42 protein-coding genes and 1 pseudogene (1 of these 43 cut by a window edge) are annotated in these 57,671 nt (G+C 55.5%); 13 read left to right on the top strand and 30 right to left on the bottom strand.

The genetic code is table 11. From position 1 onward, the window contains the following. The 4 genes and pseudogenes from pncB to aspC form a co-directional block, all read left to right on the top strand. Positions 1-115, top strand: partial view of a nicotinate phosphoribosyltransferase gene (gene pncB, locus WM95_RS08695; protein ID WP_063408034.1) — the final stretch only. It extends 1,088 nt beyond the left edge of the window; 115 of the gene's 1,203 nt are visible here — the last part of the coding sequence; the start codon falls outside the window, past its left edge; the stop codon is at positions 113-115. 167 nt (positions 116-282) lie between these two features. Further along, positions 283-1,683 carry an asparagine--tRNA ligase gene (gene asnS, locus WM95_RS08690; protein ID WP_029739509.1) on the top strand — a complete coding sequence of 467 codons (1,401 nt, stop codon included), beginning with the start codon at positions 283-285 and terminating at the stop codon, positions 1,681-1,683. A 606-nt stretch (positions 1,684-2,289) separates the two neighbouring features. Next, positions 2,290-3,392, top strand: a pseudogene (locus WM95_RS08680) (porin). A 184-nt stretch (positions 3,393-3,576) separates the two neighbouring features. Further along, complete coding sequence (gene aspC, locus WM95_RS08675; protein WP_063408035.1) at positions 3,577-4,767, top strand: aspartate transaminase; 1,191 nt, start codon at positions 3,577-3,579, stop codon at positions 4,765-4,767. A gap of 48 nt (positions 4,768-4,815) precedes the next feature. Here the strand turns inward: aspC and WM95_RS08670 are convergent, their stop codons facing one another. From WM95_RS08670 to cmoM, 7 genes are all read right to left on the bottom strand, one after another. Then, positions 4,816-5,463: an MBL fold metallo-hydrolase gene (locus tag WM95_RS08670; RefSeq protein WP_008499950.1), complete on the bottom strand. Its 648-nt coding sequence runs from the start codon at positions 5,461-5,463 to the stop codon at positions 4,816-4,818. Positions 5,464-5,483: 20 nt separating this feature from the next. Beyond that, positions 5,484-6,035, bottom strand: coding sequence for a YcbK family protein (locus WM95_RS08665; RefSeq protein ID WP_032639289.1), 552 nt, complete (start codon positions 6,033-6,035; stop codon positions 5,484-5,486). Between the two features lie 174 nt (positions 6,036-6,209). Beyond that, complete coding sequence (gene ldtD / locus WM95_RS08660) at positions 6,210-8,033, bottom strand: L,D-transpeptidase (protein WP_063408036.1); 1,824 nt, start codon at positions 8,031-8,033, stop codon at positions 6,210-6,212. Positions 8,034-8,210: 177 nt separating this feature from the next. Next, on the bottom strand, positions 8,211-12,662 hold the full coding sequence (gene mukB / locus WM95_RS08655) for a chromosome partition protein MukB (RefSeq protein WP_023311006.1): 4,452 nt from the start codon (positions 12,660-12,662) through the stop codon (positions 8,211-8,213). Further along, positions 12,662-13,366, bottom strand: coding sequence for a chromosome partition protein MukE (gene mukE, locus WM95_RS08650; protein ID WP_008499954.1), 705 nt, complete (start codon positions 13,364-13,366; stop codon positions 12,662-12,664). The genes mukB and mukE overlap by 1 nt, the downstream gene beginning before the upstream one ends. After that, positions 13,347-14,669 (bottom strand): chromosome partition protein MukF, encoded by a 1,323-nt coding sequence (gene mukF / locus WM95_RS08645; protein WP_023311005.1) that lies wholly within the window; start codon positions 14,667-14,669, stop codon positions 13,347-13,349. The genes mukE and mukF overlap by 20 nt, the downstream gene beginning before the upstream one ends. 3 nt (positions 14,670-14,672) lie before the next feature. After that, positions 14,673-15,452 (bottom strand): tRNA uridine 5-oxyacetic acid(34) methyltransferase CmoM, encoded by a 780-nt coding sequence (gene cmoM / locus WM95_RS08640; protein WP_023311004.1) that lies wholly within the window; start codon positions 15,450-15,452, stop codon positions 14,673-14,675. 124 nt (positions 15,453-15,576) lie between these two features. On the opposite strand from cmoM, the gene elyC reads away from it, so the two are divergent. Next, entirely contained in the window at positions 15,577-16,356 is a 780-nt protein-coding gene (elyC, locus tag WM95_RS08630) for an envelope biogenesis factor ElyC (RefSeq protein WP_063408037.1), read from the top strand. On the opposite strand, the gene WM95_RS08625 is transcribed toward elyC, so the two are convergent. From WM95_RS08625 to WM95_RS08565, 13 genes are all read right to left on the bottom strand, one after another. After that, a complete protein-coding gene (locus WM95_RS08625) occupies positions 16,333-17,226 on the bottom strand; it encodes a YcbJ family phosphotransferase (protein ID WP_063408038.1) in 894 nt (297 codons plus the stop codon). The two genes, elyC and WM95_RS08625, sit on opposite strands and share 24 nt — an antisense overlap. 142 nt (positions 17,227-17,368) lie before the next feature. Beyond that, on the bottom strand, positions 17,369-18,115 hold the full coding sequence (gene kdsB, locus WM95_RS08620) for a 3-deoxy-manno-octulosonate cytidylyltransferase (protein WP_023311001.1): 747 nt from the start codon (positions 18,113-18,115) through the stop codon (positions 17,369-17,371). Next, positions 18,112-18,294, bottom strand: coding sequence for a protein YcaR (gene ycaR, locus WM95_RS08615; RefSeq protein ID WP_006174474.1), 183 nt, complete (start codon positions 18,292-18,294; stop codon positions 18,112-18,114). The genes kdsB and ycaR overlap by 4 nt, the downstream gene beginning before the upstream one ends. Before the next feature lie 45 nt (positions 18,295-18,339). Continuing rightward, positions 18,340-19,569, bottom strand: a complete 1,230-nt coding sequence (locus WM95_RS08610; RefSeq protein ID WP_063408039.1) for a winged helix-turn-helix domain-containing protein — start codon at positions 19,567-19,569, stop codon at positions 18,340-18,342. A gap of 44 nt (positions 19,570-19,613) precedes the next feature. Beyond that, complete coding sequence (gene lpxK, locus WM95_RS08605; protein ID WP_059445603.1) at positions 19,614-20,591, bottom strand: tetraacyldisaccharide 4'-kinase; 978 nt, start codon at positions 20,589-20,591, stop codon at positions 19,614-19,616. After that, positions 20,588-22,336 (bottom strand): lipid A ABC transporter ATP-binding protein/permease MsbA, encoded by a 1,749-nt coding sequence (gene msbA, locus WM95_RS08600; protein WP_023310998.1) that lies wholly within the window; start codon positions 22,334-22,336, stop codon positions 20,588-20,590. The genes lpxK and msbA overlap by 4 nt, the downstream gene beginning before the upstream one ends. A gap of 36 nt (positions 22,337-22,372) precedes the next feature. Then, a complete protein-coding gene (locus WM95_RS08595; protein WP_063408040.1) occupies positions 22,373-24,637 on the bottom strand; it encodes a ComEC family protein in 2,265 nt (754 codons plus the stop codon). A gap of 215 nt (positions 24,638-24,852) precedes the next feature. Continuing rightward, positions 24,853-25,140, bottom strand: a complete 288-nt coding sequence (gene ihfB / locus WM95_RS08590) for an integration host factor subunit beta (RefSeq protein ID WP_008499965.1) — start codon at positions 25,138-25,140, stop codon at positions 24,853-24,855. Positions 25,141-25,310: 170 nt separating this feature from the next. After that, positions 25,311-26,984 (bottom strand): 30S ribosomal protein S1, encoded by a 1,674-nt coding sequence (gene rpsA / locus WM95_RS08585; RefSeq protein WP_008499966.1) that lies wholly within the window; start codon positions 26,982-26,984, stop codon positions 25,311-25,313. A gap of 111 nt (positions 26,985-27,095) precedes the next feature. Continuing rightward, a complete protein-coding gene (gene cmk, locus WM95_RS08580) occupies positions 27,096-27,779 on the bottom strand; it encodes a (d)CMP kinase (RefSeq protein ID WP_013097305.1) in 684 nt (227 codons plus the stop codon). A gap of 185 nt (positions 27,780-27,964) precedes the next feature. Beyond that, positions 27,965-29,248, bottom strand: coding sequence for a 3-phosphoshikimate 1-carboxyvinyltransferase (gene aroA / locus WM95_RS08575; protein ID WP_063408041.1), 1,284 nt, complete (start codon positions 29,246-29,248; stop codon positions 27,965-27,967). A 69-nt stretch (positions 29,249-29,317) separates the two neighbouring features. Further along, on the bottom strand, positions 29,318-30,406 hold the full coding sequence (gene serC / locus WM95_RS08570) for a 3-phosphoserine/phosphohydroxythreonine transaminase (protein WP_029739497.1): 1,089 nt from the start codon (positions 30,404-30,406) through the stop codon (positions 29,318-29,320). A gap of 162 nt (positions 30,407-30,568) precedes the next feature. After that, positions 30,569-31,261 (bottom strand): DUF421 domain-containing protein, encoded by a 693-nt coding sequence (locus WM95_RS08565; RefSeq protein ID WP_063408042.1) that lies wholly within the window; start codon positions 31,259-31,261, stop codon positions 30,569-30,571. A gap of 127 nt (positions 31,262-31,388) precedes the next feature. On the opposite strand from WM95_RS08565, the gene ycaO reads away from it, so the two are divergent. The 4 genes from ycaO (at position 31,389) to pflA (ending at position 37,692) form a co-directional block, all read left to right on the top strand. Further along, positions 31,389-33,149 (top strand): 30S ribosomal protein S12 methylthiotransferase accessory factor YcaO, encoded by a 1,761-nt coding sequence (ycaO, locus tag WM95_RS08560; protein ID WP_161495989.1) that lies wholly within the window; start codon positions 31,389-31,391, stop codon positions 33,147-33,149. 406 nt (positions 33,150-33,555) lie between these two features. Continuing rightward, positions 33,556-34,413 (top strand): formate transporter FocA, encoded by an 858-nt coding sequence (focA, locus tag WM95_RS08555; protein ID WP_008499974.1) that lies wholly within the window; start codon positions 33,556-33,558, stop codon positions 34,411-34,413. Between the two features lie 51 nt (positions 34,414-34,464). Further along, the gene (pflB, locus tag WM95_RS08550) at positions 34,465-36,747 is read left to right on the top strand and encodes a formate C-acetyltransferase (RefSeq protein ID WP_023332542.1); all 2,283 of its coding nucleotides are present in this window, start codon (positions 34,465-34,467) and stop codon (positions 36,745-36,747) included. 204 nt (positions 36,748-36,951) lie between these two features. Then, positions 36,952-37,692 carry a pyruvate formate lyase 1-activating protein gene (gene pflA, locus WM95_RS08545; RefSeq protein ID WP_023310991.1) on the top strand — a complete coding sequence of 247 codons (741 nt, stop codon included), beginning with the start codon at positions 36,952-36,954 and terminating at the stop codon, positions 37,690-37,692. Between the two features lie 36 nt (positions 37,693-37,728). Here pflA and WM95_RS08540 read toward each other — a convergent pair whose 3' ends face one another. The 10 genes from WM95_RS08540 to lrp all read right to left on the bottom strand — a co-directional run bounded on the left by WM95_RS08540 (position 37,729) and on the right by lrp (position 51,769). After that, the gene (locus WM95_RS08540) at positions 37,729-38,250 is read right to left on the bottom strand and encodes an anti-virulence regulator CigR family protein (protein ID WP_023310990.1); all 522 of its coding nucleotides are present in this window, start codon (positions 38,248-38,250) and stop codon (positions 37,729-37,731) included. A gap of 123 nt (positions 38,251-38,373) precedes the next feature. Continuing rightward, the gene (locus tag WM95_RS08535) at positions 38,374-39,522 is read right to left on the bottom strand and encodes an MFS transporter (RefSeq protein WP_063408044.1); all 1,149 of its coding nucleotides are present in this window, start codon (positions 39,520-39,522) and stop codon (positions 38,374-38,376) included. 275 nt (positions 39,523-39,797) lie between these two features. Further along, entirely contained in the window at positions 39,798-40,661 is an 864-nt protein-coding gene (locus WM95_RS08530; protein ID WP_063408045.1) for a dimethyl sulfoxide reductase anchor subunit family protein, read from the bottom strand. A gap of 1 nt (position 40,662) precedes the next feature. Then, the gene (locus tag WM95_RS08525; protein WP_063408046.1) at positions 40,663-41,280 is read right to left on the bottom strand and encodes a DMSO/selenate family reductase complex B subunit; all 618 of its coding nucleotides are present in this window, start codon (positions 41,278-41,280) and stop codon (positions 40,663-40,665) included. 10 nt (positions 41,281-41,290) lie between these two features. Further along, positions 41,291-43,735 carry a dimethylsulfoxide reductase subunit A gene (gene dmsA, locus WM95_RS08520; RefSeq protein ID WP_063408047.1) on the bottom strand — a complete coding sequence of 815 codons (2,445 nt, stop codon included), beginning with the start codon at positions 43,733-43,735 and terminating at the stop codon, positions 41,291-41,293. Between the two features lie 212 nt (positions 43,736-43,947). Then, complete coding sequence (gene serS, locus WM95_RS08515; protein WP_008499983.1) at positions 43,948-45,240, bottom strand: serine--tRNA ligase; 1,293 nt, start codon at positions 45,238-45,240, stop codon at positions 43,948-43,950. 92 nt (positions 45,241-45,332) lie between these two features. Continuing rightward, complete coding sequence (rarA, locus tag WM95_RS08510; protein ID WP_088544726.1) at positions 45,333-46,676, bottom strand: replication-associated recombination protein RarA; 1,344 nt, start codon at positions 46,674-46,676, stop codon at positions 45,333-45,335. A 9-nt stretch (positions 46,677-46,685) separates the two neighbouring features. Next, positions 46,686-47,300 (bottom strand): outer membrane lipoprotein chaperone LolA, encoded by a 615-nt coding sequence (lolA, locus tag WM95_RS08505; RefSeq protein WP_023310983.1) that lies wholly within the window; start codon positions 47,298-47,300, stop codon positions 46,686-46,688. A 128-nt stretch (positions 47,301-47,428) separates the two neighbouring features. After that, on the bottom strand, positions 47,429-51,139 hold the full coding sequence (gene ftsK, locus WM95_RS08500; RefSeq protein WP_063408049.1) for a DNA translocase FtsK: 3,711 nt from the start codon (positions 51,137-51,139) through the stop codon (positions 47,429-47,431). A 135-nt stretch (positions 51,140-51,274) separates the two neighbouring features. Further along, the gene (gene lrp / locus WM95_RS08495; protein WP_000228469.1) at positions 51,275-51,769 is read right to left on the bottom strand and encodes a leucine-responsive transcriptional regulator Lrp; all 495 of its coding nucleotides are present in this window, start codon (positions 51,767-51,769) and stop codon (positions 51,275-51,277) included. 543 nt (positions 51,770-52,312) lie between these two features. Between lrp and trxB the strand changes: the two genes are divergently transcribed. From trxB to aat, 4 genes are all read left to right on the top strand, one after another. Further along, entirely contained in the window at positions 52,313-53,281 is a 969-nt protein-coding gene (trxB, locus tag WM95_RS08485; protein ID WP_023616696.1) for a thioredoxin-disulfide reductase, read from the top strand. Positions 53,282-53,395: 114 nt separating this feature from the next. After that, entirely contained in the window at positions 53,396-55,162 is a 1,767-nt protein-coding gene (cydD, locus tag WM95_RS08480; RefSeq protein ID WP_023310980.1) for a heme ABC transporter permease/ATP-binding protein CydD, read from the top strand. Continuing rightward, the gene (gene cydC / locus WM95_RS08475) at positions 55,162-56,883 is read left to right on the top strand and encodes a heme ABC transporter ATP-binding protein/permease CydC (RefSeq protein WP_063408050.1); all 1,722 of its coding nucleotides are present in this window, start codon (positions 55,162-55,164) and stop codon (positions 56,881-56,883) included. Before cydD ends, cydC begins: the two co-directional genes overlap by 1 nt. A 45-nt stretch (positions 56,884-56,928) precedes the next feature. Next, complete coding sequence (gene aat / locus WM95_RS08470; RefSeq protein WP_063408051.1) at positions 56,929-57,633, top strand: leucyl/phenylalanyl-tRNA--protein transferase; 705 nt, start codon at positions 56,929-56,931, stop codon at positions 57,631-57,633. Positions 57,634-57,671: the final 38 nt, after the last annotated feature.

Below are 57,671 nucleotides of genomic sequence, written 5' to 3'. Positions count from 1 at the left end.
CAAGCCGGTGGCAAAACTCTCCGACAGCCCGGGTAAAACCATCTGCCATGACAAAGCGTTTGTCCGCGCATTGCGCAAAGCGTTCGATCTCCCCTTGATTAAAAAAGCCAGTTAAGCGCTTACGGGAGCCTTTATGGCTCCCTTCCCTTATTTATTTCTCAATTCTTCTCTTTTGACTGCGAAATTTACTTGTCTGATAGCGGATGGCAGGTAACATAGATATCCCCCCCCATAAGGGTGGACAAGTGTTTATTTTTTCCGACTATTAACAGAGAGAATATTATGAGCGTTGTGCCTGTAGCCGACGTACTCCAGGGCCGTGTCGCCGTTGACCAGGAAGTCACCGTGCGCGGATGGGTGCGTACCCGCCGAGATTCTAAAGCTGGCATCTCCTTCCTCGCCGTCTATGACGGTTCCTGCTTTGATCCTGTACAGGCCGTCATTAATAATTCTCTGCCCAATTACAATGATGACGTTCTGCGACTGACAACCGGTTGCTCCGTCATTGTTACCGGCGTGGTTGTGGCGTCACCGGGCCAGGGCCAGAGCTTCGAAATTCAGGCCTCTGCCATTGAAGTCACCGGCTGGGTTGAAGATCCGGATACCTACCCGATGGCGGCAAAACGCCACAGCATCGAATATCTGCGTGAAGTCGCCCACCTGCGTCCGCGTACCAACCTGATTGGTGCGGTGGCGCGCGTGCGTCATACGCTGGCGCAGGCGCTGCATCGTTTCTTCGATGAGCAGGGTTACTTCTGGGTGTCTACCCCGCTGATCACCGCGTCCGATACGGAAGGTGCCGGTGAGATGTTCCGCGTTTCGACGCTGGACATGGAAAACCTGCCGCGCACGCCAGAAGGTAAAGTGGACTATGACAAAGACTTCTTTGGTAAAGAAGCCTTCCTGACGGTGTCTGGTCAGCTCAACGGCGAAACGTACGCCTGTGCGCTGTCTAAGATCTACACCTTTGGCCCAACCTTCCGCGCCGAAAACTCCAACACCAGCCGTCACCTGGCGGAATTCTGGATGCTGGAGCCTGAAGTGGCCTTCGCCGACCTGGACGATGTTGCGGGTCTGGCGGAAGCGATGCTGAAGTATGTGTTCAAAGCGGTGCTGGAAGAGCGTCCTGACGACATGAAATTCTTCGCAGAACGCGTAGACAGCGATGCTGTGGCGCGTCTGGAGCGTTTCGTGTCTGCCGACTTTGCGCAGGTGGACTATACCGACGCGGTGGCGATCCTCGAGAAATGCGGTGAGACGTTCGAGAACCCGGTTTACTGGGGCGTTGACCTGGCGTCTGAACACGAACGCTATCTGGCCGAGAAGCATTTCAAAGCGCCGGTTGTCGTTAAAAACTACCCGAAAGACATTAAGGCCTTCTATATGCGCCTTAACGAAGACGGTAAAACCGTGGCAGCGATGGACGTTCTGGCGCCGGGCATTGGTGAAATCATCGGTGGCTCTCAGCGTGAAGAACGTCTTGACGTGCTGGACGCGCGTATGGAAGAGATGGGGCTCAACCCAGCTGACTACAGCTGGTACCGCGATCTGCGTCGTTACGGTACCGTACCGCACGCCGGTTTTGGTCTGGGCTTCGAGCGTCTGATTGCCTACGTTACTGGTGTTCAGAACGTACGTGACGTGATTCCTTTCCCACGTACTCCACGTAACGCCAGCTTCTAATCGATACAATACTAAAATGGCCAGCTTATGCTGGCCATTATTTTATTCTGTATTGTCAGTTTTCGTCAGCGTAAAGTCAGCATCTTTAAACCTTCACCCCGTCACAACCACTACCTGTTACGTTTTGTTTCCGCGAAATATCCAGCCACAAAAAATAAACCCCATTCTTATTGCGATTATTACATCCTCAAGCGATAGCACAAATTTCAACCACTTTTACAGCCGTCCGGAAGGCCTTTTGGAGTCATAAGAAAAAACGAGCCGTTTAGCGTCTGTTTATATGAATCGCCTTTATCTCAATTAATCATAAGGAATTCATATATATAGGATAGCGCTTGTTGTTTAATTCGCCAGGGCGTTCTGAAGTTTGAGGTGGTTCACAAAGTTCCCAAAAATACATATTTAGTTACACATAATTTCTTTTGGTTACTTAATCTTGAGAATTGTAGCACTTTCAGGCTAGCGAAACGCTTCGCCGAATGGAAAGATGCCTGTCAGATACATAAAGACACCAAACTCTCATCAATAGTTCCGGAAATATTTATTGACAGAATTTATTGACGGCAGTGGCGAGTGTCATAAAAAAACCAATGAGGGTAATAAATAATGATGAAGCGCAATATTCTGGCAGTGGTAATCCCTGCCCTGCTGGTAGCCGGTGCAGCTAACGCTGCAGAAATCTATAACAAGAACGGCAACAAGCTGGACTTCTACGGTAAAGTTAACGCCGAGCACGATTTCGTGACTTCCGGTGATAACACCAACAATAACGACGCTACCTACGCGCAGATCGGTTTCAAAGGCGAAACTCAGATCAACGACCAGCTGACCGGTTACGGCCAGTGGGAATACCGTTTCCTGGCCAACCAGGCTGAAAATGGTGCTCAGACTAACAAAAACCGTCTGGCATTCGCTGGCCTGAAAGCGGGCGATGCTGGCAGCATCGACTACGGTCGTACGGTATCGTTTACGACGTAGAATCATACACCGATATGGCGCCGTCCTTCTCTGGTATGACCTGGGGCGGTAACTATGTTGATAACTTTATGACCAGCCGCAGTACCGGTCTGCTGACCTACCGTAACAGCAACTTCTTCGGTCTGGTTGACGGTCTGAGCCTGGGCGTTCAGTACCAGGGCAAAAACGACCGTGCTGACGTTAAAACCTCTAACGGTGACGGCGTAGGCTACTCCCTGGGCTACGATTTCGGCGAAGGCTTCGGTGCAATCGCATCTTACAGCAACGCTAACCGTACTCTGAATCAAAAAGCTGATGGTGAAGGCGACAAAGCTGAAGCATGGGGTGTTGGTCTGAAATACGACGCTAACAACATCTACCTGGCAACCACCTATGCAGAAACCCGTAACACCACTCGTACCGGTTCTAACGGTGACGCTGGCTTCGCTAACAAAACGCAGAACTTCGAAGTGGTTGCTCAGTACCAGTTCGACTTCGGCCTGCGCCCAGCAATCTCCTACGTGCAGACCAAAGGTAAAGACCTGGCTGCCGTCAATGGCTTCAGCGGTGGCGATGCAGACCTGGCTAAATTCATCCAGGTTGGTACCACTTACTACTTCAACAAGAACTTCAACGTGTGGGCTGACTACTACATCAACCTGCTGGACAAAGACTCCGACTACGCGAAAGCTGTTGGCGGTCTGAACGGCAACGACGATATGGCTGCTGTGGGCGTAACCTACCAGTTCTAATCAGTACACCACTTTGTTATATGCTTAATGAACAGGGCTTCGGCCCTGTTTTTTTATGCGTGACAGAAAATAATGGCGACTTTTGAAAAGCCGCACGCTTTTCGTCGCAAACGGTTGGCATTTTGTAAATCTACCGTTAACCTGATAGCGGATTTCACTTCTGTAATCACAATGGAACTTCGTCATGTTTGAGAACATTACCGCCGCTCCTGCCGACCCTATTCTGGGCCTGGCCGATCTGTTTCGTGCCGACGACCGCCCTGGCAAAATCAACCTGGGTATTGGTGTATATAAAGATGAAACCGGCAAAACTCCGGTACTGACCAGCGTTAAGAAAGCTGAGCAGTATCTGCTGGAAAACGAAACCACCAAAAACTACCTCGGTATTGATGGTATCCCTGAATTTGGTCGCTGCACCCAGGAGCTGCTGTTCGGTAAAGGCAGCGCAATTGTGAGTGACAAACGTGCCCGCACAGCACAGACCCCAGGCGGTACCGGTGCGTTGCGCGTGGCGGCGGATTTCCTTGCGAAAAACACTTCTGTTAAGCGCGTATGGGTAAGCAACCCAAGCTGGCCGAACCACAAGAGCGTGTTTAACTCTGCGGGTCTGGAAGTGCGTGAATACGCCTACTACGACGCGGCAAACCACGCTCTCGACTTTGACGGCCTGCTGGCGAGCCTGAGCGAGGCGCAGGCAGGTGACGTGGTGCTGTTCCACGGCTGCTGCCACAACCCAACCGGTATCGACCCGACGCTTGAGCAGTGGCAACACCTGGCGAAGCTGTCCGTAGAGAAAGGCTGGCTGCCGCTGTTTGATTTTGCCTACCAGGGCTTCGCCCGTGGTCTGGAAGAAGATGCCGAAGGCCTGCGCACGTTCGCCGCCGTGCACCAGGAGCTGATTGTCGCAAGCTCCTACTCCAAGAACTTTGGTCTGTACAATGAGCGCGTGGGTGCCTGTACGCTGGTTGCCGCTAACGAAGAGACCGTCGATCGTGCGTTCAGCCAGATGAAATCGGTTATCCGCGCTAACTACTCTAACCCACCGGCACACGGTGCGTCTGTTGTTGCGACTATCCTGAGCAACGATGCGCTGCGCGCTATCTGGGAACAAGAGCTGAACGATATGCGTCAGCGTATTCAGCGCATGCGCCTGCTGTTTGTGAACACCCTGGCTGAGAAAGGCGCGGATCGCGACTTCAGCTTTATCATCAAACAGAACGGCATGTTCTCATTCAGCGGCCTGACCAAAGAGCAGGTTCTGCGTCTGCGTGAAGAGTTTGGCGTGTACGCCGTGGCCTCTGGCCGCGTGAACGTTGCAGGCATGACGCCTGACAACATGGCGCCACTGTGCGAAGCGATTGTCGCCGTACTGTAATTTGCGCCCATAAAAAAGCCTGCGTTATGCAGGCTTTTTTTATTCGGGTTACCAGACAGGCATTTCATCCTGAAGGAACGGGTTATGGAGCCGTTCATAGCCCAGCGTCGACATCGGACCGTGTCCAGGGATAAACGTTACATCATCACCCAGCGGCAATAACTTCTGTTTAATCGACTGAATCAGTTGACCGTGATCGCCGCGCGGAAAATCGCTGCGTCCTACGCCACCTTTGAAAATCACATCGCCGGAAATCAGCAGACGGGACTGGTCATCAAAGAAGACGATATGGCCTGGCGTATGCCCAGGACAATGCAACACCTGTAAAGTCACATTCCCTATGCTAACGCGCTCTCCTTCGTTCAGCCAGCGATCGGGCGTCAGTGGCTGACACTCATCCAGGCCAAACATGCGGCTTTGGGCGGGTAACCCCTGCAGCCAGAACTCATCTTCTTTTTCCGGACCGACTATCGGCACGCCGTAGTGTTCAGCCAGTTCAGCCGCTGCACCCACATGGTCGAGGTGACCATGCGTCAGTAAAATCTGCATGAGCGTCACGCCGCTGTCGGCGACTTCCTGCTTGATCTTCTCAGCGTCACCGCCGGGATCGACAAGCGCGGCCAGTTTAGTCTGTTCGCACCAGATCAATGAACAATTCTGGGAGAACGCGGTAACCGGAATAATACGATAGTTCATACTGCTCCTGTGTTTCGTTATTACCAGTGCCGAACCGGACCGGTATCAATATGCACAAAGTTGCTGCTGGGGTAATATCCTACACCACCTGCGCGCATAGATAACGCAGCTTTGCGAATATTGGCTAACGAAACGCCTTCAATATGGAAGTCCATTGCCTGTCCCTTCGTGTGATAGCTTTTTTTCGCTACCCCGCGACTGTGGGCGCGCAGTTCATTATTGGTATCAATCGAGCGATAGCCAGAAATGAGCTGAACCGGCTTGCTGGTGCCCAGCAGGCCCTGAAGGCGGAAAAGCTGATCAAACAGTCCTGGATCGATGGCTTTTATTTTATTCGCGCGGAAATCACGGAAAAAATGGTTAAGTCTTGCTAATTCATCCTGAATATAGCCTCTGCCATCGAAAAACTCCGCTTTTAACGACTCACCGGTATGAAGATTGTTGAGCGTTAAAACTCGCGGACGAGGTGTCGAGAGGGTGGCAAATGCTGGCGTCGGCAAGATGGCCGCTGCGCCAAGCGCAACACCACCTAACGCCAGCAGTTTGCGGCGATTAGCGTCAAATTTGTCCATGATAATCAGGTCTACAGGTAAAAGAAATCGTAATATGCTTAGCGCACGAAGGGCACCTTAACTGGCAAAACCGGGTACGTCAAGGCGCCCAACCCCAGTGAATACGCGGCTTACAGCGATATTGCCCCTTATTCACCCTAACTTACGACAATCATTTTTCCCGAACTGCTTCATTTACCTGATTAATTGTTCCGCTTTTGGCAAAATTTGTGCGCCGGATCGCGCGGTGAGATCATAATTGTAAATATCTGTACGGTACTGAGTACGCCCGTCTTCGCCAACAAACGCCGTCAGATAGTAGAGATTGACCGGAATGTTGTGTCGAATATTAACGTAACGCGTATCCCCCTGCTTCAGGGCATCCGAAATACGCGTATCGTTCCAGCCCGCATCCTGCAATAGCATATTGGCAAGCTCCGAGGCTTTGTTCACGCGTACGCAGCCAGAACTCAGCGCGCGAGTATCTTTCTGGAACAGGTTGTGGTTCGGCGTATCGTGCAGATATATAGCGTCTGAACTCGGCATATTGAACTTGTAACGCCCTAAAGAGTTATGCGCCCCGGGTGCCTGCTGGAAACGGAACGGCAGATTAGAAGCCGTAATTGTCGACCAGTCGACCATATAAGGATCGATGGCCTCTTTACTGTTCCATCCGCGCATCACCGTATAGCCATGACGTTCCAGATACCCCGGATCGTTCCAGACCTTCGGCAGAATGTCTTTTCTCGCCAGCGTCGGCGGCACGTTCCACGGTGGGTTAACCACCACGTTATTCAGCGCGCTGCTCATCATCGGTGTTTTACGATCCGGACGCCCGACAATCACGCGCGACGCCAGTTTTTCGCTACCGTCCTGATAATAGACCAGGGAATAAGCCGGAATGTTAACCATAATTCCGGTAGAGAGCGTTCCCGGCAGCAGGCGCAAACGCTGGATATTGAGCGCCAGCACCCCTGCCCGCTGCGCAGGCGATACGTTCAGCCAGTCTCGCGTCGTCTGGCCAATGACGCCATCGGCTCCCAGCCCCTGTGCGGTCTGGAATTGCTTCACTGCCGCAACCAGCTCGCGATCGTATGCTGCGGGTTTATTGCTGACGGCAATCGTTTTTTTCTCTTTCACGGGAGCTGACGGGCTGACCGCCGCATTTTGCGGATCGTCGCCTGGCAACGCAATATGTGGCCCGCCATCAAGAAGACCGGAGCGAGTCAGGATCTCGCGCAGGGCAGGCACATCGCTGCTCCACTGCCCCGGACGCAGCGTCGCGGTGCCGCGCATCTGAGGCCATGGGCGCGAGTCACCCACCAGCGCGAGGAGCGACTGGTGCAGAGTGGCATATTGTGGGTGCGCCGGTGCGAGGCTGGCGATAAAGCGCGGCAGTTCGCCGTTATCCAGCGCTAACTGCCATTGGTTAATCACCGACAGTGCCGGCGTCGCCAGCTTGTACGGCTTATCGCTGTAAAGCCAACGGTTGCCGTTGACCGGAATACCCGCCACGAACTGCAGGTAGCCCATCATGGCATCGGAAAGCACCACGTCCCGCGCCTGCCCGGTGACGGCAGGATCGGTTAACAGCTCAACCCATTTTGTAAACTGCGGCTGAAACCCTGCAATCGCGACCTCCGCCAGCTGCTGCTGGAAGGCGCGAACGGCATCGCGGTTTTCCCACATCGGTTTCATATCGCGGGCAGCATAAAGGAGCGTGAGCTGATTGAGATAGACAGGCGCGTACCCGGACGGCAGCCCCGACTGCAGCTGCTGGCTGAGCGATTCGGCGTCGATGCCTTCCGGCAGCGGCTTAATACCGGCCATGATAGCCGTTGCCGGAGACTGCTCCAGAGGCTGGGACAACGACGTTGGCTGCGCGCCCGTCGTTGCCGAGCTGTCAGTCGGCACAATTTCAGGCTCGTCGGCCTGGGCGGTTAACAGTGGAGCAAACATCACTGCCAGGCATAAACTTAGCGCCGACAGCTGACGACCACATTCTTTCTTAAGCAACATCCCTTGCCCCCTGTTTTCACGACATGCCCATCACGTTGGGGCTTTCTTTCATTATAGGTAGACGGCTAAGCTGTTGCCTTACCTTATGTAAAGAAGTTTAAAGATAACGCAGCCCTAAGCACAAGTTAAGTTTAAAAAAAAGCGGCGCCAGGGCGCCGCTTCGGGTCAGAAGACGCTTCAGGAAGCGTCCGCCGTGGTTTCAGGCAATGATTCTGGCGGCTGCGGCGCAAAGCCACGCAGCCCAACAACGTGAACGTGTTCGCTGTTCTGGAACACTTTACGCACCAGCTTGTAGGTTGTCCCTTTTTCGGGACTGATGTTCTCCGGTGCCGCAATGATGAGCTGCATATCGAGACGTTCGCAAAGCTCAAAAAGCGTGGCAATGGAGCGCGCATCAAGACGCGCAGCCTCATCAAGGAACAGCAGTCGGCATGGGGAGATGTCTTTGCCGCGCAGGCGGCGCGCTTCGTCTTCCCAGCTCTGTACCACCATCACCAGAATTGACATACCGGTACCGATCGCTTCACCGGTAGAGAGCGCTCCGGATTCCGCACGCAGCCAGCCGTCTGAGCCACGGTTTACCTCAACTTCCATTTCCAGATAGTTACGGTAGTCCAGCAGCTCTTCACCGATGGTTTGCGGCGTACGCTGCCCCATATCAATCTGCGGGTTCAGGCGCTGATAGAGCTTCGCCAGCGCTTCGGAGAAGGTCAGACGGTTACTGTTAAACAGATCCTGATGCTGCTCGTGCTGCTCAGAAAGCACTTCCAGCAGGGTGGCATGCGCTTCACGCACGTTAACGTTGAGGCGCACGCTGTTCACCTGACCAAACGACACGCTCTGCAGCCCCTGGTTGAGCTGGCGGATACGGTTCTGCTCGCGCTGAATGGTTTTACGAATAATGTTCGCTACGCTGCGGGAGCTGATTGCCAGCTTCTGCTCGCGGGAGGTCAGCTCTTCCGTCAGACGGCCCAGCTCGATTTCCATCTGTTCGATGGCTTCGACCGGATCGTCAGTACGGATGATGTCCTGGCGAATACGCTCGCGCAGGTGCTGGTAAACCGCCACGAAGAACTGGATTTTACGTTCAGGACGTTTCGGATCCTCTGACATGCGCAGGACATCGCGCAGGTGTTCGTTATCCGCCACCGCCAGACGCAGAGCACCCAACGCCTTATCCGACATGGAACGCAGCTCATCGGCGGAGAGATATGCCAGCTCACGACGGTGCAGACGACGCTCAACGTTATTGTCTTTCACCATGCGCATCACCGCGCACCAGCCCGCCTTGGCGGTCACGACCTGCTCGCGCATTTCGTGATAGTCGCGTTCCAGCTTGCGCAGGCGACGGGTCAGGTTATCCATTTCGGCTTCGCAGAAGGTCAGCGCTTTTTCCAGCTGATTGCGACGCGCGCGGTTATTGCTGAGCTGAGAATGCAGCTCGTCACGACGAATACGCGCGCGCTCTTCTGCCCCGCTGTCGGCACGCACGCCGATGTCCTGAAGCTCTTTCTGCAGATCGTTTAACAGCTCTTTCTTGGTATCGAAGGAGCTTTTCAGCGAGGCCAGCACCTGATTGTACTGGTTCAGCTGAGCGGAGTGGCTGCGCATCGCTTCGCGGGCGCGAGTACGTTCCGCCTCCGCCTGCTCAAGGCGCTGACGCAGTTTTTCGTTCAGATCGCTGTTACCGCTCAGCATTTCAGCCGAATCGGAGTAGCCAAAGTGCGCGCGACGCTGCACCACTTCCGTCAGAGCAAACGCCTGCTGACGCGCTTCGCGCTGCACCTGCTGCGACCAGGCATAATCTTCTTTTAACTGCTCGAACTGTTCCGGGTCGCTCTGCAGGACAGACACGACGGGCTCCAGCTTCGCCAGCTGATTGCCGTGCTGCTGAACGAAACGCGCGGCTTCCTGCGCTTCATCCAGACGCTCCTGGATCTCATCCACGCGGTCAGCCAGCGTGTCATCCGCCAGCAGATTCAGGCGCGGCAGAATGCGGTTAAGGGCAGCGACGCCCTCTTTCGCCTGTTCAAACTGAACGCGACTTTGCTGGTTATCACTTTCATGGCTTGCAATCGCACGTTCCAGCTCGCTACGGCGGGTGTTCAGCTTGCGGATTTCGGCTTCCGGATCTGCGTCAAACGCTACGGCGAGATGGCTGCCGATAAAGCGGCTGAACGACTGATGCAGACGCTGGGTTTTCTGCACGTCAAACGACAGGGTCGCAAAACGTTCAGACAGCGTTTCACGCTCGGCGTGCAGGCTCTCGATGCGGCTTTCGCGCGCGGCGCGGCCAAACAGCGGCAGCTCAGGGAAGCGGGAGTAACGCCACTGACGGTCGGCAATTTTCACCACCACCGCTTTTTCCAGCTCGTCGACGCTGAACACGCTGTCATCGAACGACTGCGGATCCCCTTCGATCAGGTAGAGATCTTCCGGGCAATCTTCCAGGCCGGCAAGCTGCTCAGAAATCAGCGACAGATCCGGGACCACAATCGCGTTGCGGGATGGACCGTACAGCGCGGAGAAGTACGGAGCATCGTCCAGGCCAACGTCGTCATAAATTTCCGACAGCAGCACGCCGCCAAAACGCTCGGCTAATGCATTCAGGCGCGGATCTTCTGACCCGCCCGGCTGGCTTAAGCGCTCAATTTCTTCATCGACGTCGCGCTTGCGGGCGCCCACTTCGTCACGCTCAACGATGGCTTCGCGCTCGCGCTCCAGCAGCTGCTGCAGGTATTCGGTCACTTCCTGGCTGGATTCGAACTGTTCGCCGCACTGCTCGCTGAGCTGGTTCAGGCTGCTCTGGGCCGCCAGCCAGACCGGCGCACGCTCCAGGAGCGCCTTCGAACGGGACTGAATCTGCTCCAGCTCCTGACGCAGGGCCATACGCTGTTCGCTGGCGTTTGATACGGTATCGGACAGGGCCGCAATACGCGCTTCCAGCTCCTGATGCAGGGCCTCAAGCTCGTCGAAATCGTAATTTTTTCCCTGACGCTTGCAGAATTCCGCCAGCAGACGCTCGGCTTCCTGCTGCTCGCGCAGGCGCTGCTCCAGCTCGTTCAGACGCATACGCAGCGGCTGAACCTGCTCGGCCAGATGGCGCTGGTTCACACCGTCGCGCAGCAGTTCGCGGGCAACGTCCCAGGCTTCGTTACGCGCCAGCGGGCCGTTAATTGCGACCACCAGCTGATAAGCCTGCTCAAACTGGCTGTGCGCCGTTTGCGCGACGCTCATTTTCTGTTCGAGGGAGAGCAGTTTCTCGGTGGCTTCCTGCTCTTTGGCCTGGAAGGTATCCAGCCACTCGTCGGCGCTGTCCGGCGTCAGGTCAGGCAGATGGCACAGCTCTTTTGCACGCTGTAATGCCTGCAATGCCTGGGTGTACTGAATCGCTCGCGTCTGCTGCACGTCAAGCGCCTGCTGGTAATCGGCAAGCTGGCTTTTCAGCTCATCCACTTCCAGCTCGGCCGCTTCGGCGCGGGCTTCGTTCTCTTCCTGCATGTCGGCGGCTTCAGCCACCACTTCATTTTGCTCTTCGAGACGGATCTGCAGCTCATCGAGGTCCGCTTCATAGCGCTCGATTTTTTCCTGCTGACGCAGCGCGGTCTGCACCAGGTTCAGGTGATCGCTGGCAGCCTGATAATCGGCTTCCAGGTCGCCTTCAGCACCGTTGTGCTCGCCCAGCTCGCGCGCCATCTCGACGTGCTTATACTGTTCGGCCACCAGCTGTTTACGGGAGGTAAACAGCTCGCGACGGTATTCTAATGCCTGATCGAGATGCACGCGGCGCTCGTTGGCGTGGCGCATGTAGTCCGCCGCCACGTAGTTGGTGGCTTCGCTGATCAGGTGTTTAAACAGGTCGCGGTCAGACTGGGTAACGCGAATAGCTTCCAGCGTCATGCGGTTTTCGCGCAGCGCCGCTTCCATATCCTGGAAGGCCTTACGCACGCCGCTGTTTTCCGGCAGCAGGTAGTCGCGCAGGGAGCGGGTAATCGCGCTGGAGATACCGCCATACAGCGACGCTTCAATCAGGCGGTAGTATTTGCTACGGTCTGATGCCGTGCGCAGACGACGCGCCACCACGCCCAGATCGAACATCAGCGAGTGGTAGTCGGTAATCGAGTTGAACTGCTTGAACTGCACGCCTTCGATGGCCTCAAGCTTGTCTTTCAGCTCCTGCAGCGTCAACACGCGCGCCTGGCGTTCGTTCAGGGTTTCCGTGAGCAGCGCCGTCGGCTGCACGGAGGTTGGCAGCCCCTGGATTGCAAACGGTTTGATATCCACTTTACGGTCGCGACCGGCGACCTGCTGCAGGCGCACGCCCACCACCACACGCTGATGACGGGAGTTAATAACGTCCAGAACCGAATAACAGACGCCGGCCTTCAGCTTACCGTGCAGACCTTTATCACGGGAGCCGCTTGTGGCCCCCGCTTCGGTGGTGTTACGGAAGTGAAGCAGCGTCAGGTCAGGGATCAGCGCCGTAACAAAGGCCGCCATGGTGGTGGATTTACCCGCACCGTTACCGCCGGAGAGCGTCGTGACCAGCTCATCCAGATCGAACGTTCGGGCAAAGAAGCCGTTCCAGTTAATCAGCGTCAGTGAGCGAAATTTACCGCGTTCAATCATTACTCTTCCTCCCCGCTATCCGGCAGATTCTCTTCATGCTCGTCATTGAGCTGCAAATGGTTTTCCACCGGCATCGCTTCACCGTCGCGGATCATGCGAAGCTGCGCTTCACGCGCGTCATCGCCCGCACGCACGTCTGCGCCGAAACGGAAGACAGATTCCGTAATGCGGAATTTGCTGCTGTCGTGGCCCATAAACCAGACCATCCCCAGACGACGCAGACGGTTCAGGGAAGAGCGAACCTTTTCCTGTAATTTCTGACGGTCAAGATCCGACCCCGTGGAGCGGTTGTTCACCAGCTTGAGCAGCTTGCTCTCATCCGCCAGCGTCAACAGCTCGTCGTAAAGTTCCTGCTGGGTGAAGATCCCTTCATTCGCCAGACGTTCCGGGCTGAGGTAGAGGTAGCAAAGAATTTTACCGACCATCATATCCAGCTCGGAGAGCACGGAACGCGGGATCAGCGTCGTGGAGCGCGGGCGCAGGTAGAAAAACCCTTCCGGCGCGCGGATAAGCTCCACGTTGTAGCGCGCGTAAAACTCTTCCAGGTACTCCTGGAAGTCCATCAAAAAGGCGTGATTATCCAGCTCGTCTAAGCCAATGTGACGACCGGCACGCAGCTGGCTGTCCAGCGCCGGAAATAACGGATTCGCCAGCGCCTGTGCCAGCTTAACGGGCATCACTTGTTCAATATTTGTCAATGACATGCGCCTGTACCTTGGCTCCGTAATCGTTAATTGGCTGCCACTTCGGCGGCAGTCCGGTGAAATCTGCTTGCGCGACGCCCAGGCGCACCGCCTGGTCTACCACAATGCGGGCAATGTCGAAGTGGCGCGCGCGTGGATATTGCGCCAGATAGTCGCGCACCACGAGACCAAGATCCAGCGGCACTTGTCTGGTTTTGTAGACAGCGAGCTGTTCTTCGATCATCGCCGCAAGCTGCTCGCGAATTTCGTTAAATTCTTCGTATTCCAGATCCGGCGGCAGTTCACCGGTCACCTCTTCATCGCGCAGCGCCATCTCTTCGTCGCGCATATCCAGCAGACGATCGGCATTGGCGTAGGTCAGCGCCCACGGCGCATCGAAATAGGTCTGCACCGACTGACGCAGACGCTGAGCAAAGACGCGGTTTTTATCCATATCAATCGCGGTACGGATAAATTTATGCACGTGTCGGTCGTAGCCGATCCACAGATCGATTGACTGCTGACCCCAGCTGATAATGCGGTCGAGTTTGCTCTGCAGATCGAAGACCAGACGATCGATAAAATGCAGATCGTCGTGCGCCAGCGTCGCGTCCTGGATGCGCAGCAGATTCGCCTGCAGCTTGTCCCCTGCGGCTTCCAGCGTATCCTGGAGCTCACGCAGCGTGCCGGAAGTTTCTGACAGCAGAAGTTCACAGCTGGAGATGGCCGCTCGCCAGTCTTTATTCAGCAGCTGTGCGATATCGTCTTTCACCTGCTGCTGCTGCTCGTCCATCAGGCGCTGGGTGAGATCGATACTGTCGAAAATCTCGGCCACCGAATATTTCAGCGGCGCGTAGACGTTACGGTGCCAGTGGAATTCGTCACCGTTTTCATCCGCTGCGTCGGCGGCGCGCTTAAGCTCACCCGCCACGATCGAGAGCTGCATGGAAAGACGCAGCGTGGAAAATTCACGCTGGCGGATATAATAATCGGTGATGCCGATGCCCAGTGGCGTCAGACGATAGATGGCGTTTCCTTCCGCCTGCTCGCTGGTAAAGCGGTTCAGCAGACGTTGACGCACCATATCGTTGATTGCGTTGTTGGCACGCACGCTAATGGTTTCGCTGGTTTGCTCAAACGCATCACTGACATGGCGGAACGCATCCACCAGTTCACCCTCGCTCATTTCACCATCCAGCCGTTCGCCGTTCAGCGTGGCAACCGCCAGCAGGAAAGAGAGTCTGTCTACCGGCAGCGAGATGGAGAAATCGTTTTTCCTGGCCCAGGCAACCAGTTCGGGGACTGTCTGGGAAAATTCACTCATAGGTTATCCTTGCATCTGCGGCTTGTGCGCGGTGACGTGAATATAGCGGCCAAGGCTGATAAAAGGCTCCTGACGGCAATACCGCGTTTCTAATTCTGTTAAGGTGTCAAAACAGTCACGCTGTTTGTGTTTTTCACGCAGATAATCATGAAACACCCTGACGCCCGTCTTCCCGACTATCTGCCAGCCAATCGCTTCCAGCCAGCCATAAACCTGCTGTGGATCGCGCGGATAGTCCGGGGAAAGCGTGCGCTTTTTCTTTTTGGGCATCCCGACCTGAACATAGTCGAAGTTTCCTGCAACCATGTTGTGCATCAGAAAGCCGTTAGCATTGTAGAACATCAGCGAAAGCGTGCCGCCCGGGCGCAACATCGACCACAGGGTTTGTAACACGCTTTGCGGATCGGCAACCCACTCCAGCACCGCATGAAACAATATCAGATCAACCTGGGTTTCCAAATGCTGTGCGATGTCCTGAGCGGCGCATTGTATGAAATGCATGTTGTCGCTCACACCTTTCTCTTCTGCAGCACGCGTCGCGCGGGCGACCATTTCAGCAGAAAGATCGCAAAGCGTGACGTGATGACCGCGCTCGGCCATTTTTATCGCCGTCTGCCCTTCACCGCCACCGGCGTCCAGCACGCGCAACGTTTGCCCACCAAAGGTAGCCAGAATGGTGTCCAGATCCTGCCAGAGGATCGTCTGACGGAGCTGCCCTTTCGTGGTGCCATAAATGTTGCGCGAAAACTTTTCCGCGATGTCATCAAAATTGCGATCCCGCATTGGGAGAGTTCCACTCGCTAACTGCAAAACCGCTATTTTGTCACACCCGCGCGGAGAATGAACCTCTCTGGTGTAATATCACGGGTAATCACCTGCTATATGGTCAAAAAAGGAACCAAAAAGGATGCTTTTTACCCTTAAGAAATACATTGGAGGGATGATGCTTCCCCTTCCGCTGCTGCTCATCATCATCGCGCTGGGGCTGGCGCTGGTGTGGTTCAGTCGCTTTCAGAAAAGTGGCAAAACGCTTATCACGCTCGGCTGGTTAGTCTTGCTGCTGCTAAGCCTGCAACCGGTCGCGGATGGTCTGCTACGCCCCATCGAAAACAAGTACCCGACATGGCAGGGAAAGCAGAAAGTGGCGTACATCGTGGTGCTGGGCGGCGGATATACCTGGGATCCTGACTGGGCCCCCAGTTCAAACCTGATCAACAACAGCCTGCCGCGGCTGAACGAAGGTATTCGCCTCTGGCTGGCGAATCCGGGATCAAGAATGATCTTCACCGGCGCGGCGGCCAAAACGAACCCGGTGAGCACGGCTGAAGCGGGCGCCAGGGTCGCGGAATCGCTCGGCGTACCGCGTTCTTCAATAATCACTCTCGACAGCCCAAAAGATACCGAAGAAGAGGCTGCCGCTGTGAAGCAGGCAATTGGCGATGCCCCGTTCTTACTGGTGACCTCCGCCTCACACTTGCCGCGCGCGATGATTTTCTTTGAGAAGCAAGGCCTGCACCCGCTTCCCGCGCCGGCAAACCAGATGGCAGTCGACGCGCCGCTCAACCCGTGGGAGCGGGCTATCCCCTCCCCGGCGTGGCTGATGCATAGCGACCGCGTCGGCTATGAGACGCTTGGACGCCTCTGGCAGTGGCTGAAAGGATCGTCAGGCGAGCCAGGGCAACAGTGATTTTGTTGCCAGATCGAAGTTTGCGCGATTAAAACGTCCGGTGTTCACCAGCTGCGCGACTTCGTCCCAGAGCAGGTAGAGCCAGCGCCGCCAGAGAAATGCTTCCGCAACAGGGGCGCGCTGAAGGTAATGCCACAGTAAACCTTCCGCCGCCCCGCTGTCGCTGAGCCTGAAGAGCTCATATTCGCGCGGAGCCCAGAGCATGATCCCCGGCCCGAGCATCGCCAGAAGCTGATCGCTGCGGGCATCTTTGAGCATGCTGCGCAGGGTGAAATTACCGTGGATCAGCACGCAGTTGTCATTAAAACCGTCGAACAGCGCCGGTAAGCACTCGCGGGTGCGAAACAGAATACGTTTGTCCTGCATGGTTAAACCGGTATTGTTGAACTGGTTAAGCGTTCCCCACAGCACTTCCACCCGCTGGCGATACCACAGCGGCCACAGGTTTTCCTGAGTGCTGTCGACCGGACCGACAAGCCCGCGGCTATCCTGACGATGCCAGGCCAGTAGCGCCTCGACAATCTGGTCTTTTAACTGCTCCCAGCGTTCCGGCGTGCGCGCGGGCGCTTCAACGGGCACGCCGCGTAAACGCTCAATCAGCAGCACGTCCGGGCCGGGGTGTTCCTCGTGGGTCATCACGCCGTACACCGTCGGCATACGGACGGTTCCCTCCCGCGCCAGCATCGACATTTTCCATGCCAGCTGCCTGGCAACGCCCGGCGAGGTGAAACTTCTGGCCATCAGCGGCATTGGGTTGCCCTGACTGTCATACAACGACCAAAGCGCGGTATCGGCCTTTTCACTCACGCATTCGACCCGGCTTAATTTCTCACCCAGCAGATGGCTAAGTTCGGCACGCAGCTGTTCCATATGAGATTACCCCCATTAAGACTACTGCTTTTATAATGAGCGTCCTTAAGGGAGATGTCACCCGGAAGAGAACAATTAGGGAAAAGAAAGGGGAATTAGCGAGGGAGAGAACATCCCCCCGTCAGGAGGGATGCAGGCGATATTAACGCAACTCGGCGCGAACGCGCTCAAGATCTTCCGGCGTATCAACGCCCGTTCCAGGCACTTCGCTGGCAACGGCAACGTGAATTTTTTCGCCATACCAGAGCACGCGAAGCTGCTCCAGCATTTCGATATGCTCCAGCGGACTCGGCGCCCAGGTAACATATCGACGAATAAAACCGGCCCGATAGCCGTAGATCCCAATATGACGCAGGAAAGTATCGCCGATGGTCTCTTTAGAGAGCGCAAAGCGATCGCGATCCCACGGAATGGTGGCGCGCGAGAAATAGAGCGCATAGCCTTCGGCATCCATGACCACCTTCACGGCATTCGGATTGAATGCCTCTTCGGCGTGGTGAATAGGCACCGCGAGCGTCGCCATACCAACCTGACGCTGAGCCAGGTTTTCTGCAACCTGACGGATAATCACCGCCGGGATCATTGGCTCGTCACCCTGCACGTTAACGATGACCGTATCATCACTGAAACCACATTTCTCAACCACTTCCGCCAGACGCTCGGTGCCGGACTGGTGATCGGCGCGGGTCATGCATACCTCACCGCCTGCTGCCTCAACCGCTCGGGCGACGTCAGGATGATCGGTAGCAACAATCACGCGATCGGCACCGGATTCACGCGCACGCTCAAGAACATGCACAATCATCGGCTTGCCGTTGATATCCACCAGCGGTTTACCAGGCAGACGCGTTGAAGCATAACGCGCAGGAATAATGACAACAAAACTCATGGTTTGCTCTCTTCTGCCACCAGGGAACGAGCTTCATTTTCCAGCAGTACCGGAATGCCGTCACGCAGCGGGAAAGCCAGGCTGTCCAGCTTGCAAATCAGCTCCTGTTTGTCCTGGCTGTAGTAGAGTTTGCCGTTGCATACCGGGCAGGCAATAATTTCAAGTAAACGGTGATCCATAGTTCCTCCGTATGGGTAATCGCTAAAGCTTAACACATTCCCTTTTCAGGGAGTGCCTGTTTCCCAGCCACTTCGACAGGATGTAAACAGCCCGTCGGGCACCCTACCCAGCGTCACGTCGCGGGCACCCTGCCAGCGCGCGAATTCGCTAATGGCGGACGTTAACCCTTTTTCCAGGCTCGCCGTCACCCTGACGCCCTCTTCCAGATAAAGCGCAATGATTTCAAGCGTGCCGGTCTTGCGGTACATTTTGGCGTCCATACGCCCGACCAGTTGCCCCTTATGCAGCAGCGGGAGTACAAAGTAACCATACTGGCGCTTTGGCGCCGGGGTATAACATTCCAGCCGGTAGCTAAAGTCGAACAGCTGCTCGGCGCGTTTTCTGTCCCAGACGACCGGGTCGAAAGGCGACAACACCGCACTGTGGGTTGCCTGAAGTTTCCCCTCCTGGGCCAGAGGCAGTAGCGGGAGGAGATCCGCATGCAGCCACATTTCGCCCAGCGTTTCCACCGTGACCGGGATGACGCGCTGTTCGCGTTGCCAGATGTCCAGCAGCGGTTTCAACGCGGGCTGGCGAAGGCGATAGTAATCTGCCAGCCATTGCGGGCGGAAAATCCCCAGGCTGCGGGCGCTGTTTTCGAGCATGATGGCCTCGGCCGCCTCCTGGGTAAGCAGGTCACGCTCGTCGTCCCAGTGCGGCATCACGCGATGCGTCAGGTCGTACACGCGCTGAAAATTACGCCGCTCAATCACCATGACTTTGCCTGAGGTAAACAGCCCTTCGAGATGACGCTTATGTGGTTTCCACTCCCACCAGCCGCTGGTGCCTTTGCGCGGGTGTTCAAAATCGGCGGAGCGTACGGGACCGTTATCCTGAATATGCGCGATTAGCTGCTCAATTTCGGCCGCATGTTCCAGCATCCACGCCTGACGGTATTTCCAGCCCATCTTTTCCGGAGCAAGCATACGGTGGCGAACCAGGGCAAAATCGCTGCGGGGGAGGAAGCAGGCTTCGTGCGCCCAGTACTCCATTAGCTCCCCCTTGCTGAGCGCCTCATCCAGCCACTGCGAAGGATAATTCCCCAGACGGCTAAACAGCACCAGGTAAGGGCTACGGGCCACGATGTTAATGGTGTCGATTTGAAGCAGCGACATGCGCTGGACGGTCGAGAGAATATCGGCAGGCTGCGCGCGGCGGCGGGGCTTTTTAAGCAGCCCCTGCGTGGCAAGGTGTAAATGACGTGCGGCTGAAAGCGAGAGTTGCGGTAAAGACATGCGTTATCCTGTCAGTCAAAGCGCCACCAGAACCGCGTAAGCGTTTATTTCACCAACGCAATCAGTTCCTTGAGCAAACGTTCCGGCTGCTCGCCGCTGAGTTCAGCGTCAACCGGCAGATACCACCAGTTTTCTTTCGCAAAGGCACGGCATTTCACCGCATCTTTTTCGGTCATGATCAGCGACTGCCCGGGTACGGTCAGGGCGTCTACCTGCCCTTCCACCAGCGCCTGGTGGTCGGCCAGCGGAACGCGTTTTTCCAGCCGGGCACCACACTGTTCCAGCGTCGCGAAGAAGCGCGGCGGATGGCCAATCCCCGCCATCGCCACCAGTGAAGGCAGCTCAGCAACCGACCGGCGCTCACCCGTCACCAGGTTGATCGCCAAGCCCGGCTGCAGGTACATCGGGATTTCACCCGCTTTTGCCTCACCACCGTTCACAATCACCGCATCAACGGACTTAAGGCGCGAAGCGCGTTCGCGCATGGGTCCGGCCGGCAGCCACCAGCCGTTACCGAAACGGCGGACCCCGTCGATCACCACAATTTCTTTATCACGCGCCAGGGCGTAATGCTGCAGGCCATCGTCAGTGATAATGATTTGTACCGCATGTTCGGCAAGCAGTGCCTGAACGGCGTCGCTGCGCACCGGGGAGACCGCAACCGGCGCGCCGGTACGCTGGAAAATCAATACCGGCTCATCACCCGCTTCGGCAGTCGTGGTTTCCGCCGTCAGCAGCAGCGGATAACGCCCCGCTTTACCACCATATCCGCGCGATACCACCCCCGGGTGGATACCGCGTTTTTGCAATTGCTCCACCAGCCAGATCACCACCGGCGTTTTACCGTTGCCGCCCGCCGTAAGATTACCGACCACCACCACCGGAACCGGCGCGTGCCAGGCACGCTTCAGCCCCAGACGGTAAAGCAGACGGATAATGCCGCTCACCAGGCCGTATAGCCAGGAGAGCGGCAAAAGCAGGAGCCACAGCGGGGATTCACCGGACCAGATGCGTGCAATCATTCGCCAAACTGCATCTTATGAAGCTGGGCGTAAACGCCGCGGTGTTCCAGCAAATCAGCATGGCTTCCGCGTTCAACAATGATGCCGTCTTCAACCACGACGATTTCGTCAGCCTGCTCGATAGTCGACAGACGGTGCGCAATCACCAGCGAGGTACGGTTCTTTTGCAGCTCATCCAGCGCAGACTGAATAGCGCGTTCAGATTCCGTATCCAGCGCGGAGGTCGCTTCGTCCAGAATCAGAATTGGGCTATCGCGCAGCAGCGCACGCGCAATGGCGATACGCTGACGCTGACCGCCGGAGAGCAGCACCCCGTTCTCACCGATTATCGTATCCAGACCGTTATCCATCTTGTTGATAAAGTCCATTGCGTAGGCCATACGCGCGGCATTCTCAATCTGCTCGCGGCTGTATTCATCCGTGCGCGCATACGCAATGTTGTTTGCCACAGTATCGTTGAACAGGTGCACGTTCTGGGAGACCAGCGCCACCTGGTTACGCAGCGACTGCAGGGTATATTCCCGCAGATCATGACCGTCCAGGAGGATCTCACCTTCGTTAATATCGTAGAAACGGGTGATCAGGCTGGCAATAGTTGATTTACCCGAGCCGGAACGGCCCACCAGCGCCACGGTTTTACCCGCCGGAATGGACAGGTTGATATTACGCAGCGCCGGCGTTTCACGTCCAGGATAGGCGAAAGTGACATTGCGGAATTCAACGTCGCCACGGGCGCGCTCAATCTCGCGTGTACCTTCATCTTTTTCCTGTTCGGAATCCAGAATGCTGAACAGCGTCTGACAGGCGGCCATCCCGCGCTGGAACTGAGCGTTCACGTTCGTCAGGGATTTCAGCGGACGCATCAGGGCGATCATCGAGGAGAAGACCACGGTAATGGTACCCGCCGTCAGCGTCTCCATCACGCTTGGGAAGCTTGCTGCATACAGGACGAATGCCAGCGCCAGGGAGGCAATCAGCTGAATAATCGGGTCAGAGATGGAAGAGGCCGAGACCATTTTCATCCCCTGCAGACGCATTTTGTTACTGACTTTATCAAAGCGTTTGGTTTCGACGTCCTGACCGCCAAAAATCAGAACTTCTTTATGCCCTTTCAGCATCTGTTCCGCGCTGGTCGTCACCTGCCCCATCGTGTTCTGCATATTCTTACTGATATTGCGGAAGCGCTTTGAGACGACGCGGATAGCAATAGAAACTATCGGCGCCAGAACGATAAGGATGATCGACAGCTGCCAGCTGTAATAGAACATCATCGCGAACAGGCCGATGATTGACGCACCCTCACGCACAACGGTGATCAGCGCGCTTGAGGACGAGGAGGCAACCTGCTCAGAATCGTAGGTAATACGAGACAGCAGCGTCCCGGTAGACTGCTTGTCAAAGAACGAGACCGGCATGCCCATCATGTGGCTGAACAGGCGACGACGCATGGTCATCACCACTTTCCCTGATACCCAGGAAATACAGTAGCTGGAAATATAGCTGGTGATGCCGCGTAAGATCATCAGTCCGATAACCACCAGAGGCATCCATAGCAACACTGAGCGATCCGTTTTACCAAAACCGTCGTCCAGTAACGGTTTGAGGAGCGATAGCATAAAAGTATCGCTGGCTGCGTTGAGGATTAACGCTACACCCGCCACGATCAGGCCTGCTTTAAAGGGTGCAATCATCGGCCAGAGTCGGCGGAAGGTTTGCCACGTGGAGAGATCTTTGTCGTTATGCATTCAAAAAACCAGCATTCGTTGAAATAGCCGCATATTCTACCCGTTATCGACGGGCTCGCCAAACCACTGATGATACCAAACGGGTAAAAATTGCTCTCGCAAGCGCCGGATTTGCCAGTGATGTTGCGAGAATGTCACCGATATTTGTCCAGAATGAGGGGTATCGTGCCAGATGTACCCCTCTTTTCGATAGCGTCGGACAACTTTTGCCGACGGGAATCGCCATGCGTTATAGCGGGCCGCGGAATCCAGGGCGATCTGACCTTCCACCCGCTGTACCAGCGGCAATGACGACGAAGTATTGCTGCCATGATGGGGCACCTGTATAAGCGTGGACGTCAGATAACGCCAGTAATGGCTAAGCATAGCCTGTTCCGCTTGCGCTTCAATGTCCCCCGTTAGCAGAACGCTCTGCCCACCGTCGTCCACCTTTACCACGCAGGAATGGTTATTTCCCTGAGCTGGGTAATTTTCGGGGGGCCAGTGTACGGTGAAGGAGAGTCCCTGCCATTTCCATCTCTGCCCACGAAAACAGGGCCGATGTCCCGCCTGGCGCAATGGGCTTCTTACCCACACGTCCGGCCACGCTTTTTGCAACGATGCGAGTCCTCCCGCATGGTCGAGGTGTTCATGACTGAGAATAACGCCTTCAGGCCGCAGGTGATGCCAGCGAAGCCACGGGATAATTAACCGCTGAGCGCTATCCCCGCCCGGCCAGGCAAGCCCGGTATCATAGAGAATGGCTTTCCCCTGCCGTTCAACGACCATCGCCAGCCCCTGCCCTACATCCAGCATATGCAGCGTCCAGCTGTCGCTTTTTTCCGTTCGCCACAGAGGAAATGTCAGTAAAACACTTCCTGCAAGACAAACGGCAGGAAGGGTTTTCCAGGCACGAAAGCGCCAGCCAATGATGATAAGCCAGGGCAGTAGCGTCATGTACTGCCAGCGTTGATCGACACTCTGCCAGCCGTCAGGCAGGCGCATGAGGAGCCAGAACAGCCCCGCAAGTGACTTATTGGCTGCGAACCAGACAACGCTTTCAGGTGCCGCCAGCGGCAGCAGATGAAGCAGCATGCCGAGCAGGATCAGCGGCACGGAGACAAACGTCACCAGGGGAATGGCGAAGAGATTCGCGACCAGGGAGGAGATGCTGAATCCATGGAAAATCAGAACCTGTAGCGGCATCAGCAGCATCAGCATGCCGACCTGAAGATAGATCAGGTTCAGCAGCGGCCGTAGACGTCGTACCCGGTGCCAGCCAGGAAGAGGCAGCCACTGAAACCAGAAAATCAGCGCGGCGACAGCAAATGCAGACAAAAGCAGACTCTGCGAGAGTATGGCTAAGGGATCGCTTATCAGGATCGCTGCGATACAGCCCCCCCATACCTGCCATGGAGACCATTGCCTGGCAGCGATCCGCAACATTGCAAGCACAGCAAGCGCGATGACCGTGCGTAGCGCAGGAGGTTGCAGACCGGTAAGCCAGGCGTAGAAAGCGGCAAAGCATAACCCGGCCAGAAGAGGCATTTGCCAGTGGATACGGTGGCTGGGTAATAAAAACTGTAGCCCACGTGCGAGTAACCAGGCGAGGGATGCCGCCAGCGCGATATGCAGTCCCGAAATCGCCATCAGATGCAGCGTCCCGGTTTCACGCATCAGGTCTTGTATTTCCCGGGGCACATCCAGACGTTCACCCATTCCCAGTCCGAGGATAACTGCCCCCCATCGGTAAGCAGAAAGGCGGTTTTGCAGTGACATGAGATATTGCGCTCGCAGGCTGCAGCGTCCATCGACGAGTTCCGCACGGGTGAAACGCCCGCTCAGCGTTTGGTGCCGGGCAAAAGCGCTGCGCTGGGAATCATAACCGCCGTCGTTCAGTTCGCCATGGGCAGGCCTGAGCCTGAGCGTCATGCTCCAGCGCTGACCGGCACACGCTTTCTGTGGCAGATAATTGCCATAAAGCGTTATGCCGGTAGAGGCCCAGCTGCGCTTGCCATCAACGCGAAGAATGTTTCCCTGATGCTGCGTTGCGCCATCTGTGGCGGTGATCGCTACCTCAGCCTGCACGGCCCCCGTGGTTAAATGCTGCATCGACCAGACGCTCTCCTTCGCAGCTAAAATACCCCACACGCAAAATAACAGCGTGAGACCCGCATACTTCAGTCGCACGTTTCGCCGTGCGGCCAGCACGACCCCGCCAACAATCATTATCCACACGGTATGACGTGATGGCAGTTCAGGTAACCAGAGTAACGGGGCTATTGCCAGAATGACGCAGACGCTAAGCGCGGGAATTCCCATTGCTACCTCCCTGTTTCAGAGGAGCAGTATCTAATCAGGCAGAGCGAATTGTCAGATGGGAAAACTACGTTTTACAGCGCGCGCTGTGCTGTTTTTATCGGTTTGCAGAAAACAAAACGGAAAAATGCGGGGCACCTTCAGAAGGAAAGCGACAGAGACAAAAAAAGCACCCGCAGGTGCTTTCTTTCGAACCCAGTTTAACCGGCTGGCTAAACTCAGTTGCCGTAAATATTGGCGCGATCGCGCAGTTCTTTACCCGGCTTAAAGTGTGGAACGTACTTGCCTTCCAGCTCGACTTTATCGCCAGTTTTCGGGTTACGCCCGGTACGTGGAGCACGATAGTGCAGAGAAAAACTACCGAAACCGCGGATTTCAATGCGCTCGCCCTGGGCAAGAGTGGAGGCCATATGCTCCAGCATCTCTTTTACGGCATCTTCCACTGCCTTGGCAGGGATATGCGGTTGCTGACTGGCAAGTCTTTCAATCAATTCTGACTTGGTCATGATTCCTCCGGTTCCTTTCAAACCAATTAGCTGAACAGCTCATTAAACAAGGGCGGCCGTAGCCGCCCTTTGTTATTGATTACAGGACGAATCCTGCAATCTGTCAAGTTTGCTCCTCATCCTTCACGCTGTAAATGCGTTACAGCGCAAATGATGCTGAGAACCTGATATTACTCGCCTTTAGCTGCTTTGAAAGCTTCAGCCATTGCGTTGTTAGAGAAGTTTGCATCTTCCTGTTTGTTAACAGTTGCGATTGCATCTTTCTCATCAGCTTCGTCTTTAGCACGAACAGACAGGCTGATTGCACGGTTCTTACGGTCAACACCGGTGAACTTAGCTTCAACGTCGTCGCCTACGTTCAGAACCAGAGTGGCATCTTCAACGCGGTCACGTGAAGCTTCAGAAGCGCGCAGGTAACCTTCAACACCGTCAGCCAGTTCTACGGTTGCGCCTTTAGCGTCAACTGCAGTCACTTTACCGTTTACGATTGCGCCTTTCTTGTTCAGTGCAACCCAGTTGTTGAACGGATCTTCTGCGAGCTGTTTAACGCCCAGGGAGATACGCTCACGCTCTGCGTCAACCTGCAGAACAACTGCAGCGATTTCGTCGCCTTTTTTGTATTCACGAACTGCTTCTTCGCCTGCAACGTTCCAGGAGATGTCAGACAGGTGAACCAGGCCATCGATGCCGCCGTCCAGGCCGATGAAGATACCGAAGTCAGTGATAGACTTGATTTTACCTTCAACACGGTCGCCCTTGTTGTGGGTTTCCGCGAATTGCTGCCATGGGTTGTTTTTGCACTGTTTCAGGCCCAGGGAGATACGACGACGTTCTTCGTCGATATCCAGAACCATCACTTCCACTACATCACCAACGTTAACAACTTTGGATGGGTGGATGTTTTTGTTGGTCCAGTCCATTTCGGAAACGTGCACCAGACCTTCAACGCCTTCTTCGATTTCAACGAAGCAGCCGTAGTCAGTCAGGTTGGTTACGCGACCAGTCAGTTTAGTACCTTCTGGGTAACGCTTAGCGATAGCTACCCATGGATCTTCGCCCAGCTGTTTCAGGCCGAGGGATACACGAGTACGCTCGCGGTCAAACTTCAGCACTTTAACAGTGATTTCGTCGCCCACGTTCACGATTTCGCTTGGGTGCTTAACGCGTTTCCACGCCATGTCGGTGATGTGCAGCAGGCCATCAACGCCGCCCAGGTCAACGAATGCGCCGTAGTCAGTGAGGTTCTTAACGATACCTTTGACTTCCATGCCTTCCTGCAGGTTTTCCAGCAGCTGATCGCGTTCTGCGCTGTTTTCGGATTCGATAACGGCACGACGGGAAACAACAACGTTGTTACGCTTCTGGTCCAGCTTGATTACTTTGAACTCAAGCTCTTTGCCTTCCAGGTGCAGAGTGTCACGAACTGGACGAACGTCTACCAGAGAACCTGGCAGGAACGCACGAATACCATTCAGCTCAACAGTGAAGCCACCTTTAACTTTGCCGTTGATAACACCGACCACAGTTTCAGCTTCTTCGTAAGCTTTTTCCAGCGTGATCCATGCTTCGTGACGTTTAGCTTTCTCACGAGAAAGCAGGGTTTCACCGAAGCCGTCTTCTACTGCGTCCAGAGCAACGTCAACTTCGTCACCAACCTGGATTTCCAGCTCGCCCTGGGCGTTTTTGAACTGCTCTGCCGGAATGGCGGACTCAGATTTCAGACCGGCGTCAACCAGTACTACGTCTTTGTCGATAGCAACAACAACACCGCGAACGATGGAACCCGGGCGGGTTTCGATTTCTTTTAAGGATTCTTCAAACAGTTGAGCAAAAGATTCAGTCATGTTTAATCTTCAGGTTAATATTAACGTCCACCTGGCTCCGTGCCGGATGGGGTTGTTTCACATACCCGCCGTCAATCCATTGCAGCGGGGGTACTGCTAAATCGGTCGCGATTACGCGAGTGCCAGTTTTTGGCGCGCATATTGTAGCGCTTTTTCAATCACTTGCTCAATAGTTAAACTGGTTGAATCCAGAACTAATGCATCTTCTGCAGGAACAAGTGGGGCGACGGCGCGGTTACGATCGCGGTCATCGCGCTCTTTTATCTCGGATAAAAGGCGATCAAAGTTAACACTAAACCCCTTTTCCTGCAACTGAAGCATGCGGCGTTGAGCACGTTCTTCCGAAGAGGCGTCAAGGAAAATTTTCACTGGCGCATCAGGGAATACCACCGTTCCCATATCGCGTCCGTCAGCGATCAGCCCCGGGGCTTCACGGAACGCGCGCTGACGACGTAACAGCGCCTCGCGAACGCGAGGGAACGCCGCAACCTGAGAGGCCGCATTAGCCACTTCCTGCGTACGGATTTCGCCGCTCACGTCTTCCCCTTCAAGGATGACTTCCAGGTTGCCATCGGTCGATACGAAACGCACATCCAGATGCGCAGCCAGCGGAACCAGCGCTTCTTCAGACGCGACATCCACATGGTGATGCAGCGCGGCCAGCGCCAGTACGCGATAGATTGCTCCCGAATCTAAAAGATGCCATTGCAATGCTTCCGCCATCGCTTTGCACAGAGTACCTTTCCCTGCGCCACTCGGCCCATCAATGGTGATTACCGGGGCAACTGCCGTCATCTTTTTCTCCTTAAATAAGGCATACCGTTTACATGAACGCCGCGCATTATACGCGCCAACGTGCGCAACTGTTACCTTTGCGTGCAAATTACGGAATGATTGAAGCAGAGTGTAGAAGAAATGAGCGGAGGTGTTCGTAATGAAGCGTAAGGAAATGCCGCATCGGGCGATGCGGCAATACGTTATCAGGCCAGCGTGCTAATGCGTGCCAGCTGTTCGAAGTAGTCCGGGAAGGTTTTAGCCGTACATTTCGGGTCAAGGATGGTCACAGGCGTGTCTGACAACGCCACCAGCGAGAAGCACATCGCCATGCGGTGATCGTTGTAGGTGCCGATTTCCGCAAACTGCAGTTTTGCCGGAGGGGTCACGCGAATGTAGTCTTCGCCCTCTTCCACCTCGGCACCGACTTTTCGCAGCTCGGTCGCCATCGCGAACAGGCGGTCCGTCTCTTTTACGCGCCAGTTGTAGATGTTACGCAGCGTGGTAGTGCCTTTGGCAAACAGCGCCGCCGTGGCAATGGTCATCGCCGCATCCGGGATATGGTTCATGTCCATGTCGATGGCGTTCAGCTCGCCGTGAGTACAGGAGATGAAGTCATCGCCCCAGGTGACAATGGCGCCCATTTTTTCCAGTACGTCCGCAAAACGGATGTCGCCCTGCACGCTGTTACGGCCAATACCGGTCACTTTTACCGTGCCGCCTTTAATCGCACCCGCGGCCAGGAAGTAGGACGCGGATGACGCATCCCCTTCAACCAGGTAGTTGCCCGGAGACTGGTACTGCTGCGCCCCGCGCAACACGAAGCGCTGATAGGACTGGTTTTCCACCTCAACGCCGAAGGTTTTCATCAGGTGCAGCGTGATATCAATGTACGGTTTGGAGACCAGCTCACCTTTAATTGTGATAACCGTATCCTGCGGTGCCAGCGGCGCGGTCATCAGCAGTGCCGTCAGGAACTGGCTGGAGACGCTGCCGTCCACCTCGACGTGACCGCCGGTAAAACCGCCGCGCAGACGCAGTGGCGGATAGTTTTCCTGCTCAAGATACTCAACCTGCGCGCCGCCCTGACGCAAAGCATCCACAAGGTGACCAATCGGACGCTCTTTCATGCGCGGCTCGCCGGTCAGCACAATGTTGTTGCTACCCAGGCACAGGGCCGCCGCCAGCGGGCGCATCGCGGTACCCGCGTTGCCCAAAAACAGCTCAAGCTCTTCGCCCGAGCGCAGCGCGCCGCCGTTGCCGGTCACTTCGCAACGGGTACGATCGTCGGAGAGAGTGTAATGAATGCCCAACGCTTTCAGCGCATTGAGCATATGGCGCACGTCATCGCTGTCCAGCAGGTTTGTGAGGACGGTGGTGCCGTTTGCCAGAGCTGCCAGCAGCAGAGCGCGGTTCGAGACACTTTTTGAACCAGGCAGATTAATGGTGCCATCTACCCGCGCGATAGGTTGTAACGTCAGGGATTCCATGAAAACTAAACTCTCAACTCAACATAATAAAAACCCCGCAGGGACGCTGCGGGGGTGAAAAACAGCAAATTAACCGTGACGACGTTCGAAGTCGATCATGAAATCCGTCAGGGCTTTAACGCCTTCCAGCGGCATCGCGTTATAGATGGAGGCACGCATGCCGCCAACGACACGGTGACCTTTGAGCGCATGCAGGCCTGCCGCGAAGGACTCTTCCAGGAACACTTTGTCCAGGCTGCTGTCCGCCAGCTGGAACGGCACGTTCATGCGGGAACGGTTAGCTTTCGCCACATCGTTGCGGTAGAAATCGCTCTTGTCGATCACGCCATACAGGAGTTCAGCTTTCTGCTGATTGACCTTGTCCATCTGCGCCACGCCGCCGTTTTGCTTCAGCCATTTGAAGACCAGGCCGGAGAGATACCAGGCAAACGTTGGTGGGGTATTGAACATCGAATCGTTATCGTTCAGCACGGTGTAATCGAGAATCGACGGGCAGGATTTATGCGCTTTACCCAGCAGGTCCTCACGCACGACGACGATAGTCAAACCGGCCGGGCCGATATTTTTCTGCGCGCCCGCATAGATAACGCCGTAGCGGCTGACATCAATTGGCGCAGACAGAATGGTGGAGGAGAAGTCGGCGGCAACCACGACATCGCTGCCGAAGTTTGGCGTCTCGTCGATGGCAATCCCGTCAATGGTTTCGTTCGGGCAGTAGTGCAGATACGCTGCGTTATCGGAAAGCTGCCACTCGCTCATTGGCTTCACGGCGCGCAGACCGTCAACGGTTACTTTGGCGTCGATAACATTCGGCGTGCAGTATTTATGCGCTTCTTTAACGGCGCTTGCTGCCCAGTAACCCGCGTCAACGTAGTCAGCCGTCGTTTTGTCACCGAGGATATTCAGCGGAACGCCCGCAAACTGGCCGCGCCCACCGCCGTGACAGAACAATACTTTGTAGTTCGAGGGAATATTCAGCAGATCGCGAAAATCCTTTTCTGCCTCTTCCGCCACCTGAATAAACTCTTTACCACGGTGGCTGATTTCCATCACCGACGTACCGAGACCGTTCCAGTCACAGAGTTCCTGTTGAGCCTGTTTAAGCACGTCTGCCGGTAACATTGCCGGACCTGAACTGAAATTAAAGACTTGAGCCATTTCCCCTCACCACGCTAAAAGCCATAAGTTATAACTGTGGATATCGGTTTTATCATTCAGTGACACGCGCCGCAATGTCTAAAACTTATGACCCGTGAAATGTGCCCCGCGTCACACAAAACAATCTGCCGCCTCGCTAAGACAAAACCGACAAAATGGCTGTCAGGTAATGCGTTTGGCCCGGCTAACCTTCGTCCATTCCGGATTTGCACAGCGGGGGCATAATTGGCGATCCCCCGGCTGCATCGCGACAACATGGCTACATTGTACGCAAGCATACTCGCCTGATTCCGGTACCGTTCTGAAACGCTCAATGAGCATATCCGGCAGGATACACAGTCCCGGCTTCACCTCGTCGTCAGAATAGTAATAGACGCTGATCTGCCCGTTGGTTTCCATGATCGCCAGACGCACCTGCCCGAGCTGTTCAACGCTGTTCAGGCGAAGCTCCATAAAGAACTCAAACTCGGTCATATTGGCGCTTTGTACATTTTCCCAGGCCAGCTGTCCGTCCTCGACGATAACGACCGGCTTCCCTTCAAGCAGATCTTCCAGCTTTTCGCTTTTCGACATCAGCCACATGACAAGACGGTAAAGTAGCGCCAGTGAGACAAAAACGATAAACACCGGCACCATCGGCACATCGTCATAAAAGGCGACGTCCCCCGCCGCCGAGCCCAGCGTCAGGATGATCAACACCTCAAAGAGCGACATCTGCCGCACGCCGCGGCGGCCGGTGATTTTAAGAAACAGGAAGACGAGGACGAAGGTATACAGGCTACGCAGCGCCACTTCGCCCAGAAATTCAGGAGGAACTTTATCAAACGCCATCCGCTGGAGATCAAATGCTTTCATTTTTCTATGCCTTAACAGTCAGTTACTGCCACTAAGCATAGTCCAGCCTTTTATTTTCGCCGAAGATAGCACCCGTCACGCAAAACCCGTATCATTGCGCGCTTTACGTACGATAAAAGTGAACGCCATGACTCAAACGTTTATCCCCGGCAAAGACGCCGCTCTGGAAGATTCCATCGCTCGCTTCCAGCAGAAACTGACCGACCTGGGTTTTAACATCGAAGAAGCCTCCTGGCTCAATCCGGTGCCTCATGTCTGGTCCGTGCATATTCGCGATAAAGACTGTGCCCTGTGCTTTACCAACGGTAAAGGCGCGACAAAAAAAGCGGCACTGGCCTCTGCGCTGGGTGAGTATTTTGAGCGTCTGTCCACCAACTATTTCTTCGCTGACTTCTGGCTGGGCGAAACCATCGCTAACGGCCCGTTCGTTCACTATCCAAATGAAAAATGGTTCCCGCTGACCGAAGATGACGAGCTGCCGGAAGGTATTCTCGACGCGCGCCTGCGTGCTTTCTACGATCCGGAAAACGAACTGACCGCCAGCATGCTGATCGATCTGCAGTCTGGCAATGAAGACCGTGGGATCTGCGCCCTGCCGTTCACCCGTCAGTCTGACGAGCAGACCGTGTATATTCCGATGAACATCGTCGGCAACCTGTATGTGTCCAACGGTATGTCCGCCGGTAACACCCGCAATGAAGCGCGCGTGCAGGGTTTGTCTGAAGTCTTTGAACGCCACATTAAAAACCGCATCATCGCTGAATCCATCAGCCTGCCTGAAATTCCGGCAGACGTGCTGGCGCGCTACCCGGGCGTAGTGGAGTCCATCGCTAAGCTCGAAGCAGAAGGTTTCCCAATCTTTGCCTATGACGGCTCGCTGGGCGGCAAGTATCCGGTTATCTGCGTGGTGCTGTTTAACCCGGCCAACGGCACCTGCTTCGCCTCATTCGGGGCGCACCCTGACTTCGGCGTGGCGCTGGAGCGTACCGTTACCGAGCTGCTGCAGGGCCGTAGCCTGAAAGATCTCGACGTCTTCACTCCGCCAACGTTTGACGATGAAGAAGTGGCCGAGCATACCAACCTTGAAACCCACTTCATTGACTCCAGCGGTTTAATTTCCTGGGATATGTTCAAGCAGGACGCCGACTATCCGTTCGTGGACTGGAGCTTTGCCGGTACCACGGAAGAAGAGTTCGCCACGCTGATGGCTATCTTCGACGCGGAAGATCAGGAAGTCTACATTGCCGACTACGAACATCTTGGCGTCTACGCGTGCCGCATTATCGTTCCGGGCATGTCCGACATCTACCCGGCTGAAGATCTGTGGCTGGCGAACAACAGCATGGGTGCCCATCTGCGCGAAACGCTGCTGGCTCTGCCGGGCAGCGAGTGGGAGAAAGAAGATTATCTGAACCTGATCGCCCAACTGGACGAAGAAGGCCACGATGACTTCACCCGCGTACGCGAACTGCTGGGTCTGGCGACCGGTAAAGACAACGGCTGGTATACCCTGCGCATCGGTGAGCTGAAAGCGATGCTGGCCCTGGCGGGTGGCGATTTGGATCAGGCCCTGGCCTGGACCGAGTGGACCATGGAATTCAACCAGTCTGTCTTCTCTGCCGAACGCACCAATTATTACCGCTGCCTGCAAACCCTGTTGCTGCTGGCCCAGGAAGAGGACCGCGAGCCGCTGCAATACCTGAATGCTTTCGTGCGTATGTACGGAGCTGAGGCCGTAGAAGCAGCCAGCGCGGCCCTGAGCGGCGAAGCGCCGTTCTATGGCCTGCAGGCTGTTGATAGCGATCTGAAAGCCTTCCCGGCGCATCAATCGCTGCTGAAGGCCTACGAAAAGCTGCAGAAAGCAAAAGCCGCTTACTGGTTAAAATAAGCGCACATAACATTACCAGCAGTAGGCGTATTCAATCGTCTGGGCTATATTACGGGGCAATTTCATTGCCCCGTTTTTTATTTTCTTCGGCAATGACTGTTGATTGTAATAATAAAGTTAAACATGGGTAAATATAATAATATTTACCTGGGCTTTACTGTTACTTTTTATGGTAAATACTCCATATTAATTAACTGCGTCAGGGGTGGCCGAACGAAAAAATTCAACTCTTTTCATAACTTTTAAAATTTATTTTTATACGGATAATCAATTACTTACTCCGCATTTGTTGTAAAACCATACACACTGCGGGCCTATAAGCCAGGCGAGATATGATCTATATCAATTTCTCTTCTATAATGCTTTGTTAGTATCTCGTCGCCGACTTAATAAAGAGAGAGTTAGTGTGAAAGCTGACAACCCTTTTGATCTTTTACTCCCTGCTGCGATGGCCAAAGTTGCCGAAGAAGCGGGTGTCTATAAAGCAACGAAACACCCGATGAAGACGTTCTATCTGGCGATCACGGCTGGTGTGTTCATCTCTATCGCTTTCGTCTTCTACATCACCGCCACCACCGGTACTGCCGGAATGCCTTTCGGCATGGCCAAACTGATTGGCGGCATTTGCTTCTCACTGGGTCTGATTCTCTGCGTCATCTGCGGCGCCGACCTCTTCACCTCAACGGTGCTGATTGTCGTGGCAAAGGCCAGCGGAAGAATTACCTGGGGTCAGCTGGCACGTAACTGGCTTAACGTCTACGTGGGTAACCTGGTTGGCTGTCTGCTCTTTGTTTTGTTGATGTGGCTTTCTGGCGAGTACATGACCGCCAACGGTGGCTGGGGCCTTAACGTCCTGCAAACCGCCGACCACAAAATGCACCACACATTTATCGAAGCCGTTGCTCTCGGCATCCTCGCTAACCTGATGGTCTGCCTGGCTGTATGGATGAGCTACTCGGGTCGTAGCCTGATGGACAAAGCCTTAATTATGGTTCTGCCGGTTGCGATGTTTGTTGCCAGCGGCTTTGAGCACAGTATCGCGAATATGTTCATGATCCCAATGGGCATTGTCATCCGCGACTTTGCGAGCCCGGAGTTCTGGACCGCAGTTGGTTCATCCCCGGAAAGTTTCTCTCACCTGACTATTATGAATTTCATTACTGATAACCTGATCCCTGTCACTATCGGGAACATTATCGGTGGGGGTCTGTTAGTTGGGTTGACATACTGGGTCATTTACCTGCGTGGCGACGATCATCATTGATGGTTTTCTCAGGCAGTAAATAAAAAATCCACTTAAGAAGGTAGGTGTTACATGTCCGAGCTTAATGAAAAGTTAGCCACAGCCTGGGAAGGTTTTGCGAAAGGTGACTGGCAGAATGAAGTAAACGTACGTGACTTCATTCAGAAAAACTATACCCCGTATGAAGGTGACGAATCCTTCCTGGCTGGCGCAACTGACGCGACCACCAAGCTGTGGGACAGCGTAATGGAAGGCGTTAAACTGGAAAACCGCACTCACGCGCCAGTTGATTTTGACACCTCCGTTGCTTCCACCATCACTTCTCACGATGCTGGCTACATCAACAAAGCCCTTGAGAAAATCGTTGGTCTGCAGACTGAAGCACCACTGAAACGCGCAATCATCCCGTTCGGTGGTATCAAAATGGTTGAAGGTTCCTGCAAAGCGTATAACCGCGAGCTGGATCCAATGCTGAAAAAAATCTTCACCGAATACCGCAAAACCCACAACCAGGGTGTATTCGATGTTTACACCAAAGACATTCTGAACTGCCGTAAATCTGGCGTTCTGACTGGTCTGCCAGATGCGTATGGCCGTGGCCGTATCATCGGTGACTACCGTCGCGTTGCGCTGTACGGTATCGACTTCCTGATGAAAGACAAGTACGCGCAGTTTGTTTCCCTGCAGTCTGACCTGGAAAATGGCGTAAACCTGGAAGCGACTATCCGTCTGCGTGAAGAAATCGCTGAACAGCACCGCGCGCTGGGTCAGATCAAAGAGATGGCGGCGAAATATGGCTGCGATATCTCTGGTCCTGCTACCAACGCTCAGGAAGCTATCCAGTGGACCTACTTCGGCTACCTGGCCGCAGTTAAGTCTCAGAACGGTGCAGCAATGTCCTTCGGTCGCGTATCCACCTTCCTGGATGCCTACATCGAACGTGACCTGAAAGCAGGCAAAATCACCGAGCAAGACGCTCAGGAAATGATTGACCACCTGGTCATGAAACTGCGTATGGTTCGCTTCCTGCGTACCCCTGAATACGATGAGCTGTTCTCCGGTGACCCAATCTGGGCAACTGAATCCATCGGCGGTATGGGCGTTGACGGCCGTACTCTGGTAACCAAAAACAGCTTCCGCTTCCTGAACACCCTGTACACCATGGGTCCTTCTCCGGAGCCGAACATCACCGTTCTGTGGTCTGAAAAACTGCCTCTGAACTTCAAGAAATTCGCGGCTAAAGTGTCCATCGATACCTCTTCTCTGCAGTACGAGAACGATGACCTGATGCGTCCGGACTTCAACAACGACGATTACGCTATCGCTTGCTGCGTAAGCCCAATGGTTGTTGGTAAACAAATGCAGTTCTTCGGTGCGCGTGCAAACCTGGCGAAAACCATGCTGTACGCAATCAACGGCGGCGTTGATGAAAAACTGAAAATGCAGGTTGGTCCTAAATCTGAGCCGATCAAAGGCGATGTGCTGAACTATGACGAAGTCATGGAGCGCATGGACCACTTCATGGACTGGCTGGCTAAACAGTACGTCACTGCGCTGAACGTTATCCACTACATGCACGACAAGTACAGCTACGAAGCCTCTCTGATGGCGCTGCACGACCGTGACGTTATCCGCACCATGGCGTGTGGTATCGCAGGTCTGTCCGTTGCTGCTGACTCCCTGTCTGCAATCAAATATGCGAAAGTTAAACCAATTCGTGACGAAGACGGCCTGGCTGTAGACTTCGAAATCGAAGGTGAATATCCGCAGTTTGGTAACAACGACTCTCGCGTTGATGACATGGCGGTTGACCTGGTAGAACGTTTCATGAAGAAAATTCAGAAACTGACTACTTACCGTAACGCTATCCCGACTCAGTCTGTTCTGACCATCACCTCTAACGTTGTGTATGGTAAGAAAACCGGTAACACCCCAGACGGTCGTCGTGCTGGCGCGCCATTCGGCCCAGGTGCTAACCCAATGCACGGTCGTGACCAGAAAGGTGCGGTTGCCTCTCTGACCTCCGTGGCTAAACTGCCGTTTGCTTACGCGAAAGATGGTATCTCTTACACCTTCTCTATCGTGCCAAACGCGCTGGGTAAAGACGACGAAGTGCGTAAAACTAACCTCGCGGGTCTGATGGATGGTTACTTCCACCACGAAGCGTCCATCGAAGGTGGTCAGCACCTGAACGTGAACGTCATGAACCGTGAAATGCTGCTCGACGCGATGGAACACCCTGAGAAATATCCTCAGCTGACCATCCGCGTATCTGGCTACGCAGTACGTTTTAACTCCCTGACTAAAGAACAGCAGCAGGACGTTATCACCCGTACTTTCACTCAGTCCATGTAAGTGGAATTGACTGAAATCACGCGTTAAAAAGCGTACAATAAAGGCTCCACGTCAGTGGGGCCTTTTTAGCACCCTCTCCACCTCAGTCTCTTTTGTCCGCTATCTATACTCTATGGATATCAGCCAAAACAGACTTCAACACAGCCGGCTTTGAGCTGTGCATACTCAGGCCCCGGACGGGCCGATGCTGGAGATATCACCGCAATGTCAATTATTGGTCGCATTCACTCCTTTGAATCCTGTGGCACCGTCGATGGCCCGGGTATCCGCTTCATCACCTTTTTCCAGGGCTGCCTGATGCGCTGCCTGTACTGCCATAACCGTGACACCTGGGATACGCACGGCGGTAAAGAAGTGACCGTTGAAGACTTGATGAAAGAGGTGGTGACCTACCGCCACTTTATGAACGCGTCCGGCGGCGGCGTCACCGCATCCGGCGGTGAAGCGATTCTGCAGGCTGAATTTGTCCGCGACTGGTTCCGCGCCTGCCATAAAGAAGGCATTCATACCTGCCTCGACACTAACGGCTTCGTACGCCGTTACGATCCGGTTATCGACGAGCTGCTTGAAGTGACCGATCTGGTGATGCTCGATCTCAAACAGATGAACGATGAGATCCACCAGAACCTTGTTGGTGTCTCAAACCACCGCACGCTGGAATTTGCCAAATACATTGCCGATAAAGGCATCAAAACCTGGATCCGCTACGTGGTGGTTCCCGGCTGGTCAGATGATGACGACTCCGCGCACCGACTGGGGGAATTTACCCGCGACATGGGCAACGTCGAGAAAATCGAGCTTCTGCCCTATCACGAGCTGGGTAAACATAAATGGGTGGCGATGGGCGAAGAGTACAAACTTGATGGCGTGAAGCCGCCGAAAAAAGAGACGATGGAACGCGTCAAAGGTATTCTTGAACAGTACGGCCACAAGGTGATGTATTAAAGAAAAGGCCCGGTGAGAACCGGGCCTTTTTATATTCTATTTAAAGACGCCGTTAATAACGGACGTCACGATGGCTGTACTCAGCGCAATTAAGACCAGGTCGTCTCCGACCACACGCCATTCATAGCCAGGGTAGGAAGGAAGCTGGCCAAGCATTGAGGCCGGCACGGTTTTCTTCGCAATCCCCGGAGGCAACGGCTTACCGCGCGCCAGGTTTTTCGCGATACCCGGAGGCAGAGAGTCATAGCCCGTTAAGCCATAATTCAGCGCCAGGTGGCGGGCATGATCGAAGCTCACGCGAGCGTCGACATCGTTACCGACATCTTTACTGCTTTTAAAACTTTTATCCGATTTTCCAGGGTTATCCTGACCGTTATTTTGCTTATTGCCATGGTTACCAGAATTCCCGTTACCATGATTACCGCCATTACCTTGTCCGCCACCGTTTCCGTGACCACCGCCATTCCCGTTTCCAGGATTAGCCATGACCGGAGCCGTTGCAAACGTTAAAGACAACACTACGGCAAGTGCGGTAGTGGAAAAACGACGAATAGACATGATTGCTGCCTTATAGTGGTAGGACTCACATGAATTATCGCCTGGCGTAATAAACAAACAATAAGTAAAACTCTTAGTTGTGATGGGGACAAAAAAGCCTGTCATCGACAGGCTTTTATTTAATCAGGCATGTGCCACAGGCGTAGGATGTTCGCCTGCTTTGCGCAGCAGCATCAAGAGATAAATAAACGACACGCTGGCGATCATGATAAACAATAAATTATCGGAATAATTCTGCATCAGCATCGCGGTAAACGTCGGCCCTAATAAACTGCCGATGGTATAGCTCAGTAACAGCGCCTGGTTCATTGCCACCAGCTGGTGATGTTCAACTTTCTCACAGGCCCAGGCCATCGCGACCGGATAGAGCGTAAAGCCGGCGGCCCCGAGAATAAACAGCGCAGGCGCCATCGCGGCGTTGCTGAGCATCGCAAGGCATCCCATAATCACCACAAAGACCTGAACGCGCAGGACCAGCAGACGGCCGAAACGATCCGCCAGTCGGCCAATCGGCCACTGCCCGACGATCCCCGCACTCACCATCACCGCCATCCAGAAACCAATTCCGGAATCGCTGACGCCCTGATGATTCAGATAGAGCGGCATCAGGCCGTAGAGCGAGCCCAGTACAATCCCCGAGATAATGCAGCCGTTAACGCCCAGACGCGCATGACGAAGTCTCAGCATCGGCCAGACGTGGGTCGCTTCCTGATGCTCGCTGTTCTGGTTCACAATGCGCGTGAAGAGCAGCGGCAGGATCGCGGCCAGCACCATGCCCGTTACCCACGGCAGAACGCTCATCAGATCGGTTGGCAGCTTGCTGACCATCAGTTGCCCCAGCACGGTGCCGACGTAGTAAACCATCATATAGGCCGCCAGCAGGCGTCCACGGTTGCGGGAGGTGCCGCTGCACATCAGCGCACTTTCAACCACCACCCAAATCATCGCGCAGCCTACGCCAGCGATAAAGCGCCATGCCATCCAGCTCCAGAAGCCGACCATCAGGCCCAGCCCTGCACACCCGGCGGCGAAAATCAGCGAAGCCAGATAATAGCTGCGATTAAAGCCAAAGCGCTTAATCAGGCTCCCGGTCATTAGCGTACCCACCAGGTTCCCGGTAAAAAAGGACGAGCTGACCATACCCACCTGCCAGGTCGGTAAGTTTTCATGGGCGAGCCATAGCGGGACGAGCGTATTTAACACTGCGATCGCCAGGGTCAACAGAAGCAGGCCACAGAGCAACAGAAGCACTGGCCGGGTATAGGTGGTCATGGATTAAAAACCGTGAGGAAGTTCAGATTTCGTGCGCATCATGCCACTGGCAAAAACAAAGTCAATCCACTGATTTAGCCGCCTCGCACAATATGTTCCCTGTCGATTTAAAAAACTTATCCTGCTAATGCCACGCCTGCTATAGATATTAATTATGTGTCTGTTTTTATTTATTAATGGGCGAAATTAAAACAAAACGACAGTCGAAAAATTTCATGATCGAAAAAAGAAAAAGCCGGGCACTCAGGCCCGGCTTGATATAACTCAATGAAACGTTAGCTGGCGATAGCCATACCTACGGTCATATGCAACCCGTAGAACACGCCGCGGCCAATCAGTTCACCCGCCAGTACCAGCACAAAAGCCAGTGACAGCAGCGGCAGCGCCGGCTGATAGCCTTTGAGCTGAGGGGCAATCCAGAATACCAGCGCGGCGACCAGAAGAACGATACGCCAGGCCATCAGCGCACCGTAGTCCGGCACCAGGGCAGAAGCCTGCTGGATAGAGCTGTGAATGGTTGCCAGTTCAGCCCCCTGCATCAGGACGACCATCGCACTCACCACCAGCGCCAGCAGAGAAACAGCGGGCAGCAAACGCATTGCCCACCCGTCTACGCCCGCCACGCGCAGCAGCAGGTAGCCCAGCAGCGGCCCGCCGATAAACATCGTCAGGAAGAAGCTCATCGGCGTCCAGACGCTGTACCAGGTTGGAACGGTATCTATGGTGTTATAGACGCGCACCATCATCCACACGAACACCACGCCCAGTACCATGGTCACGATAAGCCACAGGCTGCGCAGACCCGCAGGCAATTTCTTCAAAGCGGCCAGCAGCCAGCCCAGCCCCCCGACGGCAAAGAAAATTGCCCCACTGGCAATCTCGTTACTAAGGGATGAGGCCCCCACGCGGTTCAGAGAGTTAAACGCGCGCATCGGCGAACCCAGGTGCAGCGTAGAGGCGATAAAGCCAATCCCCATCAGCACCCACAGGCCAAACATACTCAACACTAAACGCTGCTGCTGTTCAGCGTTGAGATTCCCCTTCAACAGCGCCAGCGCGAGCACAATGAAACCGCCCGCCACGCACTGACCAAAGACCGTGAAGATCATCAGCGGCCATTCATGCCATCCACTTCCCATCTCACACCTCCTTCGGATTTGCCAGGTAGCCGGTAGTGTCACCTGTAGGACGGCTGTTGGCGTTAGGTTTAATCACAATGCTCGGCTTCGTGAAGTGCGCAGACGGCAGCGGTGCCACTGCGGCAAGCTGACCGTGTTTTTGACGCAGCTCTTCAACAGGACCGAAGTCCAGCGCGCGCAGCGGGCAGGACTCAACGCAAATCGGCTTTTTGCCATCCGCCACGCGGGTGTGGCAACCGTCGCATTTGGTCATATGACCTTTGGCGGCGTTGTACTGCGGCGCGCCGTACGGGCACGCCATGTGGCAGTACCGGCAGCCGATGCAGACATCTTCATCCACCACCACAAAACCGTCTTCACGCTTGTGCATCGCCCCGCTCGGGCAGACCTTGGTGCAGGCCGGATCTTCACAGTGGTTGCAGGCAATCGACAGGTAATAGGCAAAGACGTTCTGATGCAAGACGCCGTTATCTTCCTGCCAGTCGCCCCCGGCGTATTCGTAGATGCGGCGGAAGCTGACGTCCGGGGTCAGGTCTTTGTAATCTTTACAGGCCAGCTCGCAGGTTTTGCACCCGGTGCAACGGCTGGAATCGATAAAAAATCCATACTGGGTTGTCATCGGCTACTCCTTAAACCTTTTCAACCTGGACAAGGTTTGTGTGGGATGGGTTGCCCTTCGCCAGCGGCGACGGACGCTGCGTGGTCAGTACGTTAATACTGCCCGCCTGGTCGATGCGGTTGGCATCAGGGCTGTACCAGGCCCCTTCTCCCAGCGCCACTACGCCTGGCATCATGCGCGGCGTCACCTTAGCTTCAATGTGCACCTCGCCGCGACCGTTGAAGATACGCACGCGATCGCCATTGCTGATGCCTCGCGCTTTGGCATCCATCGGGTTGATCCACATCTCCTGACGGCAGGCGGCCTTGAGTACGTCGACGTTACCGTAGGTGGAGTGCACGCGCGCTTTGTAGTGGAAACCGGTCAGCTGCAGCGGGAATTTCGCCGTCAGCGGATCGTTGTAGTTTTCGAAACCTGGCGTGTAGATCGGCAGCGGATCGATAACGTCCCCTTCCGGCAGCTCCCAGGTCGACGCGATTTTTGCCAGCTCTTCGGAGTAGATTTCGATTTTGCCCGACGGCGTGGTCAGCGGGTTTGCCTGCGGATCTTCACGGAACGCTTTGTAAGCCACGTGGTGCCCTTCCGGATCGCGCTGTTTGTAAATACCCTGCTTGCGGAAGGTATCGAAATCCGGCAGGTCAGGGACCGCCTTACGGGAGAGTTCATGCAGATGGCGCATCCACCCTTCCTGTGTACGTCCCTCGGTAAACTGCTGCTCAACACCAAGACGTTTCGCCAGCTCAGAGGTCATCTCATAAATGGTTTTGCACTCGAAGCGCGGTTTGATCGCCTGATCGGTGAAGATCACGTAGGACATGTTGCCGCAGGAGGCGTCCAGCGCGAAATCCATCTGCTCAGAGGCGGTGCAGTCCGGCAGCAGGATATCGGCATATTTCGCCGAGGAGGTCATGTGGCAGTCGATCACCACAATCATCTCGCACTTCTTATCATCCTGCAGGATTTCATGGGTGCGGTTGATTTCGGAGTGCTGGTTGATGAGACAGTTACCGGCATAGTTCCAGATCATCTTGATCGGCACGTCCAGCTTGTCCTTGCCGCGCACGCCGTCGCGCAGGGCGGTCATTTCAGGACCACGTTCGATCGCATCGGTCCACATAAACATGGAGATGCTGGTCTGAACAGGGTTATCCAGCGTCGGCATACGTTCAAACGGCACTTCATACGAGCCTTCACGCGCGCCGGTGTTACCGCCGTGAATACCAACGTTGCCGGTCAGAATGGAGAGCATGGAGATCGCACGGGTCGCGATTTCGCCGTTCGCATGGCGCTGCGGTCCCCAGCCCTGGCTAATGTAGGCCGGTTTGGCCGAGCCAATCTCACGCGCCAGCTGAACGATACGCTCGGCCGGAATACCGGTGATGGTGGACGCCCACTCGGGCGTTTTCGCCACGCCGTCGCTGCCCTGCCCGAGAATATAGGCTTTGTAATGACCGTTAGCAGGCGCGCTAGCTGGCAGGGTTTTCTCGTCATAGCCGACACAGTATTTATCCAGGAAAGGCTGATCGACGAGGTTTTCGGTGATCATCACCCACGCCAGCGCGGAGACCAGCGCTGCATCGGTACCCGGACGGATTGGGATCCACTCGTCTTCACGTCCGGCGCCGGTATCGGTATAGCGCGGATCGATAATGATCATGCGGGCATTGGATTTGGCGCGGGCCTGTTCGAGGTAATAGGTTACCCCGCCGCCGCTCATGCGGGTTTCGCCCGGGTTATTACCGAACAACACCACCAGCTTACTGTTTTCGATATCAGACGGGCTGTTGCCGTCCGCCCAGCCGCCGTAGGTGTAGTTGAGTCCCGCAGCAATCTGCGCCGATGAGTAGTCACCATAGTGATTGAGATAACCGCCGCAGCAGTTCATCAGGCGTGCCACCAGCGTTTTACCCGGTGGCCAGGAGCGGGTCAGCGTACCGCCGAGCGTCCCGGTGCCGTAGTTCAGGTAGATGGATTCGTTGCCGTACTCTTTGATAAGGCGCTGCATATTGGTGGCGATAATGTCGTAGGCTTCATCCCAGCTAATCCGCTCGAACTTCCCTTCACCACGCTTACCGACGCGCTTCATCGGATATTTCAGGCGGTCCGGATTATACACGCGACGACGCATGGAGCGGCCGCGCAAGCAGGCGCGAACCTGATGTAACCCTTCATAGTTATCGTCCCCGGTATTGTCGGTTTCGACATATTTAATTTCGCCATCCACCACGTGCATACGCAGCGGACAACGGCTACCGCAGTTAACGGTACAGGCACTCCACACCACTTTTTCCGGAGCTGAAGCTGGGGATAATGCATCCGCCGCTGAGGCCAGTCGGGTAAAAGGGAGCGTGAAAGCGCTGCTGGCTACGGCCAGGCCGCCTATTGCCGTGGTTTTCATCAACCCACGGCGAGTGACCTCGGCAGCCATTAATGCTTCAGGCGCGTTGATTTTCATAGAGACTCACTTTGGTTGCTCACAAAGAAAATAGTGGCGGCGCAAAACCGCTATGTAGTTTTATATACAACGAATTTTTACGTAATCAGCTATTTATGCTGACTTTCATTCGGAGGAGTATTACTACTTTAGAGGGAGGGGGTATTGCGTCGTATCAATTCCGCGGCATAAAAAAAGCGCCAAAAGGCGCTTTTTTGTTGTGAGGCAAAGAATTAGCCGATGTACTGCTGGCCTTTCATGTATGGACGCAACACTTCAGGGATCTCAATACGACCATCTGCCTGCTGATAGTTTTCCAGCACGGCAACCAGCGTACGGCCCACAGCCAGACCAGAACCGTTCAGGGTATGCACCAGACGGGTTTTCTTGTCAGATTTGCTGCGGCAGCGTGCCTGCATACGACGCGCCTGGAAATCCCAGACGTTAGAGCAGGAGGAGATCTCACGATAGGTGTTCTGCGCAGGCACCCACACTTCCAGATCGAAGGTTTTGCAGGCGCCAAAGCCCATATCACCGGTGCACAGGGCCATACGACGGTACGGCAGACCCAGCAGCTCCAGCACTTTCTCAGCGTGACCGGTCATCTCTTCCAGCGCGTCCATGGACTCTTCAGGACGGACGATCTGCACCATCTCAACTTTGTCGAACTGGTGCATACGGATCAGACCGCGCGTGTCGCGACCGTAAGAACCTGCTTCAGAACGGAAGCACGGAGAGTGTGCCGTCAGCTTAATTGGCAGGTCGTCTTCATCAATGATCTCATCACGCACGAGGTTAGTCAGCGGCACTTCAGCGGTTGGGATCAGCGCGTAGTTGCTGCTGTCTGCTTCCTCGTCCAGCGGACGGGTATGGAACAGATCGCCGGCAAATTTCGGCAGCTGGCCCGTACCGTACAGCGTATCGTGGTTGACCAGATACGGCACGTAGGTTTCGCTGTAGCCATGCTGCTCGGTGTGCAGATCCAGCATGAACTGCGCCAGCGCGCGGTGCAGATGGGCAATCTGGCCTTTCATCACCACAAAACGGGAGCCGGTCAGCTTAACCGCTGCCGCAAAGTCCAGCCCCGCGTGCATTTCGCCCAGCGTCACGTGATCGCGCACTTCGAAGTCAAACTCACGAGGTGTACCCCAGCGTTTCACTTCAACGTTGTCGTTTTCATCTTTGCCGACAGGCACGCTGTCGTCAGGAATATTCGGGATAGCCAGGGCAATATCACGAATCTCGGCCTGAAGAACGTCCAGCTCAGCTTTTGCCTGATCCAGTTCTTCACCCAGTTTGTTCACTTCCAGGCGTAATGGCTCAATATCTTCCCCGCGCGCTTTCGCCTGGCCGATGGATTTCGATCGAGAGTTACGCTCTGCCTGCAGATTTTCAGTTTGTACCTGCAGAACTTTACGACGCTCTTCGAGAGCGCGCAGCTTATCTACATCCAGCTTAAAGCCCCGGCGTGCCAGTTTTTCAGCGACTGCGTCTGGCTCATTACGCAGCAGATTGGGATCGAGCATGCTTATCCTGTGCTTATCGAATTAAAATAGGAAAATGTGACCACAGCCTGCGGCCACAAGGATACATTGCCAACATTACCGCAACGATTGAACTAACGGTAGCGTTTTATAGGGCTATTTTGATCCTGTCCGGCGAGCCAGGTGAGCTTTTCACCAATCTTGCCTTCAAGACCTCTGTTTGTGGGGTGATAATAGCGCGTTTGTGCCATCTCCTGCGGGAAATATTCCTCCCCGGCGGCGTAGGCATTGGGTTCATCATGAGCGTAACGATACTCCTGCCCATATCCCATCTCTTTCATCAGTTTGGTCGGCGCGTTACGCAGGTGAACCGGCACATCGTAGTCCGGACGTTCACGCGCATCCGACATCGCCGCTTTAAACGCGGTATAAACCGCATTACTTTTCGGCGCACAGGCCAGATAGACAATCGCCTGCGCAATGGCACGTTCGCCTTCCGCGGGCCCAACGCGGGTGAAGCAGTCCCAGGCCGACAGCGCAACCTGCATAGCGCGAGGATCGGCATTGCCGATATCTTCTGACGCAATCGCCAGACAGCGACGCGCGACATATAACGGATCGCCGCCCGCAGTGATAATGCGCGCGTACCAGTAAAGCGCCGCATCCGGCGCGCTGCCGCGCACGGACTTATGCAGCGCCGAGATCAGGTCGTAAAAACGGTCGCCTTTGTTATCGAAACGCGCGCTGCGCTCCCCCGCAATTTCGGTGAGCAGTTCCGGTTTCAGCACCCGCTTCCCTGCATCGTCGATTTCGGCCATATCGGCCATCATTTCCAGCGTATTCAGCGCACGACGCGCATCGCCGTTGACCAGCTCGGCAATTGCACGACGCGTGTCGTCAGGCAGAACGATATCCTGTCCGCCGTAGCCGCGCGCTTTGTCGTCCATCGCCTGGGTGAGAACCTTTTCGATATCATCGGTGGTGAGCGATTTGAGCAGGTAAACGCGCGCGCGGGAAAGTAGCGCCGAGTTCAGTTCAAACGACGGGTTTTCGGTGGTCGCACCGATGAAGAAGATCGTGCCGTCTTCAATATGCGGCAGGAAGGCATCCTGCTGGCTCTTGTTGAAGCGGTGGACTTCGTCCACGAAGAGGATGGTACGCCGCCCGGCATTGCGGTTCTGCCGCGCACGCTCGATCGCCTCACGGATCTCTTTCACGCCGGAGGTGACCGCCGAGATACGTTCGACGTCCGCGTTGGCATAGCGGGCGATCACTTCTGCAAGCGTAGTCTTGCCGGTGCCAGGGGGTCCCCAGAGGATCATGGAGTGAAGATGCCCGGCCTCAATGGCGCGCGGCAATGGCTTACCGGCAGCCAGCAGATGCTGCTGTCCGATGTACTGCGCTAAATTTTCTGGCCGCATACGGGCGGCCAGAGGTTGAAACGCGTTATCTGAAAAATCGAGCGACAGATTGCCCACTCACGCCTCTTACTTATTGCGTTGGTCGTCCACCGTTACGCCCTGCGGCGGGGTAAAGGTGAATTTCGATGCATCAACGGCGCCGTTCTGCTGAGACTTGAGCTGGTAGCTGCTGCGCTGATCGTCCTGCTCAACCGCGCCGAACTGATTAATCGTACCGTTGGTGCTTACGTTAATGGTGAACTGCTTCAGGTTGCCGTTGCTGCCTTTCGGCGTCAGGACAAACTCGTCACCCGTCTGTTTAATATTGTACTGCTGCCAGTCGCTGGACTGGTTACGGGCAATCAGCATAAACGGCGTATTGCTGGTGGCATCTTTCAGCCAGGTCGCCGTTGCCTGCTCAACGAACGGGTTGAAGAACCATAAGGTTTTACCGTCAGAGACCAGGATGCTTTCATCCGGCTGGGTCATGTGCCAGTTGAACAGATTCGGGCGTTTTACCCACAAATCTCCCTGACCTTCCTGCACCGCGTTGCCGCTGCCGTCCGTCACTTTTTGCGTGAAGCTGGCGTGGAAGCTGCTTACTTTATCCAGTCGGCTTTTAAGGTCGCTGGCTGCATCAGCCCAGACGCTACTGGCGACAAAACTGGTGAGTAATGCACAGGCGATGGCGATTTTTTTCATTGTTATTCCTTAAAATACGTCTTCCCGATATGGGGTTTCCGTCTTCTATTCTGGACCTGCCCGAAGGCAGGCGACAGAAGAAAATGCTTAATTTTGGCTGATTTACCCTTCTTTGCAATCGCTGAAGGTTAATCAAACGGCGGCGGTGCCAGCACCTCGCGGTTACCGTTATGCCCCTGTTCGCTCACAATGCCCTGCGCTTCCATCTGCTCGATGATGCGCGCCGCGCGGTTATAGCCGATGCGGAACTGACGCTGCACGCCTGAGATGGACGCTTTGCGTTTTTCGGTAACGAAGTTAACCGCCTGATCGAATAACGGATCCAGCTCTTCGCCGCCGTCGAAGCCACCGCCGCCGCCTTCGCTTTCCGTGTCGCTGGTAATACCGTCAACGTATTGCGGACGACCGCGCGCTTTCCAGTCCTGCACGACGGCGTGAACTTCCTCATCGCGTACAAACGCACCGTGGACGCGCACCGGAGAGGTGGAGTTCGGGCCTGAATAGAGCATGTCACCCATACCCAGCAGCGACTCTGCGCCGCCCTGGTCAAGAATGGTACGGGAGTCAATTTTACTGGATACGGTAAAGGCGATACGCGTCGGAATGTTCGCTTTGATAAGACCGGTGATAACGTCCACGGAAGGACGCTGGGTCGCCAGCACAAGGTGAATACCGGCCGCACGCGCTTTCTGCGCCAGACGGGCAATCAACTCTTCTACTTTCTTACCGACGGTCATCATAAGGTCAGCGAATTCATCGACCAGCACGACGATATAAGGCAGTTTTTCCAGCACCGGATGCTGGGCATCCATGCTGTCACCCGGCTTCCAGTAAGGATCCGGGATCGGACGCCCCATGCGCACAGCCTGGGCAATTTTCTCGTTATAACCGGCCAGGTTACGCACGCCCAACGCAGACATCAGCTTGTAGCGGCGTTCCATCTCGTTGACGCTCCAGCGCAGGGCGTTGGCGGCGTCTTTCATGTCGGTGACCACTTCGGTCAGCAGATGCGGGATGCCTTCGTAGACCGACAGTTCGAGCATTTTCGGGTCGATCATGATGAAACGCACATCTTCCGGCTGCGCTTTATAGAGCATGCTGAGGATCATGGCGTTCACACCGACTGACTTACCGGAACCGGTGGTACCCGCTACCAGCAGGTGAGGCATTTTGGCGAGATCGGCCACGACCGGATCGCCCGCGATATCTTTACCCAACACCACGGTCAGCGGAGATGGGTTATCGCGGAATTTGGTGTTATCCAGCACTTCACGCAGGTAGACGGTCTGACGTTTCTTGTTCGGCAGCTCAAGGCCAACGTACGGTTTGCCCGGTATTACTTCCACCACACGCACCGCCACGGTCGACAGAGAACGCGCCAGGTCGCGGGACAGGTTGGAAATACGCGCGGCTTTAACGCCGGGCGCCAGGTTCAGTTCAAAACGGGTAATCACAGGACCCGGCGAGTAGTTCACCACGTCCGCCTTGATACGGAAGTCAGCCAGACGTGCTTCCACCAGACGCGCCATCTGCTCAAGCGCGAAGGTATCGACCGGCTCAACTTCTGACGGCGGCGGCGTTAACAGATCCAGAGACGGCAGCGGCGTGCTTGGACGCTGCAGCGGACGGCTGTCACCGTTACGCATCAGCAGCGGGTGAATCAGACTTTCCTGCGGCTGAGGCGCAGGCTGCTGGAACTGCGGTGGCTGCTGCGATTGCTGCGGTTGCTGAACAGGTTGATGCTGCTGCGCATACGGCTGCTGAACAGGCTGGTGCGGCTGCGCGTAGGCCTGTGGTGCTGGCTGCTGGCGCACAGGCTCCGCTTCCGGCATCACGCTCGGGGTAAATAACGGCTCGCTCGGGCCATCATCCACCAGATCCTTCATCGGCGAGAATTCAAAATCCGACAGCGAGAACGGATTTGCACCAGCCGGTTGCTCACCGGAATAGCGCTGCTGTTGAGTGGCAGCAAACTGGCGCGCCAGTTCTGCTTCAGCCGCGTCCTCTTCGTCTTCCAGCACCGGTTCATCGTGCTGATATTCTTCACCGTAGCGTTGATTCTGCTGCGCAGCGAACTGGCGGGCCAACTCGTCCTGCTGCATTTCATCGGCGTCATCTTCATACTCTGGCTCGCGCGCTTTCTCTACGGCCATACGCTGGGAAGGCAGCTTGATGCCATAAGAGGCAAGCTCACGGCGGGTGGGTACACGAACGCGGTTAGGGCGAGGCAGTTGCGGACCAATCCCCTCCTTCACCTGAGGACGTGGCGTGCCCCCTGTTGCCAGGCTAAATACAGGTGCAGCTACGGCAGCGGCCGCGGTAGCCTGCTTCACGCTTTCCGCTACGGGTGCGACTGCAGGCGTCGGGTCGATCGGTGGAACGGAAACAGAAGGCGCTTTCGTCACCGGCTCCTGCACCGGTTCAGGCACAGGCTGGTACCAGGCCGCCAGCTGCTCGCGTTCACGCGCGCGACGCTCTTCAACTTCTTCAAAATAGTACATCGGTGGACGAGAGGGTTTTACCTCTTCCACGATTTCAGGTTCAGGCTGCGGCTCTACATAAGGCTGCACAGGTTCAACCGGCTCAGGCACATACTCCTGATAAGGTTGGGCCACAGGCTGTTCATAGTGCGGGTAATCTTGCGGTTCATACGCAGGCTGCGGCGGCTGATAAGGCTGCTGCCACTGCTCCTGCTGCACAGGAATGTAGCTTTCAGGTTCAGGCGCGATAACAGGCTCCGGCGTGTGAACGCCTGGCGCAGTCTGCCAGTCAACCTGAGGCTGCTGAATAACGGATTCCGGCGGCGAAACCGGCGCGGATGGCATCACGGCGTCGACAGGCGCGGCATACGCCTGGGCAGCGGTCGTCGCGGCGGCGGCGGCCGCAACCGGCTCGGTAACCGAATGGCCATTTAACAGCGGATCGTATTCGTCGAAGTCACCCGGAGTGGCCCGGCTGCCGGAGAACAGCACATCGTCAGGATCGACGGCGACACCTGCAGCGCGATACGCCACCTGCTCGTCTTCATCCATGCGCTTACCGGAGAAGAGCGCCGCATCGGTTTTACGACCCAGCGGGTTGGCAAATTTCTCAGCAACACGCTGACGACGGGCCAGCGCGCCGCGCAGAATACGCGCACGACGAGACTCGCGACGCTGCACAGGCGCGTCATCTTCCTCTTCATCTTCGTATTCGTCTTCATCAACCCACGTATCGTCACGGCGGGTACGGTTGCTGGCGAAGGTCAGAATGGTGAGGATAAAACTGCCGATCTTCTCGGCAATGCTCACCCAGGACCAGCCGGTGAACAGCGTCAGCCCGGCCGCCCAGATACACAGCAGCGCCAGCGTGCCGCCGCTGCTGTGCAGCATCGGCTGCAGCGCAGAACTGAGTAAACTGCCGATCACCCCGCCAGAGGCGAAGTACCAGATATCATCCGCATTGATTGCCGCCAGCCCGCACGAGGTGAGGATCAGCGCCAGCGCGCCAATCAGGCGCAGCGACACGGCAAAATAGTCGATGTAATCATCGTTCTGACGATGACGCCACGCAAACCAGCATCCGCCAATGATAATAACGGGAAGGGTGTAGGCCATCACACCGAAAATGAAAAACAGCGTGTCCGCAAGCCAGGCACCGGGGACACCGCCTAAATTATGGATAGGCTCATGCCATGCAGTTTGTGACCAGCTGGGATCTGAGGGGTTGAAACTGAGTAAGGCTGCCATCAGCCAGACGGCAAAAAGGGCAATAACAATCAGCAAAGCCTCGAGGAGACGACGTCCGCTGCTTAGCTTCGATAGTGTGACTTCTTTGTCTTCAGTGTATTCCTGGCTCAAAAAAGGCTCTCCAGGTATCAGGCATATCCTGCCTTTTTGCTAAAACGGACAACAGCGCCGGGACTCCCCGGCACTGTTGCTGTATGGATTAACAGGAGTGTAATCAAACTACGCTGATTTTGCACCTGTTCCGTGTTAGCGCGTCTTAATAACCAGACGATTGCTCTGTTTGACCTCTTCCATCACCACATACGTACGGGTGTCGTTCACGCCTGGCAGACGCAGCAGGGTTTCCCCCAGCAGCTTACGGTAGGCGGACATATCAGGTACACGGGTTTTCAACAGGTAGTCGAAATCACCGGATACCAGATGACACTCTTGAATTTCTTCAAGTTTTTGTACAGCGGCGTTAAATTGCTCAAACACATCCGGCGCACCACGATTCAGAGTAATCTCAACAAATACCAGAAGTGAGGCATCCAGATAATGCGGGTTCAGCAGAGCAGTATAGCCCTGAATGAAACCCTGTCTTTCGAGTCGGCGCACACGCTCAAGGCACGGCGTCGGGGAAAGTCCCACACGTTTTGAAAGCTCGACGTTGGAAATACGCCCATCCTTTTGCAATTCATTAAGAATGTTACGATCGATACGGTCGAGATCTTTGCCAGGGCGCTTCTTGCTATCTACCATTATTATTGTCTCTCTGTATTCCTTCCCTACTCCTGCCTGGACCCTGTGCACATCACTGTTCAGAGCCTGTACCCGTTAGTCATCACATCGCCTGGTTTTGTATTAGACGCGATGCGGATTCGGGTTCTGTTGGTAAGAAGACCGTTGCCCGAAGGCAGTCACCGACATCACGTATGGCGTCTGTCCACGCCATGCGTAGATTTCACTGACCTGGTAAAAATGGCATTTACGTGCATGCCTATGCGGCATACGGTTAACGCGGTTTTTTTCTTCCTTGAATGTTTTCGCAAAAGCGCAGGGGATTGTCAAAGCAAAACATCGTTTTTTAGTACAACATGCCGGATATTCATTACGGCAGGGTATTAATCCTCATTTTATTGCCTTACAAACGACCGGTTTTCAGGCGAAAGCGTGATGTTATAGCGCGCCACTCATCGTCCGTGGCTATTACACAGATTGATATCAAAATTGCTGCGCTCTTTTTTTACGACAACAAATTCCCTACAATCCAGCCAAATGTCTGCCAACAACAATGGGGATCTCATGGGCACGGCCAAACACAGTAAGCTGCTAATCCTTGGTTCTGGACCTGCGGGATATACCGCAGCGGTCTATGCTGCACGCGCTAACCTGCACCCGGTACTCATCACCGGAATGGAAAAAGGCGGTCAGCTGACCACCACCACCGAAGTGGAAAACTGGCCAGGGGACCCGAACGACCTGACCGGGCCGCTGCTGATGGAACGTATGCACGAGCATGCCGCCAAATTCGAAACCGAAATTCTGTTCGACCACATCAATAAGGTCGATCTGCAGAACCGTCCGTTCCGCCTGACGGGCGACAGCGGCGAATACACCTGTGACGCGCTGATCGTTGCCACCGGCGCCTCTGCCCGTTATCTCGGTCTGCCATCCGAAGAAGCGTTCAAAGGTCGCGGCGTCTCTGCCTGCGCAACCTGTGACGGTTTCTTCTACCGCAATCAGAAAGTCGCGGTCATCGGCGGCGGCAACACCGCAGTAGAAGAAGCGCTCTACCTGGCGAACATTGCCTCTGAAGTGCACCTGATCCACCGTCGCGAAACTTTCCGCGCGGAGAAGATTCTGATCAAACGCCTGATGGATAAAGTGGCCAGCGGCAACATCGTGCTGCATACCAACCGTACCCTGGAAGAGGTGACGGGCGACCAGATGGGCGTTGCCGGTCTGCGTATCCGTGATACCCAGAACACCGACAACGTCGAAACGCTTGAAGTGGCGGGTCTGTTTGTGGCGATCGGTCACAGCCCGAACACCGCGATCTTCGACGGTCAGCTGGAGCTGGAAAATGGCTACATCAAAGTGCAGTCCGGCATTCACGGTAACGCTACCCAGACCAGCATCCCGGGCGTGTTCGCGGCCGGCGACGTGATGGACCATATTTATCGTCAGGCGATTACCTCTGCTGGCACCGGCTGTATGGCCGCGCTGGACGCTGAGCGCTACCTCGATGGACTGGCTGAACAAGGTAAATAATCTTTACAAGTCAGTAACAAACGTAAATAAAGGCGGCGATAAGTCGCCTTTATTGTCTCCCCGTTGTAACATTGCGCTGCCCAATTTCTAATAACGTCACCTGCAAAGTACGCAATGGAAAAAACCCGTCAACAAGAGTTAACACGCTGGCTGAAACAGCAAAGCGTTATTTCCCGCCGCTGGCTTACGATTTCCCGTCTCCTGGGGTTCGTTAGCGGTCTGTTGATTGTTGCCCAGGCATGGCTGCTGGCCCGCATTCTTAATCACATGATCATGGAGAACATCCCGCGCGAAGCGCTGTTGCTGCCTTTTATTGTCCTGATCCTGATTTTTATCCTGCGCGCCTGGGTGGTGTGGCTGCGTGAGCGCGTCGGTTTTCACGCCGGACAGCACATCCGCTACGAGATCCGCCGTCAGGTGCTCGATCGCCTTCAGGAAGCGGGGCCCGCGTGGATCCAGGGTAAACCGGCCGGTAGCTGGGCGACGCTGATCCTTGAGCAGATTGACGATATGCACGACTACTATGCGCGCTATCTGCCGCAAATGGCCCTTGCCGTCTTCGTTCCGCTGCTGATTGTGATCGCCATCTTCCCGGTGAACTGGATGGCTGCGCTGATTCTGATGGGCACCGCCCCGCTGATCCCACTGTTTATGGCGCTGGTCGGTATGGGGGCAGCGGATGCCAACCGCCGTAACTTCCTGGCACTGGGTCGCCTGAGCGGCCATTTCCTCGATCGTCTGCGCGGCATGGAGACGTTACGCATTTTTGGCCGCGGTGAAGCGGAAACCGAAAATATTCGCCGGGCATCGCAGGACTTTCGTCAGCGCACCATGGAAGTATTACGCCTTGCCTTCTTATCCTCCGGCGTACTGGAATTCTTTACCTCGCTGTCGATTGCCCTCGTGGCGGTCTACTTTGGCTTCTCCTACCTTGGCGCGCTGGATTTCGGCCATTACGGCACGGCGGTGACCCTTTCTGCCGGCTTCCTGGCGCTGATCCTGGCCCCGGAATTTTTCCAGCCGCTCCGCGATCTGGGGACCTTCTATCACGCCAAAGCGCAGGCGGTTGGCGCAGCCGATAGCCTGAAAACGTTCCTTGAAACGCCGCTGGCTCACCCGGAGCGGGGTGACGTGACGCTGAATGCTAAAGACCCCGTGACCATCGAAGCACAGGACTTTTCCATTCTGTCACCGGAAGGCAAAGTGCTCGCGGGTCCGCTGAACTTTACCTTGCCTGCCGGACAACGGGTGGTGCTCGTCGGCACCAGCGGTTCCGGTAAAAGCTCGCTGCTGAATGCGCTATCCGGCTTTATGGCCTACACGGGTTCACTGCGGATCAACAAAACCGAACTGCGCAACCTCGATCCAGACGCCTGGCGTAAACAGCTCAGCTGGGTAGGACAAAACCCGCAGCTTCCAGCCTCTACGCTGCGTGAAAACGTTCTGCTGGCGCGCCCGGACGCGCGTGAAGATGAACTGCAATCGGTGCTCGACCGCGCCTGGGTAAGCGAGTTTCTGCCGCTGCTTTCGCAGGGGGTAGATACCGTGGTCGGCGATCAGTCCGCCGGGCTGTCGGTCGGACAGGCGCAGCGTGTGGCGGTTGCCCGCGCGTTGTTGAATCCTTGCCAACTGATGCTGCTGGATGAGCCCGCCGCCAGCCTGGACGCCCACAGCGAACAGCGCGTAATGGAGGCCCTGAACGCCGCCTCCCGGCAGCAAACCACCCTGATGGTCACCCATCAGCTGGAGGGGATTGCCGACTGGGACCAGATCTGGGTCATGGAGAACGGCCGTATTGTTGAGCAAGGCGATTACGCCTCTCTCGTTGCCGCGCAGGGACCGTTTGCCGCCCTGCTGGCGAACCGTCAGGAGGACATCTGATGCGTGCTCTGCTGCCTTATCTTGCGCTCTATAAACGCCACAAATGGATGCTGACGCTGGGGATTGTGCTGGCGATTGTCACGCTGCTCGCCAGCATTGGCCTGCTCACGCTTTCCGGCTGGTTCCTGTCGGCCTCGGCCGTCGCGGGCTTTGCCGGTTTATACAGCTTCAACTATATGCTCCCGGCTGCCGGTGTTCGCGGTACCGCTATCACGCGGACTGCCGGACGCTATTTCGAACGGCTGGTCAGCCACGACGCCACTTTCCGCGTGCTGCAGCACCTGCGCATCTACACCTTCAGCAAACTGCTGCCCCTCTCCCCTGCCGGGCTGGCGCGTTTTCGTCAGGGTGAGCTACTTAACCGTGTCGTTGCGGATGTCGACACGCTGGATCACCTTTACCTGCGCGTGATTTCCCCGATCGTTGGCGCGTTTGTGGTGATTGTGGTGGTCACGCTGGGGCTGTCTGTTCTGGATGTTTCCGTTGCGCTTACGCTGGGCGGGATCATGCTGCTGACGCTCATCATACTGCCGCCGCTGTTTTACCGCGCCGGGAAATCTACCGGGGAAAACCTGACGCGCCTGCGCGGGGACTACCGCCAGCAGCTCACCTCCTGGCTTCAGGGGCAGGCAGAGCTGACGATTTTTGGCGCCAGCAAGCGCTATCGCGCCCGGATGGAAAGTACGGAGCTTAACTGGCATGAGGCCCAGCGCCGCCAGTCGGAGCTGACGGCCTTCTCTCAGGCCCTGATGATGTTAATCGGCGGCGTGGCGGTGATTGCCATGCTGTGGCTGGCTTCCGGCGATGTCGGGGGGAATTCACAGCCGGGTCCTCTTATTGCCCTTTTCGTCTTCTGCGCGCTGGCGGCGTTTGAGGCGCTAGCCCCGGTAACGGGCGCCTTCCAGCATCTGGGCCAGGTGATCGCCTCTGCCCTGCGCATCACGCAGATTGCCGAGCAGGAGCCTGAAGTCACGTTCAGTGCCGGGCAGACCGCGGTACCAGAGCAGGTTGCGCTGACGCTTGAAGATGTCACCTTCGCCTATGACAAACAGGCGCAGAACGCGCTGGACGGTATCAACTTTTCTGTTAACGCAGGTCAGCGGATGGCGATCCTCGGCCGTACCGGCTGCGGTAAATCGACGCTGCTGCAGTTGCTGACCCGCGCCTGGGATCCGCAGCGCGGCCATATTCGTTTTAATAACACGTTGCTGAACGATTTCAGCGAGCAGGCCCTGCGCAAGACGGTGAGCGTCGTTCCGCAGCGCGTGCATCTGTTTAGCGCCACCCTGCGCGATAACCTGCTGCTGGCCGCGCCAGAGGCCTCTGATGATGCGCTTCGCGCCGTGCTGGAGCAGGTCGGGCTGCAAAAACTGCTTGAGGACGACGGGCTGAACAGCTGGCTGGGCGAAGGCGGCCGTCAGCTCTCCGGCGGTGAACTGCGCCGTCTGGCTATTGCGCGCGCGCTGCTGCACGATGCGCCGCTGATGCTGCTCGACGAACCCACCGAAGGGCTGGATGCCACAACCGAAAGCCAAATCCTTGATTTACTGGCGAATGCCATGACCGGCAAAACCGTGCTGATGGTCACACACCGCCTGCGCGGACTGGCGAGTTTTGATCGGATAATTGTGATGGACAACGGACACATTATTGAGCAAGGTAGTCACGCAGAGCTGTTGGCGAAACAGGGTCGCTACTACCAGTTTAAACAGCGTCTGTAGACTATATTTGTAGCGTCCTTACTCGCGTACTGGAGTTTTGCTGTCATGCGCCTGGTCCAGCTTTCTCGTCATAACATCGCGTTCCCTTCTCCGGAAGGGGCGCTGCGTGAGCCCAACGGGCTGCTGGCCCTTGGAGGTGACCTCAGCCCCGCTCGGCTATTAATGGCGTACCAGCGCGGTATCTTCCCCTGGTTTTCCCCGGGCGATCCGATTTTATGGTGGTCCCCCGATCCGCGTGCCGTGCTGTGGCCAGCGCAGTTTCACGCGAGCCGCAGCATGAAGCGTTTCCATGCGAAATCACCCTACCGCGTCACCCTCAATCACGCCTTTGGTCAGGTCATTGAAGGCTGTGCCGAAGACCGCTATGAAGGGACATGGATAACCCGCGATATCATTACCGCCTACCACCAGCTCCATGAGCTTGGCTACGCCCACTCCATCGAGGTGTGGGAAGGCGGAGCACTCGTCGGCGGCATGTACGGCGTGGCGCAGGGGACGCTGTTTTGCGGCGAGTCGATGTTCTCTCGCGCGGTTAACGCCTCGAAAACCGCTCTGTTGGTCTTCTGCGAGGCGTTTGCCCAGCGCGGCGGACGCCTGATCGATTGTCAGGTGCTCAACGAGCACACGGCCTCCCTGGGGGCTGTTGAAATCCCGCGACGCCAGTACATCGAACAGCTGGATGCCAGCCGTCAGGAGAAGCTCCCGCGCGACTTCTGGGTACCGAGAACGCTCTTTATGCCCAATGCCTAAATGTTTTCCGCATATTTTTTGTGAGGGTGTTATAATTA

It is taken from the genome of Enterobacter cloacae complex sp. ECNIH7, assembly GCF_002208095.1.
Taxonomy (GTDB): Bacteria; Pseudomonadota; Gammaproteobacteria; order Enterobacterales; family Enterobacteriaceae; genus Enterobacter; species Enterobacter cloacae_M.
Note: the sequence above shows the minus strand (reverse complement) of the source record. Positions and strands in the feature narration are given on the sequence as shown.

Excerpts from the sequence above, each read along its gene's own strand:
- aspC (WP_063408035.1), top strand. The coding sequence starts at position 3,577 with ATGTTTGAGAACATTACCGCCGCTCCTGCCGACCCTATTCTGGGCCTG.
- ycaO (WP_161495989.1), top strand. The coding sequence starts at position 31,389 with ATGACTCAAACGTTTATCCCCGGCAAAGACGCCGCTCTGGAAGATTCC.
- WM95_RS08665 (WP_032639289.1), bottom strand. The coding sequence starts at position 6,035 with ATGGACAAATTTGACGCTAATCGCCGCAAACTGCTGGCGTTAGGTGGT.
- aroA (WP_063408041.1), bottom strand. The coding sequence starts at position 29,248 with ATGGAATCCCTGACGTTACAACCTATCGCGCGGGTAGATGGCACCATT.
- aat (WP_063408051.1), top strand. The coding sequence starts at position 56,929 with ATGCGCCTGGTCCAGCTTTCTCGTCATAACATCGCGTTCCCTTCTCCG.
- cydD (WP_023310980.1), top strand. The coding sequence starts at position 53,396 with ATGGAAAAAACCCGTCAACAAGAGTTAACACGCTGGCTGAAACAGCAA.
- WM95_RS08670 (WP_008499950.1), bottom strand. The coding sequence starts at position 5,463 with ATGAACTATCGTATTATTCCGGTTACCGCGTTCTCCCAGAATTGTTCA.
- mukE (WP_008499954.1), bottom strand. The coding sequence starts at position 13,366 with ATGTCATTGACAAATATTGAACAAGTGATGCCCGTTAAGCTGGCACAG.
- serC (WP_029739497.1), bottom strand. The coding sequence starts at position 30,406 with ATGGCTCAAGTCTTTAATTTCAGTTCAGGTCCGGCAATGTTACCGGCA.
- pflB (WP_023332542.1), top strand. The coding sequence starts at position 34,465 with ATGTCCGAGCTTAATGAAAAGTTAGCCACAGCCTGGGAAGGTTTTGCG.
- rpsA (WP_008499966.1), bottom strand. The coding sequence starts at position 26,984 with ATGACTGAATCTTTTGCTCAACTGTTTGAAGAATCCTTAAAAGAAATC.
- WM95_RS08565 (WP_063408042.1), bottom strand. The coding sequence starts at position 31,261 with ATGAAAGCATTTGATCTCCAGCGGATGGCGTTTGATAAAGTTCCTCCT.
- mukB (WP_023311006.1), bottom strand. The coding sequence starts at position 12,662 with ATGATTGAACGCGGTAAATTTCGCTCACTGACGCTGATTAACTGGAAC.
- lrp (WP_000228469.1), bottom strand. The coding sequence starts at position 51,769 with ATGGTAGATAGCAAGAAGCGCCCTGGCAAAGATCTCGACCGTATCGAT.
- WM95_RS08610 (WP_063408039.1), bottom strand. The coding sequence starts at position 19,569 with ATGTCTTTACCGCAACTCTCGCTTTCAGCCGCACGTCATTTACACCTT.
- asnS (WP_029739509.1), top strand. The coding sequence starts at position 283 with ATGAGCGTTGTGCCTGTAGCCGACGTACTCCAGGGCCGTGTCGCCGTT.
- ldtD (WP_063408036.1), bottom strand. The coding sequence starts at position 8,033 with ATGTTGCTTAAGAAAGAATGTGGTCGTCAGCTGTCGGCGCTAAGTTTA.
- serS (WP_008499983.1), bottom strand. The coding sequence starts at position 45,240 with ATGCTCGATCCCAATCTGCTGCGTAATGAGCCAGACGCAGTCGCTGAA.
- ihfB (WP_008499965.1), bottom strand. The coding sequence starts at position 25,140 with ATGACCAAGTCAGAATTGATTGAAAGACTTGCCAGTCAGCAACCGCAT.
- dmsA (WP_063408047.1), bottom strand. The coding sequence starts at position 43,735 with ATGAAAATCAACGCGCCTGAAGCATTAATGGCTGCCGAGGTCACTCGC.
- WM95_RS08625 (WP_063408038.1), bottom strand. The coding sequence starts at position 17,226 with ATGGAACAGCTGCGTGCCGAACTTAGCCATCTGCTGGGTGAGAAATTA.
- lolA (WP_023310983.1), bottom strand. The coding sequence starts at position 47,300 with ATGAAAAAAATCGCCATCGCCTGTGCATTACTCACCAGTTTTGTCGCC.
- lpxK (WP_059445603.1), bottom strand. The coding sequence starts at position 20,591 with ATGATTGCACGCATCTGGTCCGGTGAATCCCCGCTGTGGCTCCTGCTT.
- WM95_RS08525 (WP_063408046.1), bottom strand. The coding sequence starts at position 41,280 with ATGACAACCCAGTATGGATTTTTTATCGATTCCAGCCGTTGCACCGGG.
- WM95_RS08535 (WP_063408044.1), bottom strand. The coding sequence starts at position 39,522 with ATGACCACCTATACCCGGCCAGTGCTTCTGTTGCTCTGTGGCCTGCTT.
- cmk (WP_013097305.1), bottom strand. The coding sequence starts at position 27,779 with ATGACGGCAGTTGCCCCGGTAATCACCATTGATGGGCCGAGTGGCGCA.
- msbA (WP_023310998.1), bottom strand. The coding sequence starts at position 22,336 with ATGCATAACGACAAAGATCTCTCCACGTGGCAAACCTTCCGCCGACTC.
- WM95_RS08540 (WP_023310990.1), bottom strand. The coding sequence starts at position 38,250 with ATGTCTATTCGTCGTTTTTCCACTACCGCACTTGCCGTAGTGTTGTCT.
- WM95_RS08595 (WP_063408040.1), bottom strand. The coding sequence starts at position 24,637 with ATGGGAATTCCCGCGCTTAGCGTCTGCGTCATTCTGGCAATAGCCCCG.
- trxB (WP_023616696.1), top strand. The coding sequence starts at position 52,313 with ATGGGCACGGCCAAACACAGTAAGCTGCTAATCCTTGGTTCTGGACCT.
- ycaR (WP_006174474.1), bottom strand. The coding sequence starts at position 18,294 with ATGGATCACCGTTTACTTGAAATTATTGCCTGCCCGGTATGCAACGGC.
- cmoM (WP_023311004.1), bottom strand. The coding sequence starts at position 15,452 with ATGCGGGATCGCAATTTTGATGACATCGCGGAAAAGTTTTCGCGCAAC.
- mukF (WP_023311005.1), bottom strand. The coding sequence starts at position 14,669 with ATGAGTGAATTTTCCCAGACAGTCCCCGAACTGGTTGCCTGGGCCAGG.
- elyC (WP_063408037.1), top strand. The coding sequence starts at position 15,577 with ATGCTTTTTACCCTTAAGAAATACATTGGAGGGATGATGCTTCCCCTT.
- WM95_RS08530 (WP_063408045.1), bottom strand. The coding sequence starts at position 40,661 with ATGGGAAGTGGATGGCATGAATGGCCGCTGATGATCTTCACGGTCTTT.
- kdsB (WP_023311001.1), bottom strand. The coding sequence starts at position 18,115 with ATGAGTTTTGTTGTCATTATTCCTGCGCGTTATGCTTCAACGCGTCTG.
- cydC (WP_063408050.1), top strand. The coding sequence starts at position 55,162 with ATGCGTGCTCTGCTGCCTTATCTTGCGCTCTATAAACGCCACAAATGG.
- pflA (WP_023310991.1), top strand. The coding sequence starts at position 36,952 with ATGTCAATTATTGGTCGCATTCACTCCTTTGAATCCTGTGGCACCGTC.